At 68.9% G+C, this 57,492-nt stretch carries 48 protein-coding genes (1 of these 48 cut by a window edge); 8 read left to right on the forward strand and 40 right to left on the reverse strand.

Translation table 11 applies throughout. The features are described from left to right. Positions 1-715: 715 nt before the first annotated feature. Positions 716-1,345, reverse strand: a complete 630-nt coding sequence (gene gmk / locus BHS09_RS23805; protein WP_140793497.1) for a guanylate kinase — start codon at positions 1,343-1,345, stop codon at positions 716-718. Next, positions 1,342-2,220: a YicC/YloC family endoribonuclease gene (locus tag BHS09_RS23810; RefSeq protein WP_140793499.1), complete on the reverse strand. Its 879-nt coding sequence runs from the start codon at positions 2,218-2,220 to the stop codon at positions 1,342-1,344. The genes gmk and BHS09_RS23810 overlap by 4 nt, the downstream gene beginning before the upstream one ends. Positions 2,221-2,304: 84 nt before the next feature. Here BHS09_RS23810 and BHS09_RS23815 point away from each other — a divergent pair, with 84 nt between their 5' ends. Further along, complete coding sequence (locus BHS09_RS23815; protein ID WP_140799132.1) at positions 2,305-3,399, forward strand: glycosyltransferase family 9 protein; 1,095 nt, start codon at positions 2,305-2,307, stop codon at positions 3,397-3,399. A 196-nt stretch (positions 3,400-3,595) separates the two neighbouring features. On the opposite strand, the gene BHS09_RS23825 is transcribed toward BHS09_RS23815, so the two are convergent. Genes BHS09_RS23825 through BHS09_RS23865 form a run of 9 tightly spaced genes read right to left on the reverse strand, consistent with a single transcriptional unit; the run spans position 3,596 to position 14,472 of the window. Beyond that, positions 3,596-4,084, reverse strand: coding sequence for an adenylyltransferase/cytidyltransferase family protein (locus BHS09_RS23825; protein ID WP_140799136.1), 489 nt, complete (start codon positions 4,082-4,084; stop codon positions 3,596-3,598). Further along, positions 4,081-5,094: a bifunctional heptose 7-phosphate kinase/heptose 1-phosphate adenyltransferase gene (locus BHS09_RS23830; RefSeq protein ID WP_237077377.1), complete on the reverse strand. Its 1,014-nt coding sequence runs from the start codon at positions 5,092-5,094 to the stop codon at positions 4,081-4,083. The genes BHS09_RS23825 and BHS09_RS23830 overlap by 4 nt, the downstream gene beginning before the upstream one ends. A gap of 31 nt (positions 5,095-5,125) precedes the next feature. After that, positions 5,126-6,289 (reverse strand): tetraacyldisaccharide 4'-kinase, encoded by a 1,164-nt coding sequence (gene lpxK, locus BHS09_RS23835; RefSeq protein ID WP_140799138.1) that lies wholly within the window; start codon positions 6,287-6,289, stop codon positions 5,126-5,128. Continuing rightward, positions 6,286-7,314 carry a glycosyltransferase gene (locus BHS09_RS23840; RefSeq protein WP_140799140.1) on the reverse strand — a complete coding sequence of 343 codons (1,029 nt, stop codon included), beginning with the start codon at positions 7,312-7,314 and terminating at the stop codon, positions 6,286-6,288. Before BHS09_RS23840 ends, lpxK begins: the two co-directional genes overlap by 4 nt. 4 nt (positions 7,315-7,318) lie before the next feature. Further along, the gene (locus BHS09_RS23845) at positions 7,319-8,326 is read right to left on the reverse strand and encodes a glycosyltransferase family 4 protein (protein ID WP_140793510.1); all 1,008 of its coding nucleotides are present in this window, start codon (positions 8,324-8,326) and stop codon (positions 7,319-7,321) included. Continuing rightward, complete coding sequence (locus tag BHS09_RS23850; protein ID WP_140799142.1) at positions 8,323-9,606, reverse strand: 3-deoxy-D-manno-octulosonic acid transferase; 1,284 nt, start codon at positions 9,604-9,606, stop codon at positions 8,323-8,325. Before BHS09_RS23850 ends, BHS09_RS23845 begins: the two co-directional genes overlap by 4 nt. A gap of 20 nt (positions 9,607-9,626) precedes the next feature. Next, positions 9,627-10,796: a PHP domain-containing protein gene (locus tag BHS09_RS23855; protein ID WP_237079792.1), complete on the reverse strand. Its 1,170-nt coding sequence runs from the start codon at positions 10,794-10,796 to the stop codon at positions 9,627-9,629. Further along, entirely contained in the window at positions 10,793-12,577 is a 1,785-nt protein-coding gene (locus tag BHS09_RS23860; protein ID WP_140799144.1) for an ABC transporter ATP-binding protein, read from the reverse strand. The genes BHS09_RS23855 and BHS09_RS23860 overlap by 4 nt, the downstream gene beginning before the upstream one ends. A 2-nt stretch (positions 12,578-12,579) precedes the next feature. Then, the gene (locus BHS09_RS23865) at positions 12,580-14,472 is read right to left on the reverse strand and encodes a DUF4388 domain-containing protein (RefSeq protein ID WP_174258876.1); all 1,893 of its coding nucleotides are present in this window, start codon (positions 14,470-14,472) and stop codon (positions 12,580-12,582) included. Between the two features lie 50 nt (positions 14,473-14,522). On the opposite strand from BHS09_RS23865, the gene lpxB reads away from it, so the two are divergent. Genes lpxB through BHS09_RS23880 form a run of 3 tightly spaced genes read left to right on the forward strand, consistent with a single transcriptional unit; the run spans position 14,523 to position 17,035 of the window. Then, positions 14,523-15,674, forward strand: coding sequence for a lipid-A-disaccharide synthase (gene lpxB, locus BHS09_RS23870; protein ID WP_140799146.1), 1,152 nt, complete (start codon positions 14,523-14,525; stop codon positions 15,672-15,674). A 17-nt stretch (positions 15,675-15,691) separates the two neighbouring features. Then, on the forward strand, positions 15,692-16,396 hold the full coding sequence (locus tag BHS09_RS23875) for a polyprenol monophosphomannose synthase (RefSeq protein WP_140793520.1): 705 nt from the start codon (positions 15,692-15,694) through the stop codon (positions 16,394-16,396). 12 nt (positions 16,397-16,408) lie between these two features. Further along, positions 16,409-17,035 (forward strand): MarC family protein, encoded by a 627-nt coding sequence (locus BHS09_RS23880; protein WP_140793522.1) that lies wholly within the window; start codon positions 16,409-16,411, stop codon positions 17,033-17,035. Here BHS09_RS23880 and BHS09_RS23885 read toward each other — a convergent pair. The 20 genes from BHS09_RS23885 to BHS09_RS23980 all read right to left on the reverse strand — a co-directional run bounded on the left by BHS09_RS23885 (position 17,028) and on the right by BHS09_RS23980 (position 41,596). Further along, positions 17,028-17,495 carry a hypothetical protein gene (locus BHS09_RS23885; protein ID WP_140793524.1) on the reverse strand — a complete coding sequence of 156 codons (468 nt, stop codon included), beginning with the start codon at positions 17,493-17,495 and terminating at the stop codon, positions 17,028-17,030. The two genes, BHS09_RS23880 and BHS09_RS23885, sit on opposite strands and share 8 nt — an antisense overlap. A 29-nt stretch (positions 17,496-17,524) precedes the next feature. Next, positions 17,525-18,547, reverse strand: coding sequence for an OmpA family protein (locus tag BHS09_RS23890; RefSeq protein WP_237077379.1), 1,023 nt, complete (start codon positions 18,545-18,547; stop codon positions 17,525-17,527). A gap of 256 nt (positions 18,548-18,803) precedes the next feature. After that, entirely contained in the window at positions 18,804-19,610 is an 807-nt protein-coding gene (locus BHS09_RS23895) for an LpxI family protein (RefSeq protein ID WP_140796572.1), read from the reverse strand. A gap of 28 nt (positions 19,611-19,638) precedes the next feature. Continuing rightward, positions 19,639-20,415: an acyl-ACP--UDP-N-acetylglucosamine O-acyltransferase gene (lpxA, locus tag BHS09_RS23900; RefSeq protein WP_011554711.1), complete on the reverse strand. Its 777-nt coding sequence runs from the start codon at positions 20,413-20,415 to the stop codon at positions 19,639-19,641. Positions 20,416-20,444: 29 nt separating this feature from the next. Continuing rightward, the gene (gene fabZ / locus BHS09_RS23905; protein WP_140796573.1) at positions 20,445-20,906 is read right to left on the reverse strand and encodes a 3-hydroxyacyl-ACP dehydratase FabZ; all 462 of its coding nucleotides are present in this window, start codon (positions 20,904-20,906) and stop codon (positions 20,445-20,447) included. Further along, complete coding sequence (lpxD, locus tag BHS09_RS23910; RefSeq protein WP_174260076.1) at positions 20,906-21,955, reverse strand: UDP-3-O-(3-hydroxymyristoyl)glucosamine N-acyltransferase; 1,050 nt, start codon at positions 21,953-21,955, stop codon at positions 20,906-20,908. The genes fabZ and lpxD overlap by 1 nt, the downstream gene beginning before the upstream one ends. A 31-nt stretch (positions 21,956-21,986) precedes the next feature. Then, complete coding sequence (locus BHS09_RS23915) at positions 21,987-22,541, reverse strand: OmpH/Skp family outer membrane protein (RefSeq protein WP_140793530.1); 555 nt, start codon at positions 22,539-22,541, stop codon at positions 21,987-21,989. 107 nt (positions 22,542-22,648) lie between these two features. Then, the gene (bamA, locus tag BHS09_RS23920; protein WP_237078449.1) at positions 22,649-25,051 is read right to left on the reverse strand and encodes an outer membrane protein assembly factor BamA; all 2,403 of its coding nucleotides are present in this window, start codon (positions 25,049-25,051) and stop codon (positions 22,649-22,651) included. 130 nt (positions 25,052-25,181) lie between these two features. Beyond that, complete coding sequence (locus tag BHS09_RS23925; RefSeq protein WP_140793535.1) at positions 25,182-25,856, reverse strand: ABC transporter ATP-binding protein; 675 nt, start codon at positions 25,854-25,856, stop codon at positions 25,182-25,184. Between the two features lie 2 nt (positions 25,857-25,858). After that, positions 25,859-28,225 (reverse strand): ABC transporter permease, encoded by a 2,367-nt coding sequence (locus BHS09_RS23930; protein ID WP_140793537.1) that lies wholly within the window; start codon positions 28,223-28,225, stop codon positions 25,859-25,861. Positions 28,226-28,237: 12 nt separating this feature from the next. Next, positions 28,238-29,791 (reverse strand): lysine--tRNA ligase, encoded by a 1,554-nt coding sequence (gene lysS, locus BHS09_RS23935; protein WP_140793539.1) that lies wholly within the window; start codon positions 29,789-29,791, stop codon positions 28,238-28,240. A gap of 74 nt (positions 29,792-29,865) precedes the next feature. Beyond that, positions 29,866-30,207 (reverse strand): anti-sigma factor family protein, encoded by a 342-nt coding sequence (locus BHS09_RS23940; RefSeq protein ID WP_140793541.1) that lies wholly within the window; start codon positions 30,205-30,207, stop codon positions 29,866-29,868. 38 nt (positions 30,208-30,245) lie between these two features. Continuing rightward, positions 30,246-30,875 (reverse strand): RNA polymerase sigma factor, encoded by a 630-nt coding sequence (locus BHS09_RS23945; protein ID WP_140793543.1) that lies wholly within the window; start codon positions 30,873-30,875, stop codon positions 30,246-30,248. A gap of 139 nt (positions 30,876-31,014) precedes the next feature. Continuing rightward, positions 31,015-32,137, reverse strand: a protein-coding gene (gene prfB / locus BHS09_RS23950; protein WP_237079793.1) for a peptide chain release factor 2 whose coding sequence is annotated in 2 segments (ribosomal slippage) — positions 31,015-32,067 and positions 32,069-32,137 — 1,122 coding nt in all. Because the reading frame shifts where the segments join, the coding sequence is not laid out codon by codon here. 18 nt (positions 32,138-32,155) lie between these two features. Continuing rightward, on the reverse strand, positions 32,156-33,478 hold the full coding sequence (locus BHS09_RS23955; RefSeq protein ID WP_140793547.1) for an Lnb N-terminal periplasmic domain-containing protein: 1,323 nt from the start codon (positions 33,476-33,478) through the stop codon (positions 32,156-32,158). Between the two features lie 99 nt (positions 33,479-33,577). Next, positions 33,578-34,462 carry an rRNA maturation RNase YbeY gene (ybeY, locus tag BHS09_RS23960; RefSeq protein WP_174258879.1) on the reverse strand — a complete coding sequence of 295 codons (885 nt, stop codon included), beginning with the start codon at positions 34,460-34,462 and terminating at the stop codon, positions 33,578-33,580. Continuing rightward, a complete protein-coding gene (locus BHS09_RS23965; protein ID WP_174260581.1) occupies positions 34,459-36,960 on the reverse strand; it encodes an HD family phosphohydrolase in 2,502 nt (833 codons plus the stop codon). Before BHS09_RS23965 ends, ybeY begins: the two co-directional genes overlap by 4 nt. Before the next feature lie 133 nt (positions 36,961-37,093). Then, complete coding sequence (locus tag BHS09_RS23970; RefSeq protein WP_140793553.1) at positions 37,094-38,179, reverse strand: PhoH family protein; 1,086 nt, start codon at positions 38,177-38,179, stop codon at positions 37,094-37,096. A gap of 87 nt (positions 38,180-38,266) precedes the next feature. Further along, entirely contained in the window at positions 38,267-39,382 is a 1,116-nt protein-coding gene (locus BHS09_RS23975; RefSeq protein ID WP_140799151.1) for a DUF4388 domain-containing protein, read from the reverse strand. 6 nt (positions 39,383-39,388) lie between these two features. Beyond that, complete coding sequence (locus BHS09_RS23980; RefSeq protein ID WP_237079794.1) at positions 39,389-41,596, reverse strand: hypothetical protein; 2,208 nt, start codon at positions 41,594-41,596, stop codon at positions 39,389-39,391. Positions 41,597-41,712: 116 nt separating this feature from the next. Between BHS09_RS23980 and mazG the strand changes: the two genes are divergently transcribed. Further along, complete coding sequence (gene mazG / locus BHS09_RS23985; RefSeq protein WP_140799154.1) at positions 41,713-42,903, forward strand: nucleoside triphosphate pyrophosphohydrolase; 1,191 nt, start codon at positions 41,713-41,715, stop codon at positions 42,901-42,903. 139 nt (positions 42,904-43,042) lie between these two features. Further along, positions 43,043-43,318 (forward strand): 30S ribosomal protein S20, encoded by a 276-nt coding sequence (gene rpsT, locus BHS09_RS23990; protein WP_140793561.1) that lies wholly within the window; start codon positions 43,043-43,045, stop codon positions 43,316-43,318. Positions 43,319-43,390: 72 nt separating this feature from the next. Here rpsT and lptE read toward each other — a convergent pair whose 3' ends face one another. The 3 genes from lptE to leuS all read right to left on the reverse strand — a co-directional run bounded on the left by lptE (position 43,391) and on the right by leuS (position 47,066). Beyond that, positions 43,391-43,864, reverse strand: a complete 474-nt coding sequence (lptE, locus tag BHS09_RS23995; protein ID WP_237078450.1) for an LPS assembly lipoprotein LptE — start codon at positions 43,862-43,864, stop codon at positions 43,391-43,393. A gap of 88 nt (positions 43,865-43,952) precedes the next feature. Beyond that, on the reverse strand, positions 43,953-44,468 hold the full coding sequence (locus BHS09_RS24000) for a hypothetical protein (protein WP_237079795.1): 516 nt from the start codon (positions 44,466-44,468) through the stop codon (positions 43,953-43,955). Positions 44,469-44,564: 96 nt separating this feature from the next. Continuing rightward, a complete protein-coding gene (gene leuS / locus BHS09_RS24005; RefSeq protein WP_140799158.1) occupies positions 44,565-47,066 on the reverse strand; it encodes a leucine--tRNA ligase in 2,502 nt (833 codons plus the stop codon). A gap of 366 nt (positions 47,067-47,432) precedes the next feature. Here leuS and BHS09_RS24010 point away from each other — a divergent pair, with 366 nt between their 5' ends. After that, positions 47,433-50,474, forward strand: coding sequence for a SusC/RagA family TonB-linked outer membrane protein (locus BHS09_RS24010; RefSeq protein WP_335929615.1), 3,042 nt, complete (start codon positions 47,433-47,435; stop codon positions 50,472-50,474). Between the two features lie 3 nt (positions 50,475-50,477). After that, positions 50,478-51,821 carry a RagB/SusD family nutrient uptake outer membrane protein gene (locus tag BHS09_RS24015; RefSeq protein ID WP_140799160.1) on the forward strand — a complete coding sequence of 448 codons (1,344 nt, stop codon included), beginning with the start codon at positions 50,478-50,480 and terminating at the stop codon, positions 51,819-51,821. Positions 51,822-51,887: 66 nt separating this feature from the next. On the opposite strand, the gene BHS09_RS24020 is transcribed toward BHS09_RS24015, so the two are convergent. The 6 genes from BHS09_RS24020 to BHS09_RS24045 form a co-directional block, all read right to left on the reverse strand. Then, complete coding sequence (locus BHS09_RS24020) at positions 51,888-52,778, reverse strand: NAD(P)-dependent oxidoreductase (RefSeq protein WP_140793570.1); 891 nt, start codon at positions 52,776-52,778, stop codon at positions 51,888-51,890. 94 nt (positions 52,779-52,872) lie between these two features. Further along, positions 52,873-54,603, reverse strand: coding sequence for a putative ABC exporter domain-containing protein (locus tag BHS09_RS24025; protein ID WP_140799162.1), 1,731 nt, complete (start codon positions 54,601-54,603; stop codon positions 52,873-52,875). Further along, complete coding sequence (locus BHS09_RS24030; protein ID WP_140799164.1) at positions 54,600-55,349, reverse strand: ABC transporter ATP-binding protein; 750 nt, start codon at positions 55,347-55,349, stop codon at positions 54,600-54,602. Before BHS09_RS24030 ends, BHS09_RS24025 begins: the two co-directional genes overlap by 4 nt. Positions 55,350-55,365: 16 nt before the next feature. Then, positions 55,366-55,746, reverse strand: a complete 381-nt coding sequence (locus BHS09_RS24035; protein WP_011554738.1) for a response regulator — start codon at positions 55,744-55,746, stop codon at positions 55,366-55,368. A gap of 41 nt (positions 55,747-55,787) precedes the next feature. After that, the gene (locus BHS09_RS24040; RefSeq protein WP_140793575.1) at positions 55,788-56,825 is read right to left on the reverse strand and encodes a protein-glutamate methylesterase/protein-glutamine glutaminase; all 1,038 of its coding nucleotides are present in this window, start codon (positions 56,823-56,825) and stop codon (positions 55,788-55,790) included. Beyond that, a protein-coding gene (locus BHS09_RS24045) for a CheR family methyltransferase (RefSeq protein ID WP_140799166.1) crosses the window boundary here: on the reverse strand, positions 56,822-57,492 show its 3' portion. Its footprint extends 202 nt past the window's final position; the window shows 671 of its 873 coding nt (coding positions 203-873); its start codon lies beyond the right edge, outside the window; its stop codon occupies positions 56,822-56,824. Before BHS09_RS24045 ends, BHS09_RS24040 begins: the two co-directional genes overlap by 4 nt.

Raw genomic sequence — 57,492 nt, forward strand, 5'->3', positions numbered from 1 at the left:
CGACTTCTTGCTACTGTCTTCTTCGTTGCTGCCTCGCCGTCTTTTTCGTCCGGCGGGGTGTCAGCTTCTATTTCAGTTCGGCGTCTTTTATCAAGCTGCTTTTTCGCCGCCCTGCTGGCCTCCGGAGTCCTCAGCGCCGCCCAGTGGCTTCCGCTGCTTTCTTCCGGAGAGGCGCGGCTTCTACCACCACCGCGTCTCCTGTCAACCTACTGCGTTGACCGCCGTATTCCATGTTTTCTACTGACTCGCCCGAAGTACCTTCCGCGCCAGTGCGCGGGCTTCTTTGCGAGGGGCGCGGCTTCTATCACCGCCGCACTTCCTGTCAACCGTTCGAACGTCTTGTTCCTGACGACCGACCGAACACCCCAGCTCCATCTCCCGTTGAGATGGCTACCCACTCCCCTACCACCCGCCCGCTGGTTTACTGCACCTTTCGGTCGACCTGTCATGGAGCTTCTCCAAACGCTCCGGACCTGGCGAGCTTCCTCATTCAGGAGGGACTCGGACCAGGTCCGCGGTCTTATCTGAATGCCATTCAGAGAACCAAAACACCCACGCGCCTGATTCCGCTCCCGATGGAGACGGGACATGTGAGTGAGCGCCACCCGACGGACGCCTGTGTGACGCCCGCGCAACGCGGCGAGGTGTGGCCGCTTATCCACCAAGAGATCGGACTGCGCAAGAAGTTTGATTCCGAACACTTCCGCCGCGGTGGTCAGCCGCCGATTCCCAGGCCCAGCTTGGACACATCCACACGTCCGCGCCGGCAACGCTCCGCCACCACCACCGAGCGCAGCTCACTATAGGCACGCTCGAAGTCGTCATTCACGACGACGTAGTCGTAGGACGCGATGCCCCGCTCGATCTCCGAGCGAGCCGCCAGCATCCGGCGCCGGATGGTTTCGTCCGAATCCGTCTGACGATCCCTCAGGCGCCGCTCCAGCTCCTCCATAGAGGGGGGCAGCACGAAGATGGTCACCGCATCCGCGTGCTTGCGCTTGATGGCCTGCCCGCCCTGCACGTCGATGTCGAAGATGGCCGCGCTCTTGCGAGCACGCGCCTCATCCACCACCGACTGGGGGCTTCCATAGAAGTGGCCATGGACCTCCGCCCACTCCACGAACTCACCGCGCTCGATCTTCGACTGGAAGGTCGCGACGTCGACGAAGTTGTAGTCCACCCCCTCGCGCTCCTTTCCCCGAGGCCTCCGGGTGGTGACGCTGATGGAGAACACCGCATCCGGCGTCTCCTTGAGGAGCCGGTGCGCAAGGGTGGTCTTTCCCGCCCCGGAAGGAGCGGAGAGCACGAGCAACAAGCCAGGCGGGAGTACGGTATTCGCGTTCATTCGACGTTCTGCACCTGTTCGCGGATGCGCTCGACCTCGGCCTTCATCGCCACCACACGCACGGAAATCTCGGCGTGCTGGCTCTTGGAGCCGGTCGTGTTCACCTCGCGGTGCATCTCCTGCACGAGGAAATCCATTCGGCGGCCAGCGGGCTCGTTGCTGGCCATGAGGGCACGGAACTGCTCCAGGTGGCTCGCCAGGCGGGTGACCTCCTCGGCGATGTCCGTGCGCTCGGCGAAGAGCGCCACTTCCTGGGCCAGCCGCTGCGGGTCCACCGCGACGCCACTGGCGAGCTCGGCAATCCGGTCGGTCAGCCGCTGCTGGTATTCCTGCACGGCCTTCGGAGCGAGTTGAGCCACCTCCTTGCTCCACCCTTCCAGCAGCTTCACCCGGGCATCCAGGTCCGCGTAGATGGCCTCACCTTCGACCTGGCGCATCTTCTCCAGCGCCGTGAGCGCCTGGTCCAGGGCCGCCTGGAGCGCCTGGGTGGCGGAGTCCAGCTCCACGCCCTTCTCTTCCAGGCGCACCACGCCGGGCTGGTTCGCCACCTGCGACCAGGCGACGTCTCCCGGGAGTCCCAGCTCGCTGGCCAGCTCCCGGAACGCGCGCACGTACTCCCGCGCCAGACCGAGGTCCACGGTGGGGACCGTCCCCGACGAGGTGGGGGCCTGCCGCTTCACCAGCAGTTCCACCGAGCCTCGGGCAAGCCGGTCCTTCACCTGCTTGGACACCAGAGGTTCCTGGGACGACAGCTCCCGGGGAAGGCGAACCTTCACTTCACAGAACTTGTGGTTGAGCGAGCGCAGCTCCACGGAGACTTCTTCGTCCCCCACGCGCGCGCGGCCCGCGCCAAACCCCGTCATGCTCTTCAACATTGGGCGGTTGCTAGGGGCTTTCGGGGCCGAGGTCAAGCCGCGCGCTTGCACCGCCCCCAGTTCTGTGTAGGGTCCCGCCGCGAGATGTCCTGGCACAAGCGGCTCGAATTATGGGCGAAGCTGGCACTGGCGCTCGTGGCGTCCGCCCTCCTGTGGCGCCCGGGCCGCCGGCGGCGTCCTGGCACCCCACTTCCTGGTCCTCGCAAGGTGCTGCTCGTGCGGCCCGACAACCGCGTGGGCGAGGCGCTCCTCACCACCCCGCTGATGAGGACCCTCAAGGCGCACCTCCCTTCCGCGCCAGAGGTCCACGTCCTGGTGCACGCGAAGGTCGCTCGAGTCCTGAACGGCCACCCGGACGCGGACGTCATCATTCCCTTCGACCGGCGCAGAATCTGGATGGGCCCCCTGGCCCCCGGCATCGCCGCGCTGCGACGTGCCCGGTACGACGTCGTGGTCGACTGCGCCAACTGGGAGTCGCCCTCGGTCACGAGCGCGCTCGTGTCCCGGCTCGCGGGCCCCGAGGCCGTCGTCATCGGGCCCGACCTCTGGCCTGTGTCCCGTCTACACTCGCTGCCTGTCCCCGCTCGCACGGACACGCGGAACGAAGCCGTTCAACGGACGCACCTGCTGACCCCGCTCACGAACGGCGAGGTGGCGCGTGGATTGTCCTTCCGCGAGCCCTCCGTGGGCCCGGCCATCCGCGCCTATCTGGACGCCCTGGCCGGGAAGTCCTTCGCGGTCATCAATCCCGGTGGGCGGTTGGGACCTCGGCGGATTCCACCCGCGGCCTTCGCCGCCGCGGCTCGGGCACTGGTGGCGCTGGGGCGTACCCCCATCGTCACCTGGGGCCCCGGGGAAGAAGCGCTCGCGCGCGGGGTGGTGGAGGCCGCCCCTGGCGCCGAGCTCGCGCCCGCGAGCAATCTAGACGAACTGGCCGCCCTGATGCGCGCGGCCGGCTTCACCCTCTGCAACAACACCGGCCCCATGCACCTGTCCGTCGCGGTGGGTGCCCCCACACTGGCCTTCTTCCTGCGGATGGACATGGAGCGATGGGGCCATGCGTACGCCCCCCACCGCATGGTGGACCTCACCCCCCTGGTCGATGGTGCAGGGGGTCAGGGGTTGGAGGAGCGGGCCGCCGAAGAGGTCCGGGCGTTCGCGGCGAGCCTCTCCTCCTGAGGATTCACGTCCCGGACACGGGAGGCTCAGCCACCGCCTGTTCGGGCGTCAGCCTGGGGATTCCCTCTTCCACTGGCCAGCTCAGGCGGCACGGCTCGCAGGAGACTCGAGATTGAGCCTCCTGCTCCCGAAGTGGTGCCTTGCAGTGAGGGCAGCCCAGGACGGCCCGCACCTCTGCGGCCATGAATGACACCGGCTAACTCGTGCCCTCGCGGCCCAGCCGCCGGGCCAGGTCCGTGGTGCTGTGGTCCTTCGGGTCTCCGGAGACGGCTGTCCGCCCACCATAGGCGCGGACCTCATCTGCCTCAGGGATGCTGTCCGGGGTGTAGTCCGTCCCCTTCACGTGCACGTCCGGCTTCAACGCCCGGATGATGACGCGAACGTTGGACTCGTCGAAGACGATAACCCGGTCCGTGCAGGCCAGCGCCGCGACGAGCTCCGCCCGCTCTCCCTCGGGAATGTAGGGCCGGCCGGGCCCCTTGTAGGCCCGGGTGGAAGCGTCCGAGTTCACCGCCACCACGAGGACATCCGCCAGGGCACGCGCCCCTTCCAGGTAGCGGACGTGCCCCACGTGCAGCAGGTCGAAGACGCCATTGGCCAGCGCCACCGTGCGCCCTTCGGCCCGCCAGCGCTCACGCTCCGCCGCCACCTTCGCGAGCGATTGGATTTTCTCGAGGGTGCTCATCTCGCGCTCCGAAGCTCTTCGAGCAGTTCATCGCGGGACACCGTCGCGGTGCCCGGCTTCTGCACCACCAACGAGCCCGCCACGTTCGCCAGCCGCGCCGCATCGCCGAGCGAGGCCTTCGCGGCCAGCGCCAGGGCGAACGTCGCAATCACCGTGTCTCCCGCGCCCGTCACATCCACCGCCGCCTTCGCACCATGGACGGGAATGAGGTCCACGCCCCCGTCCGCATCGAAGAGCGCCATGCCATGGCGGCCTCGCGTCACCAGGAGCGCGCGGCACGCCAGTCGCTTCAACGCGGCGTGCCCCGCTTCCAGCATGTCCTCCTGGGTCCGAACGGGCCGCCCCGCGAGCGCCTCCAGCTCCGGCTCGTTGGGCTTGCAGACCGTGAGTCCCGAGAAGGAAGACAGGGCATAGCGGCTGTCCACACACACGGGCATGCCGTCCGCGGCCAGGCGACGCAGCACATCGCGCACCTCGTCCCCCAGCACACCCGCGCCGTAGTCGGACACCACCACCGCGTCCGCGTCCTGGGCAGAGGCTTCCACCTGCCGCGCCAGCGCCTTGCGCATCTTCGGGGGAAGCGTGCCTCGCTGCCCCCGGTCCAGCCGCAACATCTGCTGCCGCGTGGTGCTCACCCCACCGGCCAGGATGCGCGTCTTCGTCTCAGTCTCGATGCCGCGGCCGCTCACCGCGTCCAGTTGGATGCCGGACTCGGTGCACAGGCGGCGCAGCTCCTTGCCCATCTCGTCCTGGCCCAGCGCGCCGACCGCGGAGACCTGACCGGACAGGGCTCGCACGTTGGCCGCCACGTTGGCGCCACCTCCGAGCTTCACCTCCGCGGACTCGTAGCGGACGATGAGCACGGGTGCTTCCCGGCTCACCCGGTCCGTCTGTCCGTAGATGTAGTGGTCGGCAACGAGGTCGCCCACCAGCAACACCTTGCGGCGGGCAAACGCGTGCGGCAGGCGGGCGAGCGACGGCATCGAACGAGCGGGCGAGACTGCGGCCATGGCGGCGGTTTGTCCCACAGGCGCCCCCACCTCACAAGCCGCGCGGTGCATCCTCCAGCCCGAGCGCCCGCCGCAGATGGCTCTCGCCGTCCAGGACCTCGACCCCCAGGCGGACCATCCAGGCCTCGAAGCCCGGAGGCAGACGCACCGCGTCCTTTTCCGTCGTCACCACCCGGGCCCCCTGCCGCGCCGCTCGCGCCTGGACGTCACGCAGCTCGTCTGCGGTGAAGCGATGGTGGTCCGGGAACAACGCGGCGTCGCGCACCTCCGTCCCGAGCCCCTGCAAGGTCTTCAGGAAGGCCCCCGGCCGGGCAAGACCCGCCAGAGCGAATACCGGCTGTCCCGTGAGCGCTGTCACGGGATGAAGGTTGCCCTCCGGGTCCACCCAGGCCGTGGGTCGATAACGTGTCCTCACCCTGGGAATCCCCGGGCTGGAGGGCAACCACCCGTCGAGCGCGTCGGAGAAGCGCTCCGACGTCTCGGCCGTCGGCACCAGTGGGTGCGTGGTGGTGAGCGGGAGCGCAGCGGAATCTGGCGCCGTGGCGGACGCCCTCAGCCAGAACAGCGTTGCGCGACGAAGCGACGCAGGGGGCTCACGCAGCGGCCCCCGGGGGAGCAGTTGGCCGTTGCCCAGCCCCACGGACTCATCCACGACCACGAAGTCCTCGTCTCGCGCGAGGCGGCGGTGCTGGAACCCATCGTCCAGCAGCACCGTGTCCAGGCCGAACTCGTCCCGCGCGCGGTAGGCACTCGCGACCCGGTCCGAGCCCACGAAGAGCCGGACCTGAGGGCAGCGACGCGCCAGCAGGAGCGGCTCATCGCCCGCGAGCCCCGAGGAAGGAAGCGGCTCCGTCCCGATGAAGGTCAGCGGCGCACGTGAGGCGCGGCCATACCCACGCGTCAGGATGCCCACCTTGCGGCCCGCTTGGACCAACTGCTCCGCCAGATGGAGCACCGCGGGCGTCTTGCCCGTGCCCCCCACGTTGACGTTGCCCACGGAGATGACCTTGAGCCCCTCCACCCGCTCCGCGCGCAGCAGTCCCGCGTCGTAGAGCGCCCCCCGCACGTGCACGGCGGCCGCATACGTCCACGACAGCAACGTGAGCGGCGACAGCAGGGCACGGCGGCCCCAGGGCTCCGGCGACGACGGGTAGAACACCCGCTCGATGGCGGTGGGGGCATCTGGAGATGTCACGCGGTGCGCCTCGCTCGCGCGTAGAGCGCGAGGACCTCCGCGGCAATCTGCTCGTTCGTCGGATGCCGCACGGGCGCTCGCTGGTCGGACAGCGCCGCGGCGACCACGGCTTCCGGCGTCGGTGTCTCCACCCGTGCGTCCGCCAGGTCTGGCAAGGCGCCTTCGTCCACCGCCACCACGCGGACGCCGCACGCACGGGCCTGGGCCGCCGCGCGGGCGCTCCAGTCATTGCCCAGGCCGAGCAGCCAGACCTCATCCAGCGCTCGCAGCCACCGCGCGAAGGCGTCCCCCTGTTGGTAGCCCGCGAACGTAACGGCATCCGCCAGTCCCAGGTCCTGGACCTGTTTGCGCGTCTGCTCCAGCAGGCCGCCGTCCCCCACCAGCACCAAACGCGCTCCGGGCCGCTGCTTCCGATACAGGGCAAAGGCGTCCACCCCCACCGCGTGCCGTCGTGAAGGCTGGAACGTGGAGACCATTCCGATGACAGGTGTGCCTTCGAGTCCGAGCTCTGCTCGCAGGGACCGCGCGTTTGGCACCGGATGGAACCGGGCGTCCACCAGGGCTGGCAGTAGCTGGGCTGTCGCGCCCTTCTCCAGCAGGCGGGGAAGCAGGGCGCTCGCGGGGACCGTGTAGGCGTCCGCGGCCGGGAGCGAGGAGCGCAATGAGCGCGGGGCGTGCAGCGAGCGCACCAGGATGGCGCCCGAAGGCCGTCCCCACCTCGCCAGCAGGTGGTCATGACTGAAATGCGAGTGCACCACGTCCACCGTCCGCGCCTTCAAGCGGCGCAGGTCGCGCCACATCCGCCACGGCGGGGACTTCACGGACAGCTCCAAGCCCCCTTCGTCCAGAAGACCGAGTTCCTCGAAGCGCGGCGCCGCGGGTTCCTCGGCCAGCACCTCCTTGCGTCGGCGGTCCACCGCCACCGTGACGTCGTGTCCCGCGGCGCGCTGCGCCTGGGCCAGGAGCGCCACGTTCTCGGCCGGGCCGCTGAAGAAGGGACTCGCGAGCAGGTGGAGGATTCGCATCCAGTCAGCGCTCCCCGGTGACCCGGTACACGTCGGCCAGGGCTCGCGCCTCGTGCTCCACGCCACACCGCCGCCGGGCCTCCTCGGCCGCGTTACGACCTATCTCCCTGGCGCGCTCGGGCTCTCGCATCAGCATGTCCAGCAGCTCGCGCAAGCCCTGGACGTCTCCGGGTTCGAAGAAGAAGCCCGTGCGGCCGTGTTCGATGAGCGTGTCCAGGTACGGCAGCTTCGAGGCCACCACGCAGCAACCCGAGGCCATGGCCTCCACGTGCACCAGCGAATAGCCCTCCGCGTACGAGGGGTGCACCAAGATGCTCAGCCCCTGGTACCAGGGCTCGATGACGGACTGCTCGCCGGGCAATGCGATGCGGTCCTCGATGCCCGCCATCTGCTGATTCAGCCAGTCCAGGTCCGGCCCCTTCGCGAGCCCGACCAGCACGGGTTGCCAGTCGGGATGCGCGGGAAGGAGCGGCCGGATGGCCTGCACGAAGTCTCCCTGCCCCTTCTCCTTCCGGATGCGTCCGATGACGCCGATGCCGTAACGCCCGCCCAGGCCGAGCTTGCGCCATGCCGCGTCCCGGTCCTCGGGCGGGTGGAAGCGCGTGAGGTCGATGCCATGTGAGACCACCGTGGACGGCAGCGCGATGACGTCCGCGACCTGCTTCGTCAACGAGACGAGCGCATCCGCGCCCCTCGCGATGAAGCGGGTGAAGCCGCTGGGCGCTATCGAGGTGTGCCGGGTGAAGACGAGGCGGACCTCCCGGCCCAGCAGCTTCAGCAGCATGCCCACCAGGAGCTCGTTGTTCCGGTGCGCATGCCACACCACGGGCTCGCGGCGCAGGCGACGGAGCAGCTCCGGCCAGGTGATTCTGGGCAGCCCCTCACTCAGGCCCGAGCCGATGACGCGCGTCTCCGAGCCCGAATCCCGGACGAGCGCGGGCACCACCGTCTCCACGTGGCGCGTCACGCCCGTGTAGCGGTGATGGAAATGCGGATGGACGATGAGCGTCATCGCGGGTCCGGCCTCCCGTGCGGAAACAACGTCGTCATCGCCTCCGCGTTCCTTTCACTGGCACCCGAAATCCGGCCCACCGTCTCCAGCGCCTGGGCGCCCAGGCTCGCGAGCCGCTCCGGTGACTCGAGCAGCGACACGAGCGCCTGCTCCAAGGCCGCGGCGTCCTGAACCTGGAGCCCGCCCTTCCCCGTCAGCAACGCCACGCTGTCCCGGAAGTTGTCCATGTGCGGCCCGTAGAGCACCGGCTTCCCCTGCCCCGCGGGCTCCAGGATGTTCTGCCCGCCGCGCATCGTGAACGAGCCGCCGACGAACACCACCGTCGCCAGCCGGTAGGCCCTCGACAGCTCGCCGATGGTGTCCAACACCACGACCTGGCCCCGCTCTGGATTGCCCTGCGAGCGCAGCCCCACGCTCAGCCCCGCCTCGCGCGCGAGCGTCACGATTCGCGCCGCCCGGTCCACGTATCTGGGGGCAATCACCAGCCGCAGGTCCGGCCACCGCTCGCGGAGCCGGGCGTAGACGGCCAGGAGCTGGGCTTCCTCGCCATCGTGCGTGCTGCCGGCAATCCACACCCGCTCGCCCGGCGTCAGGCCCAGCGCCGCGCGAAGGTTCTCGTCCTCGGGCACCGGCCCCGCGGCGAGCGCGTCGAACTTCGTGTTTCCCGTCACCTTCACCCAGTCCGGCCTGGCACCGAGCTGCCGCGCACGGACGGCCTCGTCCTCCTCGCGCATCAGGAGGAGGTCCAAATCCCGCAGTGGGTTGCCGATGAGGCGGAACAGCGTCTGGTACTTCCCGACGTTCGCGGGCGAGAAGCGCCCGTTCGTCATCACCACCCGCGCCCCACCCCGCTTCGCCGCGCGGATGAGGTTGGGCCAGATTTCGGTGTACTCCAGCACCAGTACGTCCGGGCGGATGGCCCGGACCGCTCGCCGCGTCGCGCCCCAGAGGTCGTAGGGGACGTAGACGACCCCGTCGATGTCGTTGGCCAGCCGGCCCTTCGCCATCGCATAGCCGCTGTCCGTCATGGTCGACAGCAACAGTCGGCAGCCCGGGAAGCGAGCCCGCAGCGGGCCGAACATCGGCGAGAGGGCCAGCAGGTCCCCGGCGCTCGCGCCATGCAGCCAGAGGATGGGCCCGTCCCCGGGAGGCAGGTGGCTGTTCGGGCCATAGAAGCCCAGGCGCTCCATCAGCCCATGGCGCGTCTTCCGGTGCAGTGCGAGCACCGGGAACAGGACTGCGAAGAGCAGGTAGGTGGCGAGGACGTAGAGGACGCGCATGGCGGCTTTCGCGCCGTCTATCAGATGCCCGGCCCGCGGGGCAGCACGCGCACGGGGCTGGGCACCAACCAGGGTCGCCATTCCGTCCCGAAGAAGCGCCCGGGCGCCCGCACCCACACTTCCACCTGCGCCACACCCGGCTCGGTCAGCTCGACGGACCGGCCGTCCGCCCCCAGGCGGGCGCTTCCCCACACCCGCACCTGCACCGACTCCGCGTCGGGCAGCCCCGGGAGCCGGACGGTCAGCGTGTCGCCCACATGCGCTTCACGCCGCACAGCGTCCAGGCCCTCCAACGCGAAGCCCCCAGGCTCCCCCAGGGCGCGGAAGGCACACAGGGACTGACCACCGCCCAGGGCCCGGCTGACCTGCTCCGCCGCTTCCTTCGCGTCCGGGGACAACGGGAAGGGCACCTGCTCCGGTGGCAGGTACATGGCCAGGGATTCGAATACGGCCCGGTACGGCGGCAGGCCGTGTGCGTCATGTGCGCAGAACGCCACGCGCGGCCGCTCACTCGACAACTCCAGGAAGCGGGCCGTGGGCTCCGGCTCCGGCGCGACGAGCACCATCACGCCATGCACCGGGTTGGCCAGCGAGGCCCCCACCGCGGGCACCAAGCGGCTCACCGGATTGCGCACCGCGTGCCGGAAGAAGGTGTCCGCCGAGTACAGCTCGAAGCCGGGCACCTCCTTCGCACTCGCCTCGTCCTTCCAGGGGTTGCGCTTCTGGACGGGGTGGGCCAGCACCGCCGTGCCTCCCGCCGCCGCCACGGCGCGCACCGCGTCGCCCGGCGGCATCCACGCGCGCATGCCCTCCAGCGGGCGCGACATGCCGAAGGCCACGAGGTGCCCGTCCGACGTCGAAATCTCCACGCCGGGCACCAACAGCACGCCCTGGACGTAGGCCGGCGCTCGGAGCGCGAAGTCGTTGTGGTCGGTGAGCACCACGAAGTCCAGGCCCGCCGCCTTCGCCGCCGCCGCCACCTCTTCCGGCGTGCCTCGTCCGTCCGAACGCGTGGTGTGGACGTGGAAGGCCCCTCGCGCCCACCGGGGCGCATCGTCCTTCGGGTGCACCACCGGGTAGCGCGCCATGGACGCCGAGAGCGCGAAGAAGCCCGCGTAGCCCAGGACCAGCAGCACCAGTCCCAGGACGGCCCGAAGTCCCTTCCCTACCACTGCCGTCAGTCGGCTCACGCCGCGCCTCGCTCCGAGGAGCCCTCCGTCTGCATCCTCCACAGCGCCGCATACCGCCCGCCCCGCTGCAGCAGCTCCGCGTGCGAGCCACTCTCGACGACGCGGCCCGCCTCCATCACGTTGAGGACGTCCGCGTTCACCACCGTGGACAACCGGTGCGCAATCACCAGGGCCGTGCGGCCCGGAAGGACCGCCGCCAGCGCCGCCTGCACTTCACGCTCGCTCTCCGGGTCGAGGCTGCTCGTCGCCTCGTCCAGCACCAGCACGGGCGCCTGCGCCAGCACCGCGCGGGCGATGCACAACCGCTGACGCTGGCCGCCGCTGAGCGTCACGCCCCGCTCGCCGATGCGCGTGTCATAGCCTTCGGGCAGTGCCCGGATGAAGCCGTCCGCGTGCGCCACCTTCGCCGCCGCCTCCACCTCTTCCCGCGTGGCGTCCGGCCTCGCGTAGCGCAGGTTGTCCAGCACCGTGCCGTGGAACAGCAGCGGCTCCTGCGTCACCAGCGCGAACTGGGCCCGGACGCTCGTGGCCGTGTACCGGTCCGCGTCCACGCCATCCAGGAAGAGCTGGCCCTTCTGTGGCCGCTCGAAGCGCAGCAGCAGCGATGTCACCGTGCTCTTGCCTCCGCCGCTGCCACCCACCAGCGCCGTCACCTGCCCCGCCTTCAGCTCCAGCGTCAGGCCGTCCAGCGCGGGCCGGTCTCCATAGGAGAATCGCACGCCCTCGAACTGGATGCCCCGGGACAAAGGCGGCGCGGGCACCGCGTCCGGCGCGTCCTCCACCGGGTGCTTCATGTCGAGCAGCGCGAAGAGCCGCTCGCCCGCCGCGCCCGCCTGCACCGCGAACTGCGTCACCCGGCCCAGGTCCTTCACCGGCTGGTACACCAGGATGACCGCCGTCAGCAGCGAGAGCAGCGCCTCCGGCTCCATCAGCCGCGCGCTCGCCGCATACGCCAGCGCGCCCGCCAACGCCGCCGCGGCCAGCACCTCCATCAGCCCCGGCACCGCGCCGCGCGCCCACGCCGCGCTCACCACCGCCTTCTCGTGCGCCTGCGCGAAGGCGGAGAAGCGAGCCAGCTCCGCGTCCTGCCCGTTGAAGGCCTGGATGGTGCGCAGACCGCCCAGCCCTTCATGGAGCTGCCCCGCCAGGTTGCCGAGCTGCGTCTGGCCTTCCCGCGTGCGCTTGAGCACCTTGCGCGTCAGCTTCGAGGCCGGCAGCGCCGCCAGCGGAATCACCAGCAACATGAGGCCGCCCAGCATCGGGCTCATCGCCAGCGCCACGCCCGCCAGGATGATGACCTGGAGGCTGTCGCGCAGGTACGAGCCCACCGTGTACATGGCCGCCGCTTCCACGGCGCTGACGTCCGAGGAGAAGCGGCTGAGCAAGTCGCCCATCCGCTCGCGCGCGAGCTGGGCGGGCGACAGCGCGGTGAGGCGCTGGAACAGGTCGCGCCGCAGGTCCTTCACCACGCGCTGCGCGAACAGGCCCATGAAATAGAACTGCGCCAGGTACCCCACGCCCTTCGCCGCGCCGACGATGACCATCACCAGCGGGAAGCCCCACAGGGCCGCCTCGCGAGGCAGGTCCGCCAGCCAGGGCACGCGCTGCGCACTGGCGAAGCCTTCTTCACCGCCCGACAGCAGGAAGCGCAGCGCCGGGCCCGTGAGATACGCGTACGCGCCCGTCGTCAGTCCCACCGCCGCCATGCCGACGAAGGCCAGCAGGAGCACACCGAAATGCGGGCGCGCATAGCGCAACAACCGCCAGAGAACCGTCTGCATCGCTAGCGCCCTACCTTGCGCAACGCCGCCTTCGCGAGCTGGGAGTACGGGTTGTACTCCAGCACCCGCTGCAGCTTCTTCCGCGCCAGCGGCGCGTCTCCCAGGTCCATGTCGATGATGGCCGAGATGATGTGCAACCGCTCCACGTACGGGCCCAGCGACAGCGCCTTCTTCAGCACCTGCTGCGCCTTCTTGGCCCGTACCACCGGCGCCCCCGTGGGCATCCGGTACGTGGCCCACGCGAGGAAGGGGTAGTACTCCGGCTCGTCCGGATTGAGCGACACCGCTTCCTCGAAGGCCTTTGCCGCCTGGGGGAAGTCACGACGCTTCAAGGCGGACTCGCCCCGGCGCAGCGCGATTTCCGCGTCCACGACCACCGCTGTGTTCCGCCCCACGTCCATCCGGCTGAAGAGGTACTGGAGGTAGGCCTTGCGCTTCTCCTCCACGCTCAGCACCCGGTACGACGCGGACAGCCGGTCCTGCACCGACTCCAGCAGGTCCTTCAAGTCGGAGATGTCGAACTCGGCGTAGGTGTCCGGGTGAAAGCGCATCGCCGTCTCGTGGTAGGCGCGCTCCACCGCCTCCGCGTCCGCCGCGATGTCCAGGCCCAGCCCTCCGAAGTAGCTGCGGGTGATGATGCGCAGCGCTTCCTCACGCAGCGAGGCCGCCGTCTCGGGCGGCAGGGCCTTGCGCTTGCGCGGCGCAATCCGGTCCGGCAGCACCGCCGCGGACAACACGTCCGTCCCCGTGGCCACGGGCGTGGAGGAGAACGTCACCCCACCCGTCAGCTTCAGGAACCACAGCAGCGAGTACGCCATGCGCAGCTCGCCGCGCCCGTGCGCCAACAGGTCCTTCAGCGCGATGCGGCCGTTGACCTGCATGGCGATCTTCAGGTCGTCCGTGTCCAGCCCCATGGCGTGCAGGTCGCGCCCGAACTCCTGTGAGCGCACCGGGTAGTCGCCCATGTGCGCCCGCAGCGAGGCCGCCATCACCTTCATGGTGAAGCAGCGGCGCGCGCCATCCAGCACCGGCGCCAGCGGCGGAACCTCCACCGACGCGACCTCCGACGTGAAGTCGTCTCCCGCGTAGAAGGCGTAGCGGCCCTCGCGCATCCCCAGCACCCGCTCCACCCGGTCCCGGTTGTAATCGCGCAGGAGCTGCAACAGTTCCTCGCCCGCTGCTTCCACACCCGCATCCGCGAGCGCCGCGCCGATGCGCAGACCGGAGTCCAACGCCTCCGTCACCCGCTGCGCCTGTTGCGGGTTGAGCACGTTCCGGGCGAGCAGGTAGCTGGGAAGCGAGTCCGCGTTCGCCGTGGAGTCGTAGCTCACGGGCCCGCCGCGCAAAAAGTACACGCGCCGGCTCAAGCCCCGGTGCGCCACCACGAGCACGCCATCCCGGCGCAACCGGTAGATGGAGTGGAACAGCGCGGGCAGCGGGTGGCCCTTCAGCTCGCCCGAATTGACGGCGGGCCGGGACAACGTGGCTGCCAGCCCGGTGAGTTGCACCGCCTGCGCCGCGCGCACCAACGACTCCAGCCGGGGCACCAGCTCGCCCGGTTTGAGCGGGTCCGCCACGTAGGCGTTCACCTTGAGGTCCAGCACCGAGCTCACGCCCCGCGCACGCCCCAGGTGTCCCTTGTCGATGGCGACGATAGGCACCCTGCCGCCCTGCCCGTGGCCTCGAATGAGGTGCACCACGTGCGCACCTTCCACGCGCGGAAGGTCCACCGACAGCACCACCACGTCCGGGTTGTCCGCCGCGAAGTGCTCCAACGCCGTCACCGGATCGTTCACCGCGCGAACGGTGTACCCAGCCTGGGAGAGCAGGCCTTTGAGGTGCTCGAGCGTGGGGGGATGGCTCTCGGCGAGCAGAAGCGTCTTCAAGGGGGCCACAGTCTACACCTTCACCCGCTCCCGCATCAGGTACGATGCGTGCCCCTCACATGACGAATCCACCCCGCATCCTCGTCGTCGCCGGCGAGGCGTCAGGCGATACCCACGCCGCCGAGCTCGTCGCCGCCCTCCGGGCCCGCCGTCCCGACCTCACCTTCTTTGGCATGGGCGGTGCCCGCCTGGCCGCCCAGGGAGTGGAGCTGCTCTTCGATGCCCGGGAGGTGTCCGTCATGGGCATCACCGAGGTACTGCCCCGGATTCCCCGCATCCTTCAGATTCTGAAGGGTTTGGCCGAGGCCGCCGCAGAGCGCCGCCCGGACGTCGCCATCCTGGTGGACATCCCTGACTTCAACCTGCGCCTGGCCAAGAAGCTCAAGGCGTTGGGGATACCCGTCGCCTACTACGTGTCGCCCATGATCTGGGCCTGGCGCCGGGGCCGGGTGCGCACCATCAAACGGTTGGTGGACCGGATGCTCTGCATCCTCCCGTTCGAGGAGGACTTCTACCGGGAGGCTGGCGTCAGCGCCCGCTATGTCGGCAGCCCGGTAGTAGAGCAGGTCCCCTCGCCGGATACGGCCACGGCCTTCCGCGAGCGGCTGGGGTTGGCGAAGGACGCCCCCACGCTCGCGCTGCTGCCCGGCAGCCGGATGGGCGAAATCCGCCGTCTGCTCCCCGACATGGTGGGGGCGGCGAAACGCCTCTCCGCCGAGCGGCCCGGACTCCAGGTCGTCGTCCCCGTCGCGCCCACCATCGACCGGGAGGAGATCACGTCCCGCTTCGAAGGAAGTGGTGTGACCCCCATCCTGGTGGAGGGCCGGGCGCCCGAGGTCGTGGGCGCCAGTGACGCCGCGGTGGTGGCCTCCGGTACCGCCGTCCTGGAAGCCGGACTGATGCAGCGCCCCCTGGTGGTCGTCTACCGCGTGTCCCTCATCACCTACTGGGTGGGCCGGTTGATGCTGAAGGTGGCCTTCGTGTCCCTCATCAACCTGCTGGCGGGCCGGCGCGTCGTCCCCGAGCTGCTCCAAGGGGAGATGACACCCGAGCGCATCGCCGAGGAGGTCCGCCGCGTCTGGATACCCGGTGCTCCCCGGGAAGAGATGATCCAGGGGCTGGCGGAGATGCGCGGCCGGCTGGGTGAGACGGGCGCGGCCACCCGGGCGGCGGAGTCCGTACTGGAGCTGCTGCCCCCGGGCCGCGTTTAGGGTATGTCGGCCGGGTCATGAACCCAGCCCTGGTCTGCATCCCCACGTACAACGAGCGGGAAAACATCGAGGCCATCGTCCAGGCGGTGTTGGAGGCCGACCCCCGGGTCGACATCCTCATCGTGGACGACAATTCGCCCGATGGAACAGGGCAGCTCGCGGACGGGCTCGCCGCGCAGGATTCGCGCGTGCGCGTCCTTCACCGCGAGAAGAAGGAAGGCCTGGGCCGCGCGTACCTCGCCGCGTTCCGCTGGGCCCTGGCCGAGCAGTACACGTACATCCTGGAGATGGACGCGGACTTCAGCCACGACCCGCGCTACCTGCCCGGCATCCTGGATGCGGCAGAGGCTGGCGCGGACCTGGTGCTCGGCTCGCGCTACGTCACGGGTGGCGGCACGGTGAACTGGGGCGTGGGGCGGCAAATCATCAGCCGCGGCGGCAGCCTCTACGCCCGGTCGATTCTGGGCGTGGGCATCCAGGACCTCACTGGCGGATTCAAGTGCTTCCACCGCAGGGTGCTGGAGGCCATCGATTTGGACTCTGTGAAGAGCACCGGCTACGCGTTTCAAATCGAGCTGACCTACCGCACGCTGCGCAAGGGCTTCACCGTGCGCGAAGTGCCCATCGTCTTCGAGGACCGGCGCGTGGGTCACTCGAAGATGAGCAAGAAAATCTTCGCCGAGGCTCTCACCATGGTGTGGAAGCTGCGGCTCACGGTGTAAGCCCAGGCTGTCATGCCGGAATACGCGTCGCTGTTCCTCGTCTCGCTGTCGGCCATCTTCTTCGTGGTGGACCCCATTGGCGTCGTCCCGCTGTTCCTGGCGATGACGGCCGGGGACACGCAGGAGAAGGTGCGCCGCACCGCCATGCGCGCCTGCCTGGTGGCCTGCGGGATGATGCTGTTCTTCGCCCTCTTCGGCGGCGTCATCTTCAAGGTGTTCGGCGTGTCGCTGGGCGCCTTCCGGGTGGCCGGCGGCATCCTGCTGCTCATCACCGCGCTGGACATGCTTCGCGCCCGCCCGTCGGAGACGCGCACCACGCCGTCCGAGGAACAGGAAGGCGTGGTGAAGGAGGACGTGGCCATCGTCCCCCTCGCCATTCCGCTGCTGGCGGGCCCGGGCGCCATCGCCACCTCCATGGTGCTGATGGCCAAGGGCGACACGCTCGTCTCCGCCATTCCCGTGCTGGCCGCCGTCGTGCTGACGTTCGTGGCCAGCTACTTCATCCTCCGCGCCTCCGGGTTCATCCAGCGCGTGCTGCGCCAGTCCGGCGTGGCCATCGTCGAGCGGGTGATGGGACTCATCCTGGCCGCCATCGCGGTGCAGTTCATCGCGGACGGCGGCAAGGAGCTGTTCAGGTAGGTCCGGGGATGGCCACCCACTCCGGGCCCTTGCGCTTCAACAGGCCCTGCGGCTTGCCCTCCAGTGACAGCTCGTCGTGGCTGGCGCGGCGCGCGTCGTACGCGTATCCGTCCTGGATTTCCTGCAGGTACACCACCACCGCGTCGAGCACGTTCTCCTGCACCACCTTGAAGGTGGCGTCGCCGCAACTGGGCGCGTCACCGGAGAAGAAGCGCTCCAGCATCGCCTCCTCCGGACGGCGCACGTACACCACCACCGGCGCGGGCTCATCGCGACCGGCCGCGACGACTTCGCGGACGACCTGGGACGGCACCGGCTCCTGCAGCAGCCGGTGCACGAGCTCACACTTCTCCGCCTCCACGCCCTGACGCTCCGCGAGACGCGCCTGGTGCGCGCATCCCGTGCTCCCCAGCACCCCCAGCCCGAGCAACGCCCACGCCTTCTGGTGGAATCGGTCCATGCGTCCTTTCCTCTCCCTCGATGACTGCTCTACAGCTTCCGCCACCGCGGAGGGCGCGGCGCGTGCTGCAGCACCGGCTCCTCCACCGCGATGATGTATTCCGCGCGGCGGTTGCCCGCCTCCGCTGTCTCGTCGGGCGTCGCGACGGCCGGGGCCTCTTCTCCCAGCCCTTCGTAGAACACGGGCACCCGCAGCCCCTTCTTCCGGAAATAGGCCGCCAGACTCTTCGCCCGCCGCACCGACAGGTCCAGGTTCTCCGCCGCGGCCCCCACGGTGTCCGTGTGGCCCATCACGTAGAGCCGCAGCGACGCGAAGCGACCGTACTTCGTCAGCGCGTCCACGATGAGGGCGTGGCTCTTGTCCAGCTTGCCCCGCTCCGCCGCCGGAATGTCCGCGCGGCCCGAGGCGAAGTTCACCTCCTCGTGCGGAATGTCCACCTGCCACGGATACAGGTCGACGCCCGTGTAGAACTCCGCCGTGTCGAACGCACGGAGGGAGATCTTCATCACCCGCCCCTCCGCCGCCGGCCACGTCAGCTCCAGTGGCGTCCCCCCCGCCTCCCCCTTGAATGGCACCTCGCCCTCGAAGGCCTTCTTCCCGGTGTCCATCAACACCGTCAACTCCGCGCGCTTCGCGGGCCGGGACAGGACGAAGCGCAGCCGGCGCGCCGCCACGTCCACGTCCTCCTTGCGCACGTCCAGCGTCAGCGAGCCGTAGAGCTCCGTGTCGAAAGACAACGGCATCACGCCGGATTCCGCATCCGGGAAGCGCACCGTGAGCTCTCCCGCGTAGTGGAAGCGGCCTTCCGGCTGCTTCAGCTCGATGCGGCGCGTGAGGCCCGGACTCCCGCCTCCCTTCACCTCCACGTCCTGGCCGTCGCTGCGCTTCAGCTTCACCTCGAAGCCCGCGATGGGCTCCTCGATGTGGACCAGCAGCGCCGGGAGCTTCTCCCCCAGCACGGCGCGCCCCTCCAGGGAGACTCGAACGGCGTCCGCGAGCACCGGCATCGGCGAAGAGAGGACAATGGTGAGGAGCAGCAGACGGGCGTTCATGGCGCGGTGTAGGCCTCTGGCGTCACGGACCGCGACCAACCGCGGCACGTGTGGATGGACTGCTCCGCGAGGGTAGGACGAGGTGGCGTGCAGGGAAACGCTCCCCGTGGGGGACGTTGGAGGTGCAACGGTATTCAATCGCCCCCTGTCCCAGGGGAGCCCGGCCAGGGGAACGAGGCCCTGCTGGTCGCAGGCCGTCCCACACCTGAACGGGTAGGCCTCGTACCGGGGCGAATCCGTCACCCGTCGCCGGGGCTCAGGGCACGCCGACGATGGTGATGCCCTTGGACTCGGCGCCCGCGAAGAGGGCCGGGGCGTCCAGCAGCACCGTGCGCCCCACCTCGAGCGCCAGCACGCGCGCGCCCACCTCCTGCATGACTTCCAGCGTGCGAGGGCCCACGGCCGGCAGGTCGAAGCGGAGGTCCTGCTGCGGCTTGCAGCGCTTCACCACCACGGCGCCTGAATTGCCACCCAGACTGCCGCCCCGGCGAATGGCCTCGTCCGTGCCCTCCACCGCTTCCAGCGCCAAGACGTGGCCGTTGTGCACGACCACCGTCTGCCCCACGTCCGCCTGGCCCAGCAGCACGGCGACCTCGCGGCCCAGGGCCACGTCCTTCTCCTGCGCCGGGTGCAGCCGGGGCCCTGCGAGGTGGCCCTCCGGGCACAGCACCTCACCCAGGAAATCCGTGGGGGCGATGATGGTGACGCCGCGCGACTCGAAGTCCGAGGCCACCGCGCGCAGCAGCGCATCATCCCGGAAGCTTCGCAGCCGGGAGATGATGCGCACCGCGCCCAGGTCCGGCCGGGCTTCCGCCAGCGCCCGCACACGGCCGATGCCGCCCGCCATGGCCGCCTGCTTCACGCCCGCTTCCCGCAAGGCCTTCTGGATGCGGTCCACCTGACCGACGCGCACCCACGTCAGCCGGTCCACCTCCGCGGCCAACGCCGGGTCCGTCTCTCCACGATGGGCCACGGCCACGACTTCCAGGCCCTTCTTCCTCGCGGCGCGCGCGAAGAGAAAGGGCAACCGGCCGTTGCCCGCGATGAGGCCAATCCGCTCCACCGCCGATTCTCCTCCGTCACTCACGGCGTCAGCGCGTGAGGCCGCGCTTGCTCTGCTGGATGAACTGGATGAGGTGGTCCACCTCGGAGTGGCCCGCCAGCTCCGCGCGCAACCGCACCATGGCCTCCTGGAGCGTCAGCTTCGAGCGGAACAGGATGCGGTGCGCTTCCTTCACCCGCTCAATCTGCTCCTTGGAGAAGCCACTGCGCTCCAGGCCCACCGTGTTGAGGCCCACCAGCTCCGCCCGGTCTCCCTGAGCGGTGGCATACGGCGGGATGTCCATGGTCACCATGGCGCCGCCGGAGATGAAGGCGTGCTTGCCCAGGCGGGTGAACTGATGCACCGCCGCAAGGCCGCTGATGATGACGTGGTCCTCCATCGTCACGTGGCCCGCCAGCGCGGAGCCATTGCCGATGCGGCAGCCATTGCCCACCACGCAGTCATGCGCGACGTGACAGTTGGCCATGAAGAGGTTGCCACTGCCAACGCGGGTCGCGCCGCCACCACCGGCGGTACCCTTGTGCAGCGACACGAACTCGCGAATCTGGTTGTCGTCGCCGAGCACCAGCTCCGTGTCCTCGCCCGCATACTTGAGGTCCTGCGGGTCGGCGCCAACGGAGGCGAACTGGAAGATGCGATTGCGCTCGCCCAGCGTCGTGCGGCCTTCGATGACGACGTGGGGCCCCACGCGGGAGCCCGCACCGATCGTCACTTGGGGACCGATGATGGAATAGGGGCCGACCTCGACGGTTTCGTGAAGGCGGGCGTCGGGATGAACCACCGCGGTGGGATGAACCTGAGCCATGAAGTTTCCTCGTGCTCGCGGGGCGCGAATCAGGATGCCGCGCTCTCAGCCGCGTTGGCGTCCTTGTCCACGACGGTTGCCAGGAACTCGCCTTCGGCGACACGCGCGCCGTCGACTGTTGCCAGGCCCTTCGTCTTCCAGACAGCGCCCTTGTGACGCACCACCTCGATCTCCAACTGGAGGCGATCCCCCGGTAACACCGGCTTGCGGAAGCGCGCGCCGTCCACGCCCATCAGGTACGTGAGCTTGCGCGACGGGTCCATGTTCTCGCTCTTGTAGGCGAGGATGGCCGTCGCCTGCGCCAGCGCCTCCAGGATGAGCACACCCGGCATCACCGGGTGACCGGGGAAGTGCCCATTAAAGAAGGGCTCGTTGATGGTGACGTTCTTGTAGGCCGTCAGCTTCTGGCCCGGGACGATCTCCACTACCCGGTCCACCAGCAGGAACGGGTACCGATGCGGCAGCAGATTGAGAATCTCTCCGATGTCCATCACGGCCCCTTTTCCTTCTCCAGCGTCTCCACCCGGCGCCGCAGGGCGCGCACTTCCTTGAGCAGGTCCGCCATCTGGCCGGCCGCGGCGCTGGCCCGCAGCCACTCCCGGTGGGGAACGGCGGGGCTACCGCTCACCACCTGGCCGTCCGGCACGTCGTGCGCGACGCCAGACTGCGCGCCCACCTTGGCCAGGTCACCCACGCGGATGTGCCCCACCACGCCCACCTGCCCCGCGAGCACCACGCCCGTCCCAATCTCCGCCGAGCCGGACACACCGGCCTGAGCACAGATGAGGGACAGCGGGCCCACTCGCACGTTGTGGGCAATCTGCACCAGGTTGTCGAGCTTCGCGCCGCGCCCCACCACTGTCTCGCCCACCGTCGCGCGGTCGATGCAGGTGCACGCCCCTACCTCTACGTCGTCCTCGATGCGGACGATGCCGACCTGGGGAATCTTGAAGTGCTCCGGCCCCGCCTCGCCTTCCGGGTTGAAGGCGAAGCCGAAGCCGTCCGCGCCCACCACGCTGGAGGCGTGGAGGATGACGCGCGCGCCCACGATGCAGCGCTCCCGCACCGTGACGTTGGGGTACAGGACGCAGTCCTCCCCCACCTCGGCCTGTTCACCCACGTAGGCGCCCGGATACAGCACCGTGCGCGCGCCCACCCGTCCGCCCCGGTCCACCGACGCGCCGGGCAGCAGCACGGCCTCCGGATGGACGGTGGCCTCGGGATGGACCCAGGCGCCGGGCCTCACGCCCGCGGCGGGACGCTCTGGCGTGTGGAACAGGCGCAGCAGCTTCGCGTACGCCAGATGTGGGTTGGCCACCCGGACCATCGCCACGCCTTCGCGGGGGGGCACGTCGGCGCCCACCAGCACCGCCGAGGCACGGGTGGCCTCGAACTGGCGCCGGTAGCGCGGGTTTCCGTAGAAAGACACGTCTCCCGGGCCGGCTTCTTCAAGCCCGTTGAGTCCGTGAATGAGCTGTGAGGGATCACCGAGAAGCTCTCCACCCACGTGGGCGGCGAGCTCCCCGAGCTGGCGGGGCATGGGAGCGGTCTGCACGAGTTGGGAGTGACGGCTACTTCTTCGTCGGGGCGTCCTTCGCCGCCGTCTTCTTCGAGCTGTTGTACGCCCGGATGACTTCGTTCGAGATGTCGTGCAGCGACCGGGCGTAGACGATGCCGGAGTCGCGGCGCTCGAGGACGAAGCCCAGGTCATCGCGCTCGGCGATGGTGTTGATGATGGAGTCGATCTTGTCGATGATCGGCTTCATCTCCTGCTGCTCCTTGTTGGCGGCCTCGGCGCGGCTCTTCTCCCACTTCTGGGCGAGCAGCATCACCTTGCGCTGGAGCTCGGCCTCCTTCTGGGCCTTGATCTCCGCGCTCATGGCGCTGGCCTGCTTGTCGAGCGTCTCCTTCTCGGCGCGGAGCGCGTTCTGCTCCTTGTCGATTTCCTTCTGGCGGTCGTCGAGCCACTTCTGGAGACGGGACTTGGCGGCCTTTCCGTCATCCACCTCCAGCATGACTTTCTGGAGGTCCACGTAGGCGACCTTCAGCTCGGCGGCCGAGGCGGCCACCGGGAGGGCGAGCGACAGAGCGGCGGCCGTGGCCGCGATGGTGGTGCGAAGCGACATGTTCAGCAACTCCTCAGGAAGGGTACAAGCTCCGACGTACGCCTATCGGGCATCTTCAATTCCCTCCGCCCGTGGGGGCGGACGCCGGACGACGGGCCAAGGGCTTATCAGAAGAAGTTGCCGATAGTGAACTCGAACAGGATGTTGTCGTCCTCCGGCCGCCTGGTGAGCGGGATGCCCCACTCGAAGCGCAGGGGGCCAATGGGCGAGAACCAGCGGAATCCAAAGCCGGCAGCATGGAAGAGACCGAGCGGCAGCCGGTCCTGACGGTCCTCGAAGAAGCGCTCATTCGCCGCGAAGGCGTTACCCGCGTCGTAGAAGACGACGCCGCGCAGGCCGGCCTTCTCGAAGATGGGGAACTCCAGCTCGAAGTTGAAGATGAGCTGCTTGTTACCGCCCACCCGGAAATCGGTGATGGTCGCGTCCGGACTGCCGGAGCGGGGAACCTTCACGGACGGGCTGATGCTGCGCAGGAAGTACCCGCGGACGCTGTTGATGCCGCCCACGTAGTAGAGCTCGGAGATGGGCAGCGGCTTGTTCTGGTCCAGCTGCTGGATGTAGCCAATGGTGGCGTTCGTCTTGAAGACGAAGCCCAGTGGCATGGGGAAGTACAACCGAGAGTAGGCCGTGTACCGGTTGTAGAGGAACGTGCCGCCCAGGAAGTCCGGGGCGAGCTCCACCGAGCCGTAGTGGATGAAGCCGCGCGACGGGAACAGGCGGTTGTCGCGCCGGTCGAACGACAGCGACAGGCGGGCCGCGCTGGTCGTTCCGGACAGGAACTGGTTGGCCAGCAGCACCGCGCCCAGGTTCTGCCCGGCCTCCACGTTGACCCACTCACGCGAGTAACCAATGGTGCCCAGCAGGTCGTCGATGAACTGGTAGCCGATGGACACCGTGCCACCGGTCGAATTGCGGATGAAGCCTTCGTAGTCCGCCTGGATGCGGAAGAACTCCGCCGACAGCAGGTAGCGCGTGTCCAGGAAGTACGGGTCGTAGAAGGACAGCTGCACCAGGGAGCGCAGACCGGAAATCTGAGCGGACGCGGAGATGCTCTGGCCCCAGCCCAGGAAGTTGTTCTGGGCGATCTGCGCCGTGAAGATGAAGTTCTCCACGTTGGAGAAGCCCAGACCGACCTGGAACGTACCGGTGGCCTTCTCCTTCACCTCCACCTGGAGGACGATGGTGTCGTCCGCCGAGCCGGGGCGCTGGGTGATTTCCACCGTCTCGAAGAAGCCCAGCGCGGTGACGCGCTCGCGGCTGCGGCGCACGCCGGTGCCGCTGTAGAGCTCGCCTTCGTAGACGCGCAGCTCGCGGCGGATGACCTTGTCACGCGTCTTGCTGTTGCCCACCACGTCGATGCGCTCGATGGTGACCTGGGGCCCCTTCTGCACGTCGAAGGTCAGGTCCACCGTGCGGTTGTCCGCGTTGACGCTGGTGATGGGGTTGATGTTCGCGTAGGCGTAGCCGCGGTCGTAGTAGACGTCCGAGACGGAGAGGATGTCCTGCGACAACTGCGAGCGGTTGAAGCGCCCGCCGGTGGCGGACTTCATCATCGACGCCATCTGCTCCTTGGTGACGTCGTCGAGCAGGTCACCGGAGAAGTCGATCTTCCCGATGTCGTACGGCTCGCCCTCCGTCACGCGGAGGGTGATGAAGATGAAGCGCTTGTCCGCGGAGAGCTGGACGGTGGGCTTGTCCACCCGGACGTTGATGAAGCCCTTGTCGTAGTAGGCGATCTGGATGACGGCCAGGTCGCGCTGGAAGGCCTCCTCGCGGTAGGTGCCCTCACCGGTGAAGAAGGAGAGGAACCCGCCCTCGCGGGTGATCATCGTCTCCTTCAGCTCCGCGGCGGGCAGCTTCTCCGCCCCGAGGATGGTGATCTGCTTCACCATCACCTTGGCGCGCTCGTTGATGTTGAACACCACATCCACGTTGGCGCCGCCCTCGACGGGCTTGAGCTGGTGACTGACCTCGGCGAGGAAGTAGCCCTTCTCCACGTACTTCGCCTGGATCTTCTGCACGCTGGAGCGCACCAACTCCATGTCCAGGATGGTGGAGGGCTTGACGTCAATCTCCTCCTTCAGGTCGTCCTTGTTCAGCTCCTCGTTGCCTACGAGTTGGACGAGCCGGACGGTGGGGCGCTCCTCCACGCGCACCACATAGGCGACGCCGCGGGCCAGCCGCTGGACGAGCAGCTCCACGTCTTGGAAGTAGCCCAGCGCCCACACCGCCCGGAGGTCCTGGGCGGTGCGCGTGGGGCTCAGTTCGTCCCCCACACGGGTGCGGAGGGCGCGGCGGATGGCTTCGGCCTCGACGCGCCGGTTGCCTTCGACGCGGACCTCCACCACCCGGCGGGCGTCCTCCGGAGACACCGGGGCATCGTCGGGGAGCGCGGGCTCGGAGGCCGCGTCGGCAGGAGCAGCGGGAGCGGACACCTCGGGCACGGCTGAAGACGCGGCGGCGCCCTCATCCTCTTGCGCCAGCACGGAGCCGGGCACGAGGGACCACATGGCGACCGCCAGCAGCGGGAGCAGTGACTTGCGCGACAGAACGGGGTGCCTCAAGGGGAGACCGGCCAGGAAAAGGCGGGGCAATCTACGGGAAGGCCCCCAAGGGCCTCAATGCAAAATTGCCGGGACATCACGCCTCCGACACCTCGCCCCCGGCCAACCTGAGGCGGCGGGGCATGGAGCGGGCAAGCGTCTCGTTGTGGGTGACGACCACGGCGGTGATTCCCTGTTCGCGGTTCACTTCCCGCAGGAGCTGGTGGATGCCCTCGCCCGTCGCCGGGTCCAGGTTGCCGGTGGGCTCGTCCGCCAGCAACACCGCGGGCTTGAGCACCAGGGCGCGCGCCAGGGCCACGCGCTGGGCCTCACCACCCGACAGTTCCCCTGGACGGTGGTCCACGCGGTGTCCCAGTCCCACCCGCTCCAGCAGTTCACGGGCATAGGCGTAGGCGCCAGTGCGGTCCTGTCGCCGGATGAGGGCGGGCATGGCTACGTTCTCCAGGGCGGTGAACTCCGGCAAGAGGAAGTGGCTCTGGAAGACGAAGCCGATGGTCTGGTTCCGGAACTCGGCGATCTCCGCGTCGTTCATGGAGAACACCGAGCGGTCCTCGAACATCACCTCGCCGGCGGCCGGGGCATCCAGCGTGCCCAGGACGTGCAGGAAGGTGCTCTTCCCCGCCCCGGACGCGCCCACCAGCGAGACGAGCTCTCCCCGCTGGATGTCCAGCGACACGCCTCGAAGGATGTCGATGCGCTTGCCGTGCAGGAAGTAGCTCTTGAAGACGTTGCGGATGGACAAGAGCGCCATGGCTACTCCGCCTTGAGGCCTTCCACCGGCTCCACACTGCTGGCCTTGAGGGCCGGGTAGATGGAGGCGAGGTAGGTGACGAGCACCGCGATGACGACGGCCAGCACGGTCTGCACCGGCTCGACGCGCACCGGCACCGCCGGGATGTAATAGACGTCCGGGTCCAGCTTGATGCCGACCTTCTCGATGAAGGCGCACCAGGACAGGCCGGAAATCAGTCCGAGGAAGCCGCCCGCGACGCCAATCTGCAGACCCTCCGCGAGGAATATCTTCACGATGCCGCCATCGGGGACGCCCAGTGCCTTGAGGACGGAAATCTCCTTCCGCTTCTCCAGCACCAGCATGATGACGGTGGCGACGATGAGACCCGCGGCCACGATGATGATGATGGAGAGGATGATGCCCATCACCAGCTTCTCCAGGCGCAGCGCGGAGAAGAGGTTCTTGTTCATCTCTCCCCAGTCGCGAGCCCGGTAGGGATAGCCGCCCAGCACCTTCACCACCTGCGCGGCGATGCGCCGCGCATCATCGATGTCCGCCACCTTCAGTTCGATGCCCGTGGCCCCCTTCACGCCGAAGAAGTCCTGGGCCTCATTAAGGAGGATGTAGACGAACTTGGAGTCGTACTCGTACATGCCCGAGTAGAAGATGGCCGCCACGCGGAAGGCGCGGCTCTTCGGAATCGGGCCGGAGGGGCTCAGCTCGGTGCCCAGCGGGGAGACGACGTTCACCCGGTCTCCCACCACCACGCGCAGCGACGCCGCCAGCTCACGGCCAATGACGATGCCCGGCAGCACCGGCGCCTTCTTGGGCGTCCCGGAGCGGCGGATGATGTCGTCCTCCTCTACCCCGCTCTCCTCCGCGGGCTCCTCGTCCGGCAGGCCGCGGTGGACGATCTTCTCCGGCGTGTAGAGGATGTCGAGCGAGCCGCCACCGAGGATGTTCTTGGGCAGGTCCGTCACCTCGCCCACCGTGCCCGGGTCGATGCCCTTGATGATGACACCGTCCACGTTGCCCTCGGACGCAATCATCACCTGGTTGATGATGAAGGGCGTCTGTCCCACGACGCCGGGCACCTTGCGGACGGACTCCATGACCTTGGCGTACTCGGGCAGGTCGCCCGCGTACTTCGACACCACGGCGTGCGCGTTGGTGCCCAGGATCTTCTGCTGCAGGTCGGCCTCGAAGCCGCTCATCACCGACAGCACGATGATGAGCGCCATCACGCCCACGCCCACGCCGCCCACGGACAGGGCGGTCATCATCATGGTGGGCGACTGCTCCCGCAGCTTGAGGCGGTTGAGGTCGGAGGCGGCCGCCAACGGGTCCTTCAGGCCCAGTTCGCGGATGCGGGTGCGCTCCACGGCCGCTTCCGCCGAGCGGATGATGAAGTAGATGAGCAGCGGGGGGATGATGCCGAGCATCAGCACCGCCAGCGTCCCCAGCAGCAGCGACGGCCGGAACACCGCCACGTGCCGGCGCGCGACGAAGAGCTCGAACCCCAGCTTCAGGTCCACCCGGCCGCTGCCGGCGGCGATGAAGCCGGTGTTGATGCCCAGCACCAGCGCCAGCACCAGGAAGGTAAAGACGAGCCAGTACCCCAGCTCCGGGCGGCCAATCAGCCCCGCGACGTACGTCACCTCGCGCAGCCGGTAGCCCAGTGAGAGCTGCAGCCCGGGCAGCCGCTCCATCAACGTGAGGATGATGGGGATGGGCAGGCCCAGGTACAGCACGCCGATGGTGGCCTCGGGCAGCGACAGCCGCTGCGCGCGCGACGCGCCGATGAAGCCGGAGATGAAGGCCACCATGCCGCCCGCGAGCAACGCGATGGCGAAGGCCCCGGTGGGCGGCAGCGACAGGCCGCCGGCGCCCTTCCCCGCCGCGCCCAGCTCCGTGGCGGACACGCCGCTGGACAGCACCGTCTGCAGGAGGACGAGGACCACCTCCGCCAGCAGCATGCCGCCGCCGTAGGCGCCCAGGGTGCTCCAGTAGAAGTCCCGGTAGCGCGCTAGGCGCGGGTACAGCGTGGCGCCCGCGGCCGGGCTGGGCCCTTCGGTGGGCTCCGGCGCGCGGCGGATGCCGGCGGCGATGAGCCCCCACCCCGCGAGCCAGACGACGGAGCCCGCGACAAGGAGGCCCGTGTTGGGCACCGGCGCGACGGGCTGCTCGGACACCAGCAGCAGCGCGTTGAGGGCCTGGACCAGCCCGCCCCACCCCAGCAGGGACAGCCCCAGGGAGGAGCTGGTCTCAAGCCAGGCTTGAGAGGACGTGAGCGCCACCCCGAGCAGGCTGAAGCCCACCAGGGCGACCAGCGCCCCAATCCAGATGAAGGTCCAGCGATGGACGGTCTGCCGTTCGGCGGAGTGCACGCGGCCTCCTGGCTACTTCGCCAGTGGCTTGAGGAGGGGAAACAGGATGACGTCCCGGATGCTCTGCGAATCCGTGAACAGCATGGCGAGCCGATCAATCCCGATGCCTTCACCGGCAGTGGGCGGCATGCCGTGCTCGAGGGCCCGGATGTAGTCCTCGTCGTAGTCCATGGTCTCCTGCTGGCCCCGCTGCTTCGCGTCCAGCTGGGCCTGGAAGCGGCCCTTCTGGTCCAGCGGGTCGTTCAGCTCGGAGAAGGCGTTCGCGATTTCGCGGCCCGCCACGTACAGCTCGAAGCGGTCCGTCACGTCCGGGTTCTGGTCATTGCGACGGGCCAGCGGCGAGACGGCGGTGGGGAAATGGGTGATGAAGGTGGGATGGATGAGCGTGTGCTCGACGTGGTGCTCGAAGAGCGCGCCCACCAGCTCACCGTGGTTCATGGTGTCGATGGCCCGGCGCTCGGCCTCCGAGTGGCTCGTCTTGAGCAGCTCGTGGCGCAGCCGGTCCGCGTCCGCCATGTCCTTGTCGGACAGGCCGCTCACCACCTCGCGGATGGCCTCCGTCATGGAGATGCGCTTCCAGCCCTTGCCGAAGTCGAGCACGTGGTCGCCGTACTTCACCTTCGTGTCGCCGGTGACGGCCTTGGCGGCCTCCGAAATCATCTCCTCGGAGAGGTCCATCAGGTCCTCGTACGTGGCGTACGCCTGATAGAACTCCAGCATCGTGAACTCGGGGTTGTGCCGGGTGCTGATGCCTTCGTTGCGGAAGTTGCGGTTGACCTCGTAGACGCGATCCAGGCCGCCCACCACCAGGCGCTTGAGATACAGCTCCGGGGCGATGCGCATGTACAGGTCGATGTCGAGCGCGTTGTGGTGCGTGGTGAAGGGCCGCGCCGCCGCGCCGGACACGAGCGGGTGCATCATCGGCGTTTCGACTTCGACGAAGTCACGCGTGTCGAGGAAGTCGCGGATGAAACGGATAAGCTTGTTGCGCCGCAGGAAGGTCTGCTTCACGTCCGGGTTGGACACGAGGTCCAGGTACCGCTGACGGTAGCGAATCTCCACATCCGTCAGGCCGTGCCACTTCTCCGGCAGGGGCCGCAGGGACTTGGTGAGCGGAGTGAACTTCGTGGCGGACAGCGTCAGCTCGCCCGTCTTCGAACGGAACACCGGGCCGGTGGCGGCCAGGAAGTCGCCCAAGTCACAGAGCTTGAAGGTCTCATAGGAGTCCCCCAAGGCGTCCTTCTTCATGTGGACCTGGATTTCGCCCGAGCGGTCGCGCAGCTTGATGAAGGCGGCCTTGCCGAAGGAGCGCATGGCCACGACGCGACCGGCGACGTCATAGGGCGGAGGCGCGGCCTGCTCGATTTCCTCGGCGGACTGAGCGGCGTGCTTCTCGTGGATTTCGGCGGCCTGGTGCTGGGGACGGTAGCCGTTGCCGTACGGATTGAAGCCGGCCTCGCGCCACTTGGCGGCCTTCTCCAGCCGCTGGTCGTAGATTTCCTGTTCCTTCGTCCCGAGGTCGCCCTCGCCCGCACTCTTCTCGCTCTTGTTTTCGGTCTCGGCCATGACGCGCTTTCCCAAAGGCGCGGCACCGTAGCCAAGCCTCCCCCGGGAAGCAACGCAACACAGCGGAAGGCCGCTCAGGGAGCGACCAGCACCAGGAAGGCGGCCACGGCGGCCGCCAGCAGCAGCGGGATGAGGACCTCCACCGGGAGGCGGTGGTTCATGTGCACCGTGTGCAGGCCCCGCAGACCGAAGCGGCGCTTGCGACGCACACGGTTCATCACCAGGGAGGCGAGCGCGGGCGGGGCCTTCTCACGCTCCACGTGCTGGAGCCGCTGCACCGTGCTGGAATAGCGCTGCCAACCCTGGCGGCAGTCGTCGCAGCCGTCCAGGTGGGTGCGAACCTCCTCCGCCTTGGGGGCGGGAAGCTCGTCGTCGGCGAGCGCGAGGAACAGGGCCCTCGCCTCGCGATGGTTCATCCGCGGTTCCACGTCCCGCAGTCTGCGATGAATGCCGTTCATGGCTCAAGCCGCCCCAGGAGTTCCGCCAGCTTTTCCCGGGCCCGGTGGAGCCGGCTCTTCACCGTGCCCTCCGGTAGCTCGGTGATGTCGATGATTTCGTCGTAGCTGAGGCCTTCGATGTCGCGCAGCGCCACCAGCATGCGCGCGTCCGGCTCCAGCTGGGAGATGGCCCACTGCACCCGGGCGCGCTCGCGCGCGGACTCCAGGGCGGCATCCGGGCCGGGCGCGGTGCCCCCGCCCTCGGAGAGCAGGGCCGCGGCCTCGTCGAACACTTCGGAGCGGCCCCGGCCCCGGCGCTTCAGGTACTTGAGCCGGTTGATGCAGTGGTTGCGGGTGATGCGGAACAGCCAGGTGGACAGCTTCGAGTCCTCGCGGAAGCGGCGGACGTTCTGGTGCACGCTGACGAAGATTTCCTGCACCAGGTCGTGGGCTTCCTCACGGTCTCCCACCATGCGGACGCAGAAGTCGTAGAGCCGGTCCTGGTGGGTGCGCACCAATAGCTCGAAGGCGTCCGGCTCCCCGCGGCGCAGCCGGGCCAAGAGCGCCGCGTCCTGACGGCGCGACTCGGACGCGTCCGCGGCGGCGGCCTCTTCCTGTCCGATTTCGAGCACGCCGCCCGATGACACCCGTGTCCTCCCGCGACAGCCCCTCCGCAGGAGGTGCCGCCGTCCCTCAGCCTACCCTGTCCCCTGCCCCGCGGCCCTCCGACAGCAGGGCCGCGGAAAAGGTTCCGGGCGAAGGCGAGGAAACGGTGAGGCGCGGCGCCTAGTCCGCGCCCGCGCTGCGGTTGGGGTTCTTCACGCCCAGGAGCTGGGCAGTGACGAACTCCTCCAGGTCCCCATCCAGCACGGCGTCCACGTTGCCCGTCTCGATGCCGGTGCGCAGGTCCTTGACCATGCGGTACGGCGCCAGCACGTAGGAGCGGATCTGCGAGCCGAAGGAGATGTCCTTCTTCTGCGCCTCGGCGGCGTCACGCGCGGCCTCGCGCTTCTTCATCTCCAGTTCGTACAGGCGGCCCCGCAGAATCTTGAAGGCCATGTCCTTGTTGGCCGACTGGGAGCGCTCCGTCTGGCAGGTGATGATGATGCCGGTGGGCAGGTGGCGCAGCTGCGCGGTGGACGACGTCTTGTTCACCTTCTGGCCGCCCGCGCCGCCGCCGCGGATGAACTTCAGATCGATGTCCTTCTCCGGGATGTCGATCTGGATGGTGTCATCCACCTCCGGATAGACGTCCACGGACGCGAAGGCCGTCTGCCGGCGCGCGTTGGCGTCGAAGGGCGAAATCCGCACCAGCCGGTGCACGCCGACTTCCGCCTTCAGGTAGCCGTAGGCGAAGTCACCTTCGATGCGCAGGGAGACGTTCTTGAAGCCCGCCTCTTCCCCCGGCACCTCGTCGTTGATTTCGACCTTCCAGCCCTTGTTCTCGCCGTAGCGGGTGTACATGCGCAGGAGCATGGCCGCCCAGTCCATGGAGTCCGTGCCACCGGCGCCGGCGTTGATGTCCATGAAGCAGCTGCTGCGGTCCTGCTCGCCGGACAGCATGCGCGCCAACTCCAGCTTGGCGACGTCGCCCTCCAGCCCCGTGAGGGAGCCTTCCGCCTCCTGGGTGGTGGCTTCGTCGTTGGCCTCGGCGGCCAGCTCGAAGAGCACCTGCGCGTCATCCAGGCCGCGCATCACCTTGTCGTAGGCGCCGACGCTGGCCTCCAGCGTGGCCTTCTCCTTCAGGAGCGCCTGCGCCTTGGTGTTGTCGTCCCAGAAGGTGGGCAGCGTGGACTCGCGTTCAATCAGCGCGATACGGGACCGCTTGCGGTCGAGGTCAAAGATGCCCCCGGAGCGCCAACACACGCTCCCTGAGGCCGTTGATCTTCTCCATCGAATCGTTCGCCATGGCTTCTTTCCGTGTCCTTTAGGGAGTCTTCAGCGATGCGACGGCATCCCGCCGTCCGGCTGACGCGCGGTCCGCCCCGGGAAGGCGCGCCAGCACCCGGTCCAAACCAAATGCGCCCGCCATGCCCAGGGAGATGGGCAGGATGAGTGCGATGAGCCGCCAGTTGTCCTGGTCGAAGGGCGGCAACACCTTGAGCACCACGCCCAGCACGCCCAGGGCGGCCAGCAGCGTCCACACCTTGAACAGGCGCGCGCGGGCCTTCTGGCTGCCCCACGTCAGGGCCACGCCGAAGGGCAGCGCCAGCAGCGTCAGCGGGTTGGCCAGGAAGAGGTTCTCGTTGCGGTAGGTCACCGTGTGGTCTGTCACCAGCCCCATGATGAACAGCGCGGTGCCCGGCAACCCGAGCGCCAGCCCCACCACGGCGTTCTCCAGCCCGAGCAGCAGGCGGGCCACGCGGCTGCCCCGCTGGCGCTCCCACACCGCAAGCCCGACCGCCAGGCTGCCCAGGGCCAGGCCCAGCGCGAGAATCCACGGGCCCCACGGGGGAGGCTCCGCCGGCGGACGCTGACGCTTGGAGGATTCGTAGTGGTTCCAGCTCTTCGCCGCGAGCGACGCCAGCTGCCCGTCCGCGCCCTTCACCTGGAGCGCCGCGACCTGGGCCTCCAGTTCGTCCGGGAGGAAGGCCTCCTCCCACTTCGTGATGGGACGGTCAATCTCGTCGTTCATCATGAAGTCGAGCAGCACGCTCATGGGCGCGTTCACCGCGGTGTAGCGCCGGGTGTGCTCGCGCAGCGTCATCCGCCCCGGTGCCCGGTCCGCCTCACGGAGCTGGCCGCCCGTGGCCACGTCAATCATGTCCCGCAGCCGCGTGACGCAGTTGTCGTTGTAGTGGTGGTACAGATACTCGCGGTTCTCCGGGAGCACGTTGTCCGCCAGCCGCTTCGCCACGACGACGCGCTGCTCGGGCGTGAGGTTGAGTTCCTGCACGCGGACGTCGCGGTCCTCGGCCTGGTAGTAGCGGAAGGTGCCGCCCACCGACGACTGGCCCACCCAGAACTCCAGCCGGCCCATGGCGAAGCGCGCGAGCATGGCCTCGTCGAAGGAGAACATGCCGTAGTTGTAGAGGCGCGACATCTGCCGCCGCCGGTCCTCCACCACCAGCGAGCCGTGGCCCCACCAGGACGGCACGTCATCCCCGGGACTGAACGTCACCAGGAGGATGGCCAGGTCCTCGCCCTGGCTTTCGCCCGTGCCCCACGGCGGCATGGAGGCCGCGCGCGCGGGCGCCGCCAGGAGCAGCAGGCCGAGCAGGCAAGAGGCAATGAGTGATGGGCGGAGCATGGCTTGGTCCAACACGCGGGAGGCCGCCTACCTATCACGCACGCCGCCCGGCTCAACGGGATGGATACTGGATTGTCCAGCGGGGAGCCGGCGGAGGGCCTACATGAGGCTGCGGGCGCGGCGGGCCTTGGCATCCACCTGGAGCGAGTCCGCCACCATGCCCCGCTCGCCCAGGAGCTGTTCCTCCAGGGCCGCCATGCGCTTGGCGTCCCGGGGGCGCTCGTGGTCGTGCCCCAGCAGGTGGAGCAGGCCGTGCGCCAGGTAGCGCGCCATCTCCGCCTCCAGCGAGCGGCCGTACTCCTTGGCCTGCCGCTTCGCCGTGTCCAGGGAGATGACCACGTCCCCCAGCGGGCGCGGTCCGGGTGTGCCCTTGGGCAGGTCGCCCGCGGGGAAGCTCAGCACGTCCGTCGCCTTGTCCTTCTGGCGCCAGGTGCGGTTGAGCCTGCGGATGGCCCGGTCATCCACCAGGGACAGGGACAACTCCACGCCGGACAGCTCGAGCTGCACCAGGTAGTCCTTGGCCCAGGTGGTCAACAGGCGCGCGAAGTCCCGGCCCTGGCCGTGCGCCACCTGGATGGTGACGTGGTTCGCCTGCACGCGGGGCTTGGGCGCCTCCATGTGTGCCAGCTCCGGGCGGAACGCGGGGGCGCACACCGACCAGTAGTCACACGCGCCCTGGCCGTCGTTGCGGTACACCACGCGCTTGCCGCGCGGCACCAGGCCGACCTCGCCCGCGGGGATGCGCTCGCGGCGGCCCTCCACCACGATGGTCAGCTCGCCCGTGAGGACGATGACGACCTCGTCGAACTCGGGGCGCTGCGCGGGTTCGGACCATCCGGGGGGCGCCAGCATCCGCGCGACGGACGCGGAGTCCGTGCTGGTGGTGGCCGCGCCCACGAACTCCTCGATGCGCTTGCCGTCGTCACGGGGAATCAGCTTCCCCTTGCGCAATCTCACGCCATTGCCCCTTCGTGCCCCGCTCATGCTCCCCCCGCGGTCCGCGCCTTGTCCTTGCCTTCCACGGGCCGAGGCACCGCGCCCGCCACCACCAACGGCGGCGCCTTGCCCCCACCCACGGCGCCCGCCGGATAGGCCGGACGCGTGTGGTAGATGCCCTCGAGCGTGTGCAGGAAGGACTGCGAGATGAGGTTGAGGTCCTTCAGCGTCAGGTCACACTCATCGAGCTGACCCTCGGAGAAGATGAGGTTGATGATTTTCTGCACCTGCGCGTGGAGCTTGGGCGTGGTGGGGTCCGTCATGGAGCGCGTGGAGGCCTCCACCGCGTCGGCGATCATCACCAGCGCCGCCTCGCGGAACTGAGGCTTCGGACCCGGGTAGCGGTAGATGCTCTCGTCGATGGGCGGAGCACCTTCCTTGCCCTCCTGCTCCTTCAATGCCTTGTGGTAGAAGTAACCCACCGTGCGCGTGCCGTGGTGCTGCGGAATCGCATCCGCCACCAGCTTGGGCAGCCGGTACTGACGGGCCATCTCCAGGCCCTCCGTCACGTGGCGCTTGATGATGACCGCGCTCATCGCCGGCGCGAGCGCGTCATGGCGGTTCTCACCCTTCTGGTTCTCCCCGAAGTAGAGCGGATTCCGGCCCTTGCCGATGTCGTGGTAGTACGCACACGAGCGCGCCAGCAGCGGGTTGGCCCCAATCGTCTCCGCCGCGTTCTCCACCAGCGAGCCGATGATGATGGAGTGGTGGTACGTGCCGGGCGCCTGGACGATGAGCTCCTTGAGCGCCGGGTGGTTCAGGTTGGCCAGCTCCAGCAGCTTGATGTCCGACGCGTAGCCGAAGGTGGCCTCGATGAGCGGCGTGAGCGCCATCACCATCACCGGCACCGCCAGCGAGGAGCCCGCGAAGGCGCTCACCGCGGTGATGAGGGTGTCGGCCGACAGGCCCTTGCCTTCCACGAGGAAGAGGAAGAGCACCGCCACCAGGTTCACCGCGCCCGTCACCAGACCCGCGCGGAAGATGCCCACGCGGTCCTTCGCCTTCACGATGCGGTCGGCCGCCACCAGCGAACCCACCAGCGTGAAGATGCCGAAGGCCAGCGAGTTGCCCAGCATCACTCCGGTGAGGCAGGCGAAGACGAGCGCGAAGAAGAGCGCCAGCTCCTGCGTGAGGATGAAGCGCACCAGCATGGCGCCGGCCGCCACCGGGAAGGCGTAATAGAAGGCCTCGATGGGCAGCGCGGTGTAGCGGTCCTGTACCGCGTCCGCGATGGACACCCAGATTTGCAGCAGGCCCAGCAGCCCCAACAGCAGCAGGCCCAGCAGCACGCCGTCCTTGCGCGTGGGGCGGAAGCGCCGGAACGCGGCGCGGCAGAAGAAGTACGTCGAGACGATGAGCAGGCCCACCAGGCCCGTGCCGCCCACCTGAAGCTGGACCAGGTCCAGCCGGTCCGTCTCCGCGCGCATGCCGCGCAGGATGACCAGGTGCGACTCATTGACCAGCTCACCGTCGCCAATGACGCGCTGGCCCTTCTTGATGGAGATGACGGCGTCCTTCACCGCCTGGGCCGCCTGGTTCCGGCGCGCGTCCGACTCCGCGATGTTGATGGTGAGGTTCGGCCGGACCAGCCGCTGGGCCAGCCGGAGGATGGCGCGGCGCTGAACGCCCGGCGCGTCCGGCATCAGGTTACCGGGCACCGAGGCGAAGCGCTCCATCTCCTGGTGCGCCTCGGGGACGTCCACCACCTGGGTGGAGCCCCCCGTCAGGGACTCCTCGGCCTTGTTCACCACGTCGCGGACGGTGAGGCCCTGATGCGCCTCCCGCGCCAGCTCCTCCCGGGAGCCCGCCACATGGACCGCGCCGCGCTCGGAGCGATACGCCCGCTCCAGCACCAGCAGCGTGGCCGTCTCCGCCTCCTGCGAGAAGCGGGTGGCATAGAGCGCCTGGAAGTCCTCGGCCTCCAGCACGGCGTCGCGCTTGCCGAAGAAACGCTCCTGGAGCTCCGCCCGCATCTTCTCGCGGGTGCTGCGCTCCAGCTCCAGCATCTCCGGGGACGCGGCGGGCTTGCGTCGGCGGGTCGTCTCGCGCTCCTCGGGTTCCGAGTCGGACTGCGCCTCCGCGAGCTCGTCCAGATGCAGCCGCATGGACGAGAAGGCGGAGCTCACCGTCGACCGCAGCTGCCCCAGGACGGCGGGGTTCAGGTCGTATACCGGTTTGACGGCCGCGCGCGCGTCCTGGCGCCGCTGCTGCGTCATGGCGCGGTGGACGACCTCGTAGTCCCGCGCGGCCTTGAAGCCGGCGGGCGAGCTGGCTCGGAACGGCTTGCCGAGGTTCTCCTCCGCCAGCGCCGGAATCTGCTGACTGTAGAGGCCCGGCGAGATGACGAAGCCCGCGCCAACGGAGACGGCGAGCAGGAGAAGGACCTGGATGGCGCGCCGCCCCCAGACGCCGTTGTCCAGTCCGAGGCGTTCGGCGAGCGCATCCAGTGGACTGCGCCCGGGGGGCTGCGTTTCCGATTCGGCCATGGGGGTCCTCACCCTAGATAAGGCGTCGCGGATCCTTCAAGGACGCAGCGCCTGGGAATATTCGCAAGGGTGGGATGGAGTACGCCCGCCCGGCAGGGTACGCGCGGGTGGGCGCAGGTAGGTCTTGGCACCGTTACTCGACGGCAACGGGCTCGGCGGTGGTGACCCGCGTCGCGGTGGGCACCTGGGCGGCAGCGGTTGCTGCTTCCCGAGCCGCCTGGGCTTCGCGCTGGGCGACGTCCGCCCGGTCGTAGGCGCGGATGACTTCCTGGACCAGGGGGTGGCGGACGACGTCCACCTCTGAGAACTCCGCGAAGTGGATGCCGTCGATGTTCTTCAGCACCGCGCGCGCATGGTTCAACCCGGACATCTTCCCCGTGGGCAGGTCCACCTGCGTCACGTCACCGGTGATGACGGCCTTGCTGTTGTAGCCCAGGCGCGTGAGGAACATCTTCATCTGTTCCACTGTCGTGTTCTGGGCTTCGTCCAGGATGACGAACGCGTCGTTGAGCGTGCGGCCACGCATGAAGGCCAGCGGGGCCACTTCCACCACGCCCTGCTCCAGCAGGTGCGCGGCGCGCTCGGCCGCCATCATGTCGTGCAGCGCGTCGTAGAGCGGCCGCAGGTAGGGATTCACCTTCTCCTGCAGGTCTCCTGGCAGGAAGCCCAGCTTCTCACCCGCCTCCACCGCGGGGCGCGCCAGGATGATGCGCTTGACCTTGCGCTCCTGGAGGAAGGCGACCGCCATGGCCATGGCGAGGTACGTCTTGCCCGTGCCCGCGGGGCCGATGCCGAAGACGATGTCGTGGGAGCGGATGGCGTCCACGTAGCGCTTCTGGTTGATGCTCTTGGGGGAGATCTGCCGGTTGCCGGAGCTCTTGAGCACCGGGCCCAGCATGACCTCCTGCAAGGACTCCGCGCCGCGGCCGAGCACCTTGATACCCTGCTCCACGTCCTCCCGGTAGACGGGGCGGCCGGCGCGGATCATCTCCTCCAGGTTCTCCAGGAGGCGGACGGAGAAGGCGACGGCGTCGGATGGGCCGGAGAGATGGAACTCCGTGCCGCGTTGTCCCACCCGGACCCCGAGGCGCCGCTCCATCAACTTGAGGTTTTCGTTCTGGTTGCCGCAGAGGGCCAGGGCGGTCGCGTTGTCACGAACGTCCACCTTGGCGGAGGCGGTAAGCACTTCGGGCGCTTCCAACGTGGCGGGATTTCGCAATGCGGATTCTTCCTCGGTCTATGTCGCTACGGCTGACACCAACGTAACGCCGCCCCCAGGGCCGCGAAAGACGACTTTGTGTCAGGACTAGCGCAAGGGTGGCAGGAGAATGAACTGCCGAGCGGCCAACCGCCGGTAATAGTACTCTTCCCGCCACGGGTATTTCAGTTCGCCCGGTTTCAACAGTCCAGCCTGCACCAAAGAATCCAGACGCTCGGGCAGCTCACCGCGTTCCAGGCGAAACACCTCGAGCGCGGCCTCGATGCGGACGCGCTGGGCCTGGGAAACATGACGTTGGGCCGCTGAGTCCGCAAATACCGCGGCAACGCCCGCTTCGGGGCCCAGGCGCACGGCCCGGGGCACCACCAGCACCACCGCCGCCAGCACCCCCACGGTGGCGACGAGGCGTCCCACCGGCCCCGCCACGCGAGCAAGCAGGCGCTGGTCCCCAGGAACGGGGGCCGGGGCGCCCTCCGGAAGAATCGGCCGGACGTACTCGCCCTTCACCAGGTTGTAGAGCGCCTTGCAGGTCTCGAACTCGCCCAGGCAGGAGATGTCCACCAGCTTCCGCAAATCCCTCCCGGGCGAAAGTTCATCGTAGATGCGCCGCTCCGAAGGACCGATGGCGCCCAGCTCCCCACCCTCTTCTCCGCGCGGCTGAGGCAGGGCCTTGATGCGTTCGAAGATCAGGTCGTCGCGGTGGATTTTCTGCCGGATGACAGGCCACTCATCCACCATCCGGAAGCCCTCCATGAGCACCGTCTCGGCGCGCAACGGATGGATGGCTTCCGCGTCCGGCTCCACGGGCTCCTGGATGAATTCGTAGGTGCCCGACTTCCAGGTGAAGAGGCGGTAGAGGGTCTCCGTGGCCTGAAGCTGCATCATCGCCTGGAAGCGCTCGGCGGTGAGGGCCTGGCTGGAGACAAGCACGTCCCCCAGCCGCTTGAGCGTGCGGCGCTGCGTCTCCAGGGCCGCCTCGAGCTGCGTCTCGGTGATGAGCTCCGAGCGCACCAGCATGGCGCCGATGAGCTCCTTGCGCTTCCGGGTGACGCTCTCCGCCTTGATGATGTGGCCATCGTTGAAGCCGATGCGCACTTCCTGGTCCTTGGCGCGGACGTGGAGCGTGCCCGTCTTCTGCTGCTGCCCGATGAGCTGCAGGATGTCGCCAATACCAAAGTCCTTCAGTGTGCCTTGCAGGGACATCGCCGTTCACTCCCCCCGCCGCAGACGGCGCAGACCGCGCAACGACAGCAGGTGGACACCCAGCAGCAGCAACGCCGCGGGCGCGAGCTTGAGGTAGAGGGGGGCTTCACCATAGGGCCCCCTCACCAGGCCCTGGTGCAGGAGCACCGCGGCCAGCGCGAAGAGGAAGCCGAACGCATACAGCGCGCCGCGGACCGGCACACCCGAGGCCACGTGCCCCGCGCCGGACAGCACCGCGCCCAGGACGTACGCCACACGGCCCGTCCAGGCCTGATGTCGGTCCACCTGGAGCTGCTTGCGCGCCCGCAGCTGCTGCGGCACCAGCCCCCGGCGGGAGAAGACGTTGACGCACTGGCCACACTGCTTGCTGCCCACACCCAGCTCCGGGTCGCAGCGCACGCACACCGCGCGGCCACAGCGCTCACATACCTTGGCCGCCTTCAAGCGGTCCCCCGCGAAGCCCCACAGGGCCAGCAGCACCGCCAGCGCCACGGCCCCCGCGGAGGCCATGGGCCCGGGCGGAAGCCCCGGGAGCAGCCAGCGCGACAGCTGCGTCTCCACCTGGCGCCCCGCCCCCGTGCCATCCGCGAGCGGAAGCCAGTCGGACTCCCCCAGCTGCGGGGCCAGCAGCAGCAGGTTGAGGAGCAGCCGGTCCTCCGGCGGCGGGTCCCGGACCAGCAGCGCTCCATCCAGTGCCTGCGCCGAGGCCATGGCCGTGGCAGCGCGATCCAGCTCCTTGCCGACCTCCGAGTCCGGCAGCGTCTTCGCCCTGCGGCGGACCACCTGCGCCAGGTTGTAGTGCGGAGCCGCCAGGTCCGGCGCGGACTGCGAGGCCTGCACGTAGAGCAGCGCCGCACCATCCGCGTCTCCCAGCGCGACCAGGGTGTTGCCGAAGCGCGTGAGCAGGCGCGCATCCGAGTTCTTCAGCGCCGAAGCCGCCTTGAAGTGCGTCCTCGCCTCTTCCAGCAAGCCGCGCCGGGATTCGAAGTACGCCAGCGACAGCACCTCCGCGAACGTCGCCGAGCGGGACGCCATCCGCGCCAGCACGCGCGCCCGCGCCTCCTCGGCGGACAGGCCGCCCCGCTCCAGGAGGTACACGTCCTCGGCCGGCGTGCCCGCGAACGCCGTGACACGCGCGAGTTGCCCCGCCGCCAGCGGCAAGAGCCCCACGCCCGCCACCAGCACCGCCGCCACCACCCGCTCCGTGCGCGAGAGATAGAGGGACACGGTGGCCAGCATCACCAGCAGCGCGGGCAGCACACCCAGCCCCAGCACCCACGGCAGGCTCAAGAGAAGCAGCCCCAGGACCAGGGACTGCCACCGGGAGACGACTCGCGGCAGCAGGTGGTGGAAGTCATGCAGCGCGTAACGGAGCTTCCGTAGGAAGAACAAGCCCATCAGCAGCACCGCGGTGGCCCCCCAGGCCAGCAGCACCAGGGCGCCCAGGTCCGCCAACACGGGCCGACGATAGCGAGCATCCTGCGCCAGTGTCGTCAGCGCCTGCCGAACCTGCCCCAACGAGCGGGACACCTCGCCCGGCTTCTCCAAGGCGTAGAGCTCCGCGAGCTCGAAGCGCGCGTAGGGCAGCCCCGGCGACAGCTCGACCGCCACCTCCGCCAGCCGCACCGCGCCGGCAATGTCCCCCGCGCGGCGGCGCACGGCCGCTTCACGGAGGAAGCCCACGCTCAGGGGCTCCAGGTCCGTGGCGGCCAGCTCGACGCGCAACGTCCGCAGTTCCTTGAGGGCCGCCGCCGCGGCGTCCCGATCATTCGTCGCGCGGGCCTGCCGCCACCGGTTCCAGATGGCTTCCAGGTCCGCATCCGTCACCCGTGGCGCCAGCACCGGACTCAGCGTCACCGGCCTGGGGGTGATGACCGTGGGTTCCTCGACCGGCGAAGGACTGGCCGCCGCGGGAGTCCGGCCATTGGCGGGGGCCGATTCAACGGCCCTGACATTGCGCGCGGGCGCCCTGGGCGCGTCGGCGGCGTCCTCGGTGGAGGCATCCTCCGCGGCGGAGACGTCTTCTTCCGGCGCGTCCTCCGCGTAGGCGGCGTCATCCACCGGATCCATGGACTCGTCCCGCAGGTCGGGCTCCATGGGGCCCGGATCCACCTCGGGAAGGCGCGTGGGGGCTTCCAGCTGCGCGGACGCCACGACGGGCACCAGAAGCGTGAAGCCACTGAGAAGGAGGGCAAGAAGCGGCAGGCGGATCATCCAGGGGGTGGATTGTAGGCGACCCAGGGCCAAGCGCGAAAACGAACGCCAGCCCGGCTGCCCACCTGCCGCGTTTGCCGGACAGCACCAGACCCCTGCGTGCTACAGGAACGTGCATGGCGGACACGACGCTGAACCCCGGGGCGGAGCTGGAGCGACTGGTCGACATCATGCGGCAGCTGCGCGCGGAAGGCGGCTGCCCGTGGGATCGCGAACAGGACCTGCGCTCGCTGCGGCCCTACCTCCTGGAAGAGGCCTTCGAGGTCCTGGAGGAGATGGACCGGGTCGCCTACGGCGGCTCCTGGCGGACCTTCTGTGAAGAACTGGGAGACCTGCTTTTCCAGATTGTCTTCCACGCCCAGCTCGCCTCGGAACTGGGGGAGTTCTCCCTGGCCGATGTGGCGAAGGCCATTGGCGACAAGCTGGTCAGCCGGCATCCCCATGTCTTCGGCAACGGCCAGCGCATGGAGGGCGCCGAGCAGGTCCTGGACAACTGGGCCAAGCTGAAGGCCGCGGAGAAGAAGCGCAAGACGGGCCGGGAGGGCTCGGTGCTGGACGGCGTCCCCGTCGCCGCCCCGGCGCTGATGCGTGCCGAGCGGCTCACGGAGAAGGCCAGCCGCATCGGCTTCGACTGGCCGGACGTCGCCAGCGTGCGCGCCAAGCTGACGGAGGAGCTGGGCGAGCTGGACGAGGCCATCGCCGCGAATGATCGGGATGCCATCGAGCACGAGCTGGGGGACGTGCTGTTCTCGCTCGCCAACCTCGCGCGCTTCGTCGGGGCGCCAGCCGAGGACGCGCTGCGGATGGCCATCCGCCGCTTCACCGCCCGCTTCCAGCACATCGAGTCCGCCCTCCGCGCCGAGGGTGTCGCCCTGGGGGATGCCACCCTGGAGCACATGGAGCGCCACTGGCAGGAGGCCAAGGCGCGCGAAAAGGCGCTGCCTTCTCCGACCTGGGTTCCTCGCGCGCCCGTCACCACGCTGCGGCTGGCCGTGGCGGATCTTCCCGCGCAGCGCGCCTTCTGGGACGCCCTGGCGCCCCGGCTGGGGTGGACCCGCCGCAGGGCTCCGGAAGCGGATCAGGTCCTTTATGAAGACGGGGGCCTTCGGATCGCCTTCGAAGCGGTGGGGACGCCCACGACGGGCCTGAGGCTGACCCTGACGGCCCCCTCCCAGGCGGCGGTGGAGCGGCTCCCCGGCATCCTCGCGGAGATTCCGGGGAGTCGGCTGATCCAGCACCAGGCCGGCCGACTCTCCTTTCAGGATCCCGCGGGGCTGGTGTGGGAATATACGACTTCGGTAGAGTGATTTTCCTCGCAGGTACCCTCGGCGGGGCGTCCAGAGCCCGGAAATCCCGGCTGGAGGCCCACACCCGTCTTGACGCCTGCGAGGCGTCGCAGTAAGGACGGCCCCTCTTTTAGCCTGCCATTACCGCTGGAGATTTCTCTTGGCCAACACCAAGTCCGCAGAGAAGCGTCACCGTCAGTCCCTGAAGCGCCGTGCGCGCAACGTCACCGTGCGCGGTGAGGTGAAGACCGCCGTCAAGTCCGCCCGCGAGGCGCTCGGCAGCAAGGATGGGGCGAAGCTGACGGACGCCATCAAGTCGGCCGCCAAGGCGCTGAACAAGGCCGCCACCAAGGGCGTGCTGCACAAGCGCACCGCTTCCCGCCGCATCTCGCGTCTCGCGAAGGCCGCCACCAAGGCCGCCCGCGCGCAGGCCTAGTCGAAGCCTCGGGGCCACCTCGCGTGGCCCTGCTTCATGCGTGCAGGCTGCCGGGAGGAGGCTCTTGCCTCCTCACCAGGCGCCCGCGAGCCGGTCGTACCCGTCCCGCATCAAGACCTCCGCGAGGCGCTCGAGCGCGACCTGCCGGTTCGCCTCCGCCTCCAGGATGTCTCCGCTTCCCAGCACATAGTCCTCGGACCCGAAGACCTCCGTCTGCTTGAGGACCTGTCCGTCCTTCACCACGCGGATCTGCGCCCGAGCAGAGACGCGGAAGAAGAAGCCCGGGCTCGCGCTCCTGCCCACAACGGTCGTGGGCGTGTTCGCCACCGACAGCACCGTGCCCTCCATGCGCCCGTCGCAGGACTCCGCGCTGCCCAGCCGACCCACGCGGATCAGCTCCTGCCGTAGGAAGCGCGTGAAGACGGTTTCCAGCGTGGGCTCGGGCGTCGCGTTGACGAAGACAGGCGCGCAGAGGGACGTCACGCTGGCCGGTAGACCGTCTCCGCGAGGCGCCAGGCGGTAGCCACAGCCCGCGGCTACCCACATTCCCACCACCACGCCAATTCGAAGGCGCCGGGGTCCGACAGCGCAGGGTCGCGACATGCGCGGCACCCTACCCGGCCCGATCGGCCCGTCAAGACAGAGGGCCACCGTCTTGTGTCGATGGAGGCGGCGGCGGTGACGACTCACCGTCGACAGCCACGCCGCGCACCCGCAGGGCCTCCGCCAACGACGTCCACGCCGCCAGCAGCCGCGTGTCCCGGGGAGAGCCCCGCCGCGCCAACCCCAAGGGCCAGCGCACCTGCGCCCCCTGCCGAGGCACCAGGACGAGCCCGTGTGAACGGCACGTCAACGCCAGCAGGACGCCCAGCGCCGCCATGCCCAACCCCAGCACCTTCAGCGCGACGGGCTGCGCCCACAGGCCCAGCAAGGCGAAGACGGTCAACGCCAGCGCCTCCCGGAAGTAGCGCGACTCCAGCCGCGCCTCCCGCAGCGAGTCCAGCTCCACGGGAGGCACCATGACCGACGGGTGCGGTTGATAGAAGAGCCGCGTCCCCTGGCCGGAAAGCATGCGCCCTCCGCCCAGGTCCGCGACGAAGAACGGCTCCTCCGGTGCCGGGCCCCCGGGAAGGGGCGCTTCGGGAAGCACGGCCTCGCAGGCAATGCACCGCGGGCGGCCCGCCGGTTGGGGCCGCCCACATGCACCACACATGACGAGAACCTCGGCAGGCACCCGGGTCCCCGCTCAGGTGGCGACGAAGTTCACGAGGCGCTTGGGGACGAAGACGAACTTGCGCAGCGTCTTCCCCGCCAGAGCCGCCTGGATCTTCTCATCCGCTTCCGCCGCGGCGCGCACGTCCGCCTCCGCCGCGTCCGCGGCCACGCGAATCTCCGCGCGCAACTTGCCATTCACCTGCACGGCGTAGGGGATGACGTCGTCCACCACCAGCGCCGGGTCGAACTCCGGCCAGGCCTGCGCGACGGTGAAGTCCTTGCTGCCGTAGGCCTCCGCGATTTCGTCCGCGATGTGCGGCGCGAACGGCGTGAGCACCGCCGCCAGCAACCGCACGGCCTCCGCCATGGCGGCCTTCTCCGCGGCCGTCTCAGGCGTCCCCTGTGCGGCGAGCGCGTTGACGCCTTCCATGATGCCGGCGATGGCCGTATTGAAGGACAGGCGCTCGATGGCCTCCCCCACCCGCTTCAGCGTCTTGTGGGCGGCGCGGCGGATCTCCAGCGCCTTGCCTTCGTAGGGCCCGTCATGGGTGGCACCTGCGGCCGCCGCCTGGTGTGTGGCGGCCAGCGTCCAGACGCGCTTGAGGAAGCGGAACACGCCTTCCACCTGCTCATCGGACCAGTCGAAGTCGCGCTCCGGCGGGCCCGCGAACAGCACGTAGGCCCGCGCCGTGTCCGCGCCGTACCGCTGGACGATGGAAGAAGGCGCCACCACGTTGCCCCACCGCTTGGACATCTTCCGGCCATCCGGACCGTTGACGATGCCCTGGGTGATGAGCCGCGTGACGGGCTCGTCCACGGGGCTCAGCCCCAGCAGCTTCATCACCCGCGTCCAGAAGCGGAAGTAGAGCAGGTGCATCACCGCGTGCTCGGGGCCACCCACGTAGATGTCCACGGGCAGGAAGCGCTGGGCCTCCTTCGGGTCGAACGGCGCCGCGTCGTAGTGCGGAGACAGGTAGCGCGCGAAGTACCAGCAGGAGTCGACGAAGGTGTCCATCGTCTCCGCCTCGCGCCGGGCAGGCCCGCCGCACTTCGGACACGTGGTGTTCACCCACGAGGTCACCTTCGCCAGCGGCGGCTCACCCTTGCCGGTGAGCACCGCCTGGGTGTCGATCTCCGGCAGACGCACGGGCAGTTGGTCCAGAGGCACCGGGATGCCGTTGCGGTCCGGGTCGCACTTCTCGCAGTAGACGATGGGGATGGGCGTGCCCCAGTAGCGCTGGCGGCTGAAGCCCCAGTCCTTCTGGCGGTACGTCACCGTTGCCTTGCCCTTGCCGTCCTTCTCCAGCGACGCGGCCATGGCCTGACGCGCCTGCTCGGACGTCTGACCCGTGTAGGCGCCGGAATCCTCCAGGACGCCGTACTCCGTATAGGCCGCCTCAAGCTCGTCACCCGGCGGGAGCTTGTCACCGGACGCGGGCTGGATGACGACCTTCACGGGCAGGCTGTACTTGCGCGCGAAGGCGAAGTCGCGCTCGTCATGCGCGGGCACGCTCATCACCGCACCGGTGCCGTAGTCGCTCAGCACGAAGTTGGCGATCCAGATGGGGACCGCCTGCCCGGTGAAGGGATTTTCCGCGTAGGCGCCGGTGAAGACCCCCTCCTTCTCCGTGCCCTCGCCCAGGCGCTCCGTCTTGGACTGGGCGGCCATGCGCTTGGCGAAAGCCTCCACCTCCGCGCGGCGCTCCGGCGTTGTCACCTGGGCCACCAGCTTGTGGTCCGGCGCCAGCACCACGTAGGTGCAGCCGAAGATGGTGTCGATACGGGTGGTGAACACGCGCAGCGCGGCGTCGTGCCCCTGCAGCCGGAAGTCGGCCTCGGCACCGTCCGAACGGCCAATCCAGTTCCGCTGCGCGGCGGTGATGCGGTGGGGCCACTCCTTGAGCGTGTCCAGCGCGTCCAGCAACTCCTGCGAGTACCGGGTGATGCGGAACGCCCACTCGGGCATCTCCTTGTCCACCACGGGGGAGTCGCAGCGCTCGCAGACGCCGTCCTTCACCTGCTCATTGGCGATGACGGTGTGGCAACCGGTACACCAGTTCACCCTGCTGAAGCGGCGATAGACGAGCCCACGCTCCAGCATCTGGATGAAGAACCACTGATTCCAGCGGTAGTACTCGGGCGCGCCGGTGTTGACCTCGCGTTCCCAGTCGTAGCAGTAGCCCAGACTCTTAACTTCCTTCTTGAAGGACGCGATGTTCTCGGCCGTGCGCACCGCCGGGTGCACGCCGTCCTTGATGGCCGCGTTCTCGGCCGGCAGGCCGAGCGCATCCCAGCCCATGGGATGCAGCACGTCGAAGCCCTTCATCCGGAAGTAACGCGCGTACACGTCCCCGAGCAGGTAGTTGCGGACATGCCCCATGTGCATCTTCCCGCTGGGGTACGGCAGCATCTCGAGCACGTACTTCTTGGGTGCCCCGGGGCGGCTGCCTGCCCGGAAGATGCCCGCGTCGTCCCAACGGGTCTGCCACTTACCTTCAATCGCCTGCGGCTCGTAACGCTCGTTCATCGCCATATCTATCGAGTCTCTTAGAGTGGGGACGTGCCCCAGGCAACTAGTCTCGCCGGGACAAATCCGTCCCGAGCGGACGACGGCCCCTGGGGCGACTGACGGGAGGGCCCCCGGGGCCCCGGCCGCCTTCCTCGGCCCTCCAAGGACCGCCCCGCTTCTTCAGCCGGTGACGCGCCGCGGCCTCGCTGATGACAGGCGCAAATCCCTCGGGCTCCAGCGGCGGGCAAACATTCTCGCCAACCTGGATTCAAAGATTAGCAATAAAAGTGAGGATATGCCGTTGACGGCCAATCGTTGAGCCAGTGACGATTCACCTCACCGGCATCCTGCCTTGGGGGGAGCCGTCCATCCGCAGCGAGTGAGGACCGAATGACGCTGAGAAGGGCGTTGATTCCGGGGTGCGTGTTTGCACTCTTCTCGTTGGAAACGCTGGCTCAGGACGCGAATATCGCGCCGCCTGCTCCCGAAACACAGACGCCGGGGACACCCGCGCCAGGGGTTGCGCCACAGCCGGCGCTCACGGCGCCCTCGCCCGCGCCCGCCAACGTGCGCACGGTGAAAGGCCGCGTCGCGGACCGGCTCACCAACGAGGGACTGCCGCTGGTGCGTGTCATCATCAAGGGCACCACCCAGGGCGTGGAGACGGAGCTGGACGGCACCTTCACCCTGCCCAACGTGCCCGCCCGCGCGGTGACGCTGCTCTTCTCCAGTCAGGACTACGGTGAGCGGGAGGTGCAGATTGGCGCCAACCAGCGCACCGTCGAGGTCGCGCTGGAGAACATCTTCGCGGAGGAGATGGTGGTGGTGGGCCGCGCCAGTGAAGTGGCGCGAAAGAACCTGGCCAACTCGGTGGCCTCGGTGAATTCCGAGGAGATCAACCGCGCCCCCGCCCAGACGGTGGACCAGGCGCTCCAGGGCAAGGTCGCCGGCGCCAACATCCAGAGCAACGGCGGCGCGCCCGGTGGCGGCCTCCAGCTCCGGCTGCGCGGCGTGTCCACCATCAACGGCTCCTCCGCCCCGCTCTACGTCATCGACGGGGTGCTCGTCAGTGACGTGGCCATCGCCTCCGGTGTGTTCGCCATCACCGAGTCCGTGGCCGGCGCCAACGCGAACCCCACCCAGGACAACCAGGTCAACCGCATCGCGGACATCAACCCCAACGACATCGAGAGCATCGAGGTCCTCAAGGGTGCGTCCGCCGCCGCCATCTACGGCTCCAAGGCCGCCAACGGCGTGGTCATCATCAACACCAAGCGGGGCCGCTCCAGCGAGCCGCAGTTCGAGGTGACCCAGCGCCTGGGCATGTACACGCTGGCCAACAAGCTCGGCACCCGCCGCTTCAACAGCGTGGACGAGGTGCGCGACACGTTCGGCGAGGCCGCTGCCCAGTACTACGTGGAGGGTCGCCGGTTCGACCACGAGTCCGCCCTGGCCGGCCGCCGCGACTTGTCCTCGGAGACGCTGGCCAGCGTCAGCGGCGTGACGGGCAATACGAAGTACTTCGCGTCGGCGATGATCAAGAACGACGAAGGCATCATCGCCAACACCGGGTACGAGAAGCAGTCGTTCCGGCTGAACCTGGGCCAGAAGCTGGGTGAGTCGGTGGAGGTCAACGTCGCCACCAACCTGGTTCACTCCCTGGGCCAGCGCGGTCTGACGAACAACGACAACGCGAGCATCAGCAACTACATGGTGCTGCCGCACGCGCCGGAGTTCCTCCCGCTGGAGGCCAACTCGGACGGCGTGTACCCGCAGAACCCCTTCCTCTCCAACCGCGCCAACCCATTGCAGACGGCCGCGCTGGTGAAGAACGATGAGAATGTGTGGCGCTTCATCGGGTCCGGCGACCTGACATGGCACCTGTGGAAGACGGAGGCCCACCACCTGCGCGTGCTGGCCAACGCGGGCGTGGACCGGTTCCAGCAGGAGAACTCGCTCTTCTTCCCGCCCGAGCTCAACTTCGAGCCGCTGGATGACGGTCTGCCGGGCTCGTCGCTCTTCGGAACCAGCCAGGTGCGCAACCTGAACTCCGGCCTGAACCTGGTGCACACCTACAAGCCCACGTCGGGCGGCATCGTGGCGACCACGTCAGGCGGTCTCCAGTTCGAAGAACGCAACATCGACTCCGTCTACATCGTCAGCAAGAACCTGAACGCGGGCCGGCAGAACGTGGACAGTGGCACCGTGGTCAACCTGCGGCAGAACCGCTCGCTGGTGAGGGACCGGGGCTACTACGTCCAGGAGGAGCTCCTCCTGCTGGACGAGCGGCTGACGCTGGTGGGCGCGCTGCGCGGCGAGCAGAGCAGCGCCAACGGCAACCCCAACGCGCTGTTCCTGTACCCGAAGCTGGCCACCGCCTACCGGATTCCCTCGTTCCACCCGAAGGTGAACGAGTTCAAGGTCCGCGCGGCCTACGGTGAGACGGGCAACCTGCCGCTGTACGGAATGAAGTTCACCGGCCTGCGCGCCACCGGCAACATCGCCGGCAGCCCGGGTCTGGTGGGCACCGGCATCGCGGGTGACCGGAACATCAAGCCAGAGCGGCAGCGTGAGATTGAGGCCGGCGTGGACGCCCTCCTCTTCGGCGGCGACGTGGTCGCGGAATTGTCCATCTACCAGCGCAACATCAGTGACCTGCTGCTGCAGCGCGCCCTGGCCCCGTCCGGTGGCTTCGCCACGCAGATCTTCAACGGCGGCTCGCTGCGCAACCGTGGCGTCGAGGCCATGCTCCAGGTGACGCCCGTGCGCGGCGGCTTCGAGTGGACCAGCGGCGCGACGTTCGCCCTCAACCGCAGCCGGGTGACGGACCTGCCCGTTCCCGCGTTCCTCGCTGGCGGATTCGGCACCAGCCTGGGCGCCTTCCGCATCGAGGAAGGCGCGACGGCGACGCAGATTGTCGGCAACGACGGCGTCGACGAGAACGGCCGCCCGATTGTGCGGAAGATTGGCGACACCGAGCCCACCTTCCGCATGTCCTTCACCAACAGCCTCAAGTACCGGGACTTCAGCCTGTCCTTCCTGTTCGACTGGCAGCAGGGCAGCGACATCATCAACCTGACGCGGTACATCTACGACGACGCCGGGACGTCACCGGACTTCACGACGGGGGGCCGCGAGCGACTCGTACGGCAACGTACGCACGCGAGCACGTACATCGAGGACGCCAGCTTCCTCAAGCTGCGTGAGGTGACCTTCATGTACCAGTTGCCCAAGGACTGGGTGTCCATGGTTCCCGCGGTGAAGTCCGCCCGGCTCAGTCTGAGCGGACGCAACCTCCTCATGTTCACCGGCTACTCCGGGTTGGATCCGGAGGTGAGCAACTTCGGCAACCAGGCCGTCGCCCGCAACGTGGACGTGGCCCCCTTCCCTCCCAGCCGCAGCTTCTGGACCTCCATCGACGTCGGGTTCTGAGCCATGACCATCCAACTGACCAAGAAGGCTTTCGTGGGGCTCTTCACCGTCCTGGGCCTGAGCGGCTGCGGGAGCCTGGACGTCCCGGACCTGAACAACCCCAGCCTCGATGACTTCCGCGAGCGGCCCACGCGTCCCGCGGTGCTCACCGCCGCCACGGGCTTGCTCCTCGGCCACCGCGCTGGTGTCGCCGCTCCCAACGGCTACGTGGCCCAGCTCGGCATCATCGGGCGCGAGGCGTACGTCTTCGACCCCGCGGACCCGCGCGCCGTCGGCGAACTGCTGGGCCCCACCCTGGACCCCGGCGGCCCGGCGTTCGGCGGCAATCACTGGACCTCGCCCTACCTGAACATCCGCAACGCCAATGCGCTGCTGGACTCCCTGGACAAGGTCCCCAACACGCCCGACGCAGAGAAGGAGGGCCTCCGCGGCTTCGCGAAGACGATGCAGGCCCTGGACTTCCTCGTGGTCATCAACACGCGAGACACCGAAGGGGCCCCCATCGACGTCAACCTGCCCATTGGCCAACTGGCCCCCATCGTGGGCAAGGAGGCGGTGTTCGAGCGAATCGCCGCGCTGCTCGACGAGGGCCACACCCACCTGGAGAACGCCGGGGAGACCTTCCCCTTCCAGCTCAGCCCGGGCTTCGCCGGCTTCAACACGCCCACGACGTTCCGGCAGTTCAACCGCGCGCTCGCCGCACGGGTGGCGGTGTACCGGGGGCGCTACCCCGAGGCGCTCAGCGCCCTGAGCCAGTCCTTCCTCAACCAGACTCAGCCGTTGGAGCTGGGCGTCTATCACTCGTTCGGGACGAACTCCGGCGACACCGACAATGGCCTCATCAGCGTCAACGTCTTCGCGCACCCGTCGATCGTCACCGACGCGGAGCTCCAGGACGATGGCACCGTGGATGACCGCGTGGTCCGGAAGCTCACGCGCCTGCCCGCGGTCCGGACCGCGGCGGACGGGAAGCTGTCGACGGAGTGGCGCTTCCGCATCTACCCCACGAACAACTCGCCCGTGACCATCATCCGCAACGAGGAGCTCATCCTCCTGCGCGCCGAGGCCAACATCGGTGCTCGGAACTTCGGCCCGGCCGCGGACGACCTCAACTTCATCCGCACCACCTCCGGCCGGCTGCCGCCGCGCCTGGACATCGATGAGAACAATGCCCTGGATGAGCTGCTGAAGCAGAAGCGGTACTCGCTCCTGTTCGAGGGCGGCCACCGGTGGATTGACCTTCGGCGCTACGGGCGGCTCGACTCGCTCCCCCGCGAGTTGGATCCGGACATCGCGCCCCACGAGCGCTTCCCCATCCCCGCGGCGGAGATGAACGCGCGGCAGTAAACGCTTCTCGCAGTCTTTGAAGCTCCAGGTGCACGGCAGTCGGGCGTGCACCTGGAGCGCGGGCGCTCAGCCGCCCTGCTTCAACCCGGCCCGTTCGGCGACGAGCGCCCCCAGTGCGGACCAGTCCAAATCGCCGTGGCCCTGCGCGACGCCTCCCAGGAACTGGTCCTTCACGAGGCTGGCCAGGGGCATGGGCACCTCGGCGGTGCGCGCCGCGCCCAGGACGAGCTCCACGTCCTTGAGCCCCAGCCGCATCTTGAAGCCCGCCGGGCTGTACTTCTCCTCGGCGATGAGCTGCGCGTACCCCTCGAAGATGGGCGAGCGCGCGAAGACGGACTGGAAGACCTCCAGGAACACCTTCGGCTCGATGCCGGACTTGCGCGTCAGGGCGAAGGACTCGGCGAGCGCCTCCATCATCGACGCGATGAGGAAGTTGCCCGACAGCTTCACGACGTTGGCCGCCGGGGCACTTTCGCCCAGCACGGTGAGGCCGCGCCCCAGCGCCTCCAGCAACGGGCGGCACCGGTCCACGTCCTGCTTCGGACCGGCGGCCACCACCCACAGCTGCTTCGATGCCGCCGCGGTGGGGCGGCCGAATACCGGTGCGGAGAGATACCGCTGGCCGGCGCTCGCATGCGTCTCCGCCAACCGTTCGGAAAGCGCCACGGAGAGCGTGCTCGAAGAGACGTGCACGGCCCCTGGCGCCAGTCCTGCCTGGAGCCCGTCCTGACCGAAGACCGCGGACGTCACGGCCGCATCATCCGACAGCATGCTGAAGACGACCTCCGCGCCGCGAGCCGCCTCCGCGGGGCTGCGGGCAACGCGCGCCCCCTTCTCCTTCAACGGCGCGGCCTTGGACTCGGTGCGATTCCACACCGTCAGCTCGTGCCCCGCCGCCACCAGGCTCGTCGCCATGGGCAGTCCCATGTTGCCCAGGCCAATGAATCCCACCTTCATGCGCGTCTCCTCCCGGAAGCGGCCCGGATAATCCGCGCCCAGGAGCTCCACCACCGCAAAGCACGCGCACGTCCAGGAGCGAACGCGGAGCGCCCTACTCCGGCCGGTCCTCGGAGACATCCAGGCGCTCGAAGGCGCGGCCCAGCGCCAGGACACCCAGCCACACCTCCCCCACCAACACACCCGCCGCGACGAAGCCCGCCACGGGCAAGGCCCAGGGGCCCAGCAGCGTCGACACAGCGAGGCCCACCACGAGCGCCACCAGCCCCGCGGGAATCAACCCCACCAGCATCACCACCAGCGTGCCCACGACAGCCAGCAAGCGCTGGCCCATCGCCTCGATGCCGCGTGCCCGCTCGCCTGTATCCGCCGGTACCCACGAGGGGAAGAGGACCACCGCGGCGTTCTGCACGAAGAGGCCCGACAGCGACACGGCCGGAAGCAGGAACGCCAGCGCCAGCCCTCCTGGCCACCACCAGCCGCCCAGGCGCGAGGCCTCCACGCCGGGCCCCAGGACGAGCGCCACCACCAACAGCGCGAGTTGGAACGAGGCCAGGGCCAGCGAGGATGCCGCCAACTGCGCGCGCACCACCTGCCGTCCTGTCAGTGGCATGGCGCGCAGCAGGTCCAGCTTGGGCAGGTCCATCCGCAGGTCCATGCGGAACGCGCTCGGCCCCACCACCGTCAGCATCACCGACAACGCCAGCGCCACCGGCCCGAGCACCCGCCGCGTGTCCGTGAACAGACGCGTGTCGCCCATCATCGCCGCGATGACACCGCCCAGGATGATGAAGGCGAGGAACACCGCGAACCCGCCGCCCATCCGCTTGCGCGCAATCAGGTTCTTCCAGATGAGCGCCACCTCCGGTCGGCCTCGAGGCAGCAGCCGGAATGGAGGGCGGCTCAACGTGAGCGAGCCCACACGCGTCATCCGCCCCGAGGCCCGCAGCATGCGCTCCCGTGAGCGGGACTCCGCGCGCACCACCGCCGTCTCCTCGAACGGGACTTCGGCCCAGAGCACCCAGCCGTAGTGCGCCGCCATCAGCGCCAACACCGGTGGCAGGGCCCACAGGAAGTCGCCCACGCTCTGCGCCAGCGCTGGCGCCACCAGCAGCCGGCCCGGCCACAACACGGCCGCCACGCCGGGTGACGCCATCAGCGCCTGCAACCACTCGCGAAGCGCGCGGCCTGATGACAGGTCCTCGGGCACCGGGTGCTCTCGCAGCGAGGTGAACACCGCCAGCACCACGAGCGCCAGGACACCCCCCACCGCGCCCCAGCGGACCACCTGGCCCCAGAGGCCCCATGCCGACAGCCGCGTGCGCATGAAGGACGCCGCCGTCGAGTGCAGATAGAGCGTGCCCAAGGCCAGACACGCCCCCACGAAGAAGAGGACGGGATGCGGGCTGATGGTCCTCCCGAGGAACAGCGTGGCGAACAGCGCGCCCAGCGACGTTCCCAGGAGCCCGCGCACCAGCTTGTATTGCAGCAGGGCCCTGCGAGGGACGGGCGCGGGGAAGAGTTGCACCACCTCCGTCTCCGAGAAGGTCAGCGACGGCCGGTCCCGGCCCAGCGCCCACGCAGCGAACAACGTCCCCAGCGCGGAGCCGACCAGCGACAGCTCGGCGAACAACCGCACACCCTCGGACACCGTGCCCACCGACCCACGGAAGTCCAAACGCCGGAAGAAGACGGAGTAGAGATACGCCGCGCCCACCAGGGCGCCCAGGAGGTAGCGCGGCTTGCGAAGCCGCTCCAGCTGCCGCCGGACGCGATTGCGCCAGGTCGCGGCCCAGAGGAAGGCCACCGCGCGAGGGAAGCTCACGGCGCCTGCGTTCCCGCGCTGGTGATTCGGACGAAGAGCTCTTCCAGCGAGGCGTGCTCCCCTTCCGCGCCACTCAGTCGCGCGCGGATGTCTTCCAGGCTGCCCAGCGCCATGGCCTTGCCGCCCGTGATGACGAGCAGCCGGTGGCACAGCTCCTCCACCAGCGGCAGCAGATGCGAGGACAGCACCAGGGCCGCGCCCTCCTCCGCCCGGCGCCGCAGCGACGCCTTCATCCGCCGGATGCCGATGGGGTCCAGGCCAGTGAGTGGCTCGTCCAGGAGGATGAGCTTTGGCGAATGCAGGAAGCCACAGGCGATGGACAGCTTCTGCTTCATGCCTCGCGACAGCTCGCCCGGCAGGGACTTCTCCTTGCCCGTCAGCTCCATCTCCTCCAGCAGCGCGCGGCCCCGCTCCTCCCAGTCCTCCACGCCGTAGAGCCGCGCCGTGAAGTTCAGGTGCTCCCACACCGTGAGGTATTCGAAGAAGCGCGGCTCGTCCGGCAGGAAGGCCAGCGCGCGCTTCGCTTCCACCGGCGTCTGCGACAAGTCATGTCCCGCGACCAGGATGCGGCCCGAGCTGGGCGGCAGGATGCCCGCCAGACACCGCAACGTGGAGGTCTTCCCCGCACCGTTGGGCCCCACCAACCCGAGCACCTCACCGGGCGCCACCTCGAAGGTGAGCCCCTGCACGGCCTTCACCTCGCCATACGCCTTCTCCAGGCCCTCCACCCGCAGGACAGAATCCATTCGTACGCGCTCGCCTTCAGTCCAGCTTCAGCAGGTCCCGAACGGTATCCAGCACGACCTTCGCCTGCACGGGTTTCACCAGGTACGCGCTCGCGCCCAGCTTCATCGCGCGCTCCCGGTCCGCCGCCGCGCCCTCCGTGGTGACGACGATGATGGGGACGTTCCGGTACTCGGTCGCCTGCCGGATGTGACTGATGAGCTTCAGCCCGTCCATCAGCGGCATGTTGATGTCCGTGAGCACCAGGTCGAAGCGGCCCTGCGTCAGCTTCTTCAAGCCCTCGGCGCCGTCCTGCGCCTCGGTGCACACCACGCCGGACAGGCGCTGCAGCGCGTACATGATGCTGCGCCGCATGGCCTGCGAGTCATCCACCACCAAGGCTCGAATCTGCTGCGTCATGGGCCGCGGACGTTAGCACCCGCGCGCCAAGGTCCGGAGTTTCAGCGCCGCCGCCGCGCCAGGGCCGCCAGCGCCGGGCCGATGTCGCCCAGTGGAATCACCCGCTTCACCGCCCCGGTGGCGATGGCCTCGCCCGGCATGCCGAACACCACCGAGGTCTCCTCCGACTGCGCCCAGACCTCGCCGCCCGCGCGGTGCACCTCACGGGCGCCCTCCGCGCCGTCCGCGCCCATGCCCGTCAGCACCACGCCCAGGGCCTTGGCGCCCAGCACCTGCGCCATGCTGGCGAAGAGGCGGTCCACGCTGGGCGCGTACTTGTCCACGTGCGTGGGCGGCGGCGTGTGCAGCTCCAGCCGGGAGCCCCGCTCGGCCACCACCATGTGCCGCCCGCCCGGAGCGATGTACACGTGCCCCGGCTGCACCAGGTCTCCGTCACGGGCCTCCGTCACGGTGAAGGGACCGATGCGGTCCAGCCGGTCCGCGAAGGCGCGGGTGAACTGCGGCGGCATGTGCTGGCAGACCAGCACGCACGGCGTGGGCTCCACGGCCAGTCCCTCCAACACCCGCTGCACCGCGGGGGGGCCGCCCGTGGAGGCACCCACGGCCACCACCAGCGGCGGCTCGCCCGCCACCGCCATGGCGCGGGCCCCTGGCGCCGCGTGCCGGTAACCGGGGCGCACGTGCCGCGCTGCCCGGACCTTCTCCAGCAGCTCCACGCGAAGCGCCTCCATGGCCTCGAACGTCGGGTGCTGCGGCTTGGCGATGAAGTCGAACGCCCCCAACTCCAGCGCCTTGAAGACATCCGACCGGTGCGAATAGCTGGAGATGACGATGACGGGCGTGGGCGCCGTGCGCATCAGCAGGCGGAGGAAGGTGTAGCCCCCGAGCTTCGGCATCTCCAGGTCCAGCGTCACCACGTCGGGCTTCAGGTCCACGACCTTCTTCAGCCCCTCTTCTCCATCCGCCGCGCGGTCCACCACTCGCACGTCCGGCTCCGACTCCAGCATCGTGGAGAGGGTGCGCCGGTTGTGGGCCGAGTCGTCGATGACCAGTACGGAGATGACGTCCTTGCTGCTCATCGACGCGCTCCTTCGTCCAGCTCCGGCCTCCGGTACACCAGGTCCCCGCGCAGGTGAACGAACTCGAAGTCCGAGCCCAGGTTCAGCAGGTTCTCTGAGTGTCCCAGCAGCAGGTGCCCCCCTGGCACCAACCGGTCCCGAACGATGCTCAGGAACTTCCGGCGTGCCGCCAGGTCGAAGTAGATGAGCACGTTGCGGCAGAACACCACGTCCATGCGTGGCACCAGTTGGCTACCCACCTCGTCCAGCAGGTTGTGGTGGCCAAAGGACACCCAGGCGCGCACTTCGTCCCGGACGCGCACGCGGTTGTTTCCCAGCGAAACGAAGTGGCGCTCCAGAAACTCCGGCGAGGTGGCGCGCAGCGCGGAGGGCCCGTACTCCGCTCGGCGCGCCATGGCCAGCACGCGCCGGGAGATGTCCGTGCCCAGGACCTCCACGTCCCAGTCGTCGAAGCGGCGGCTGTCCTTGAGGAGCATCGCCAGCGTGTAGGCCTCCTCCCCGGACGAGCAACCCGCGGACCACACCCGCAGCCGGCGCAGCCGCGCGTTGCGCTGCTCCACCACCGGGAGCAGTTCGTCCGTGAAGGACTTGAGCTGCGTGGGCTCGCGGAAGAAGTACGTCTCGTGGGTGGTGAGGGATTCGACGGCCGCCTCCAGTTCGGCGTGCC

The sequence above is a fragment of the Myxococcus xanthus genome (assembly GCF_006402735.1).
Classification (GTDB): domain Bacteria; phylum Myxococcota; class Myxococcia; order Myxococcales; family Myxococcaceae; genus Myxococcus; species Myxococcus xanthus_A.

What these genes read in the sequence shown, in the direction of transcription:
- BHS09_RS23940 (WP_140793541.1), bottom strand. Translation starts at nt 30,207, where the DNA reads ATGAACCATCGCGAGGCGAGGGCCCTGTTCCTCGCGCTCGCCGACGAC.
- lysS (WP_140793539.1), bottom strand. Translation starts at nt 29,791, where the DNA reads ATGGCCGAGACCGAAAACAAGAGCGAGAAGAGTGCGGGCGAGGGCGAC.
- BHS09_RS23810 (WP_140793499.1), bottom strand. Translation starts at nt 2,220, where the DNA reads ATGTTGAAGAGCATGACGGGGTTTGGCGCGGGCCGCGCGCGCGTGGGG.
- BHS09_RS24020 (WP_140793570.1), bottom strand. Translation starts at nt 52,778, where the DNA reads ATGAAGGTGGGATTCATTGGCCTGGGCAACATGGGACTGCCCATGGCG.
- BHS09_RS23840 (WP_140799140.1), bottom strand. Translation starts at nt 7,314, where the DNA reads ATGCGAATCCTCCACCTGCTCGCGAGTCCCTTCTTCAGCGGCCCGGCC.
- fabZ (WP_140796573.1), bottom strand. Translation starts at nt 20,906, where the DNA reads ATGGACATCGGAGAGATTCTCAATCTGCTGCCGCATCGGTACCCGTTC.
- BHS09_RS23875 (WP_140793520.1), top strand. Translation starts at nt 15,692, where the DNA reads ATGAACCCAGCCCTGGTCTGCATCCCCACGTACAACGAGCGGGAAAAC.
- BHS09_RS23830 (WP_237077377.1), bottom strand. Translation starts at nt 5,094, where the DNA reads ATGGCCGCAGTCTCGCCCGCTCGTTCGATGCCGTCGCTCGCCCGCCTG.
- BHS09_RS23925 (WP_140793535.1), bottom strand. Translation starts at nt 25,856, where the DNA reads ATGGCGCTCTTGTCCATCCGCAACGTCTTCAAGAGCTACTTCCTGCAC.
- ybeY (WP_174258879.1), bottom strand. Translation starts at nt 34,462, where the DNA reads ATGAGCGGGGCACGAAGGGGCAATGGCGTGAGATTGCGCAAGGGGAAG.
- BHS09_RS24030 (WP_140799164.1), bottom strand. Translation starts at nt 55,349, where the DNA reads ATGGATTCTGTCCTGCGGGTGGAGGGCCTGGAGAAGGCGTATGGCGAG.
- BHS09_RS24035 (WP_011554738.1), bottom strand. Translation starts at nt 55,746, where the DNA reads ATGACGCAGCAGATTCGAGCCTTGGTGGTGGATGACTCGCAGGCCATG.
- bamA (WP_237078449.1), bottom strand. Translation starts at nt 25,051, where the DNA reads ATGTGGTCCCTCGTGCCCGGCTCCGTGCTGGCGCAAGAGGATGAGGGC.
- BHS09_RS23980 (WP_237079794.1), bottom strand. Translation starts at nt 41,596, where the DNA reads ATGATCCGCCTGCCGCTTCTTGCCCTCCTTCTCAGTGGCTTCACGCTT.
- BHS09_RS23890 (WP_237077379.1), bottom strand. Translation starts at nt 18,547, where the DNA reads ATGAACGCCCGTCTGCTGCTCCTCACCATTGTCCTCTCTTCGCCGATG.
- BHS09_RS24040 (WP_140793575.1), bottom strand. Translation starts at nt 56,825, where the DNA reads ATGAGCAGCAAGGACGTCATCTCCGTACTGGTCATCGACGACTCGGCC.
- BHS09_RS23915 (WP_140793530.1), bottom strand. Translation starts at nt 22,541, where the DNA reads ATGTCGCTTCGCACCACCATCGCGGCCACGGCCGCCGCTCTGTCGCTC.
- BHS09_RS23815 (WP_140799132.1), top strand. Translation starts at nt 2,305, where the DNA reads ATGTCCTGGCACAAGCGGCTCGAATTATGGGCGAAGCTGGCACTGGCG.
- BHS09_RS23845 (WP_140793510.1), bottom strand. Translation starts at nt 8,326, where the DNA reads ATGACGCTCATCGTCCATCCGCATTTCCATCACCGCTACACGGGCGTG.
- BHS09_RS23825 (WP_140799136.1), bottom strand. Translation starts at nt 4,084, where the DNA reads ATGAGCACCCTCGAGAAAATCCAATCGCTCGCGAAGGTGGCGGCGGAG.
- gmk (WP_140793497.1), bottom strand. Translation starts at nt 1,345, where the DNA reads ATGAACGCGAATACCGTACTCCCGCCTGGCTTGTTGCTCGTGCTCTCC.
- BHS09_RS23955 (WP_140793547.1), bottom strand. Translation starts at nt 33,478, where the DNA reads ATGCTCCGCCCATCACTCATTGCCTCTTGCCTGCTCGGCCTGCTGCTC.
- lpxA (WP_011554711.1), bottom strand. Translation starts at nt 20,415, where the DNA reads ATGGCTCAGGTTCATCCCACCGCGGTGGTTCATCCCGACGCCCGCCTT.
- BHS09_RS23850 (WP_140799142.1), bottom strand. Translation starts at nt 9,606, where the DNA reads ATGCGCGTCCTCTACGTCCTCGCCACCTACCTGCTCTTCGCAGTCCTG.
- lpxB (WP_140799146.1), top strand. Translation starts at nt 14,523, where the DNA reads ATGACGAATCCACCCCGCATCCTCGTCGTCGCCGGCGAGGCGTCAGGC.
- leuS (WP_140799158.1), bottom strand. Translation starts at nt 47,066, where the DNA reads ATGGCGATGAACGAGCGTTACGAGCCGCAGGCGATTGAAGGTAAGTGG.
- BHS09_RS23885 (WP_140793524.1), bottom strand. Translation starts at nt 17,495, where the DNA reads ATGGACCGATTCCACCAGAAGGCGTGGGCGTTGCTCGGGCTGGGGGTG.
- BHS09_RS23860 (WP_140799144.1), bottom strand. Translation starts at nt 12,577, where the DNA reads ATGCAGACGGTTCTCTGGCGGTTGTTGCGCTATGCGCGCCCGCATTTC.
- mazG (WP_140799154.1), top strand. Translation starts at nt 41,713, where the DNA reads ATGGCGGACACGACGCTGAACCCCGGGGCGGAGCTGGAGCGACTGGTC.
- lpxD (WP_174260076.1), bottom strand. Translation starts at nt 21,955, where the DNA reads ATGCCCCGCCAGCTCGGGGAGCTCGCCGCCCACGTGGGTGGAGAGCTT.
- lptE (WP_237078450.1), bottom strand. Translation starts at nt 43,864, where the DNA reads ATGTGGGTAGCCGCGGGCTGTGGCTACCGCCTGGCGCCTCGCGGAGAC.
- BHS09_RS24015 (WP_140799160.1), top strand. Translation starts at nt 50,478, where the DNA reads ATGACCATCCAACTGACCAAGAAGGCTTTCGTGGGGCTCTTCACCGTC.
- BHS09_RS23965 (WP_174260581.1), bottom strand. Translation starts at nt 36,960, where the DNA reads ATGGCCGAATCGGAAACGCAGCCCCCCGGGCGCAGTCCACTGGATGCG.
- BHS09_RS23975 (WP_140799151.1), bottom strand. Translation starts at nt 39,382, where the DNA reads ATGTCCCTGCAAGGCACACTGAAGGACTTTGGTATTGGCGACATCCTG.
- BHS09_RS23880 (WP_140793522.1), top strand. Translation starts at nt 16,409, where the DNA reads ATGCCGGAATACGCGTCGCTGTTCCTCGTCTCGCTGTCGGCCATCTTC.
- BHS09_RS24010 (WP_335929615.1), top strand. Translation starts at nt 47,433, where the DNA reads ATGACGCTGAGAAGGGCGTTGATTCCGGGGTGCGTGTTTGCACTCTTC.